The sequence below is a fragment of the Candidatus Fusobacterium pullicola genome (genome assembly GCA_018883725.1).
In the GTDB taxonomy this organism is placed as follows: domain Bacteria; phylum Fusobacteriota; class Fusobacteriia; order Fusobacteriales; family Fusobacteriaceae; genus Fusobacterium_A; species Fusobacterium_A pullicola.
Genome location: JAHLFN010000018.1, coordinates 1 through 41,075, shown reverse-complemented (window position 1 = coordinate 41,075; position 41,075 = coordinate 1). Strand labels below are relative to the sequence as shown.

The 41,075-nt window shown below is 29.5% G+C and carries 35 protein-coding genes and 2 pseudogenes; 18 read left to right on the top strand and 19 right to left on the bottom strand.

Annotated elements, in window-relative coordinates; all coding sequences use genetic code 11:
* Positions 1-173: 173 nt before the first annotated feature.
* Positions 174-1,184, bottom strand: coding sequence for a hypothetical protein (locus IAA47_02350; protein ID MBU3841822.1), 1,011 nt, complete (start codon positions 1,182-1,184; stop codon positions 174-176).
* A 243-nt stretch (positions 1,185-1,427) separates the two neighbouring features.
* Between IAA47_02350 and IAA47_02345 the strand changes: the two are divergent.
* Positions 1,428-3,663 (top strand): annotated as a pseudogene (locus IAA47_02345) (FAD-dependent oxidoreductase).
* Positions 3,664-3,685: 22 nt separating this feature from the next.
* Here the strand turns inward: IAA47_02345 and mobB are convergent.
* The 16 genes from mobB to IAA47_02265 all read right to left on the bottom strand — a co-directional run bounded on the left by mobB (position 3,686) and on the right by IAA47_02265 (position 19,125).
* On the bottom strand, positions 3,686-4,204 hold the full coding sequence (mobB, locus tag IAA47_02340; protein ID MBU3841821.1) for a molybdopterin-guanine dinucleotide biosynthesis protein B: 519 nt from the start codon (positions 4,202-4,204) through the stop codon (positions 3,686-3,688).
* Entirely contained in the window at positions 4,192-5,382 is a 1,191-nt protein-coding gene (locus IAA47_02335; GenBank protein MBU3841820.1) for a molybdopterin molybdotransferase MoeA, read from the bottom strand. The genes mobB and IAA47_02335 overlap by 13 nt, the downstream gene beginning before the upstream one ends.
* A 1-nt stretch (position 5,383) precedes the next feature.
* A complete protein-coding gene (locus IAA47_02330; GenBank protein ID MBU3841819.1) occupies positions 5,384-5,953 on the bottom strand; it encodes a molybdenum cofactor guanylyltransferase in 570 nt (189 codons plus the stop codon).
* A gap of 2 nt (positions 5,954-5,955) precedes the next feature.
* Positions 5,956-6,879: a TDT family transporter gene (locus IAA47_02325; protein MBU3841818.1), complete on the bottom strand. Its 924-nt coding sequence runs from the start codon at positions 6,877-6,879 to the stop codon at positions 5,956-5,958.
* Positions 6,880-6,895: 16 nt separating this feature from the next.
* Positions 6,896-8,119: an FAD-dependent oxidoreductase gene (locus tag IAA47_02320; GenBank protein ID MBU3841817.1), complete on the bottom strand. Its 1,224-nt coding sequence runs from the start codon at positions 8,117-8,119 to the stop codon at positions 6,896-6,898.
* Positions 8,119-8,535: a 4Fe-4S binding protein gene (locus IAA47_02315; protein MBU3841816.1), complete on the bottom strand. Its 417-nt coding sequence runs from the start codon at positions 8,533-8,535 to the stop codon at positions 8,119-8,121. Before IAA47_02315 ends, IAA47_02320 begins: the two co-directional genes overlap by 1 nt.
* A 6-nt stretch (positions 8,536-8,541) precedes the next feature.
* The gene (locus IAA47_02310; GenBank protein MBU3841815.1) at positions 8,542-10,620 is read right to left on the bottom strand and encodes a molybdopterin oxidoreductase family protein; all 2,079 of its coding nucleotides are present in this window, start codon (positions 10,618-10,620) and stop codon (positions 8,542-8,544) included.
* A gap of 243 nt (positions 10,621-10,863) precedes the next feature.
* Complete coding sequence (asrC, locus tag IAA47_02305; protein MBU3841814.1) at positions 10,864-11,832, bottom strand: sulfite reductase subunit C; 969 nt, start codon at positions 11,830-11,832, stop codon at positions 10,864-10,866.
* A 7-nt stretch (positions 11,833-11,839) separates the two neighbouring features.
* Positions 11,840-12,634 (bottom strand): anaerobic sulfite reductase subunit AsrB, encoded by a 795-nt coding sequence (gene asrB, locus IAA47_02300; protein ID MBU3841813.1) that lies wholly within the window; start codon positions 12,632-12,634, stop codon positions 11,840-11,842.
* A complete protein-coding gene (asrA, locus tag IAA47_02295) occupies positions 12,627-13,646 on the bottom strand; it encodes an anaerobic sulfite reductase subunit AsrA (GenBank protein MBU3841812.1) in 1,020 nt (339 codons plus the stop codon). Before asrA ends, asrB begins: the two co-directional genes overlap by 8 nt.
* Positions 13,647-13,721: 75 nt before the next feature.
* Positions 13,722-14,399, bottom strand: coding sequence for a Crp/Fnr family transcriptional regulator (locus IAA47_02290; GenBank protein ID MBU3841811.1), 678 nt, complete (start codon positions 14,397-14,399; stop codon positions 13,722-13,724).
* Between the two features lie 160 nt (positions 14,400-14,559).
* On the bottom strand, positions 14,560-16,182 hold the full coding sequence (locus IAA47_02285; protein ID MBU3841810.1) for an NFACT family protein: 1,623 nt from the start codon (positions 16,180-16,182) through the stop codon (positions 14,560-14,562).
* Between the two features lie 11 nt (positions 16,183-16,193).
* A complete protein-coding gene (locus IAA47_02280) occupies positions 16,194-16,868 on the bottom strand; it encodes a MarR family transcriptional regulator (GenBank protein ID MBU3841809.1) in 675 nt (224 codons plus the stop codon).
* 12 nt (positions 16,869-16,880) lie between these two features.
* Positions 16,881-17,519: a ribulose-phosphate 3-epimerase gene (locus IAA47_02275; GenBank protein ID MBU3841808.1), complete on the bottom strand. Its 639-nt coding sequence runs from the start codon at positions 17,517-17,519 to the stop codon at positions 16,881-16,883.
* A complete protein-coding gene (rsgA, locus tag IAA47_02270) occupies positions 17,512-18,393 on the bottom strand; it encodes a ribosome small subunit-dependent GTPase A (GenBank protein ID MBU3841807.1) in 882 nt (293 codons plus the stop codon). The genes IAA47_02275 and rsgA overlap by 8 nt, the downstream gene beginning before the upstream one ends.
* Positions 18,394-18,414: 21 nt before the next feature.
* Positions 18,415-19,125: a PASTA domain-containing protein gene (locus IAA47_02265; GenBank protein MBU3841806.1), complete on the bottom strand. Its 711-nt coding sequence runs from the start codon at positions 19,123-19,125 to the stop codon at positions 18,415-18,417.
* 164 nt (positions 19,126-19,289) lie between these two features.
* On the opposite strand from IAA47_02265, the gene hpt reads away from it, so the two are divergent.
* The 13 genes from hpt to pepV all read left to right on the top strand — a co-directional run bounded on the left by hpt (position 19,290) and on the right by pepV (position 31,956).
* Entirely contained in the window at positions 19,290-19,811 is a 522-nt protein-coding gene (hpt, locus tag IAA47_02260) for a hypoxanthine phosphoribosyltransferase (protein MBU3841805.1), read from the top strand.
* A 13-nt stretch (positions 19,812-19,824) separates the two neighbouring features.
* Positions 19,825-20,619, top strand: coding sequence for a ribosomal RNA small subunit methyltransferase A (gene rsmA / locus IAA47_02255; protein MBU3841804.1), 795 nt, complete (start codon positions 19,825-19,827; stop codon positions 20,617-20,619).
* Between the two features lie 85 nt (positions 20,620-20,704).
* Positions 20,705-20,965 carry a DUF4911 domain-containing protein gene (locus tag IAA47_02250; protein ID MBU3841803.1) on the top strand — a complete coding sequence of 87 codons (261 nt, stop codon included), beginning with the start codon at positions 20,705-20,707 and terminating at the stop codon, positions 20,963-20,965.
* 16 nt (positions 20,966-20,981) lie between these two features.
* Positions 20,982-21,221: a KH domain-containing protein gene (locus IAA47_02245; protein MBU3841802.1), complete on the top strand. Its 240-nt coding sequence runs from the start codon at positions 20,982-20,984 to the stop codon at positions 21,219-21,221.
* 8 nt (positions 21,222-21,229) lie between these two features.
* The gene (gene rimM / locus IAA47_02240; protein MBU3841801.1) at positions 21,230-21,781 is read left to right on the top strand and encodes a ribosome maturation factor RimM; all 552 of its coding nucleotides are present in this window, start codon (positions 21,230-21,232) and stop codon (positions 21,779-21,781) included.
* A 1-nt stretch (position 21,782) separates the two neighbouring features.
* Entirely contained in the window at positions 21,783-22,511 is a 729-nt protein-coding gene (gene trmD, locus IAA47_02235; GenBank protein MBU3841800.1) for a tRNA (guanosine(37)-N1)-methyltransferase TrmD, read from the top strand.
* Positions 22,508-23,026, top strand: coding sequence for a gamma carbonic anhydrase family protein (locus IAA47_02230; protein ID MBU3841799.1), 519 nt, complete (start codon positions 22,508-22,510; stop codon positions 23,024-23,026). The genes trmD and IAA47_02230 overlap by 4 nt, the downstream gene beginning before the upstream one ends.
* 17 nt (positions 23,027-23,043) lie before the next feature.
* Positions 23,044-23,607, top strand: coding sequence for an RNA methyltransferase (locus IAA47_02225; GenBank protein MBU3841798.1), 564 nt, complete (start codon positions 23,044-23,046; stop codon positions 23,605-23,607).
* A gap of 19 nt (positions 23,608-23,626) precedes the next feature.
* Positions 23,627-27,979 (top strand): PolC-type DNA polymerase III, encoded by a 4,353-nt coding sequence (locus IAA47_02220; GenBank protein MBU3841797.1) that lies wholly within the window; start codon positions 23,627-23,629, stop codon positions 27,977-27,979.
* Positions 27,980-28,077: 98 nt separating this feature from the next.
* Positions 28,078-28,356: an HU family DNA-binding protein gene (locus tag IAA47_02215; protein ID MBU3841796.1), complete on the top strand. Its 279-nt coding sequence runs from the start codon at positions 28,078-28,080 to the stop codon at positions 28,354-28,356.
* A 201-nt stretch (positions 28,357-28,557) separates the two neighbouring features.
* The gene (locus IAA47_02210; protein ID MBU3841795.1) at positions 28,558-29,838 is read left to right on the top strand and encodes a serine/threonine protein kinase; all 1,281 of its coding nucleotides are present in this window, start codon (positions 28,558-28,560) and stop codon (positions 29,836-29,838) included.
* Positions 29,825-30,550 carry a VacJ family lipoprotein gene (locus tag IAA47_02205; protein ID MBU3841794.1) on the top strand — a complete coding sequence of 242 codons (726 nt, stop codon included), beginning with the start codon at positions 29,825-29,827 and terminating at the stop codon, positions 30,548-30,550. Before IAA47_02210 ends, IAA47_02205 begins: the two co-directional genes overlap by 14 nt.
* Before the next feature lie 23 nt (positions 30,551-30,573).
* Positions 30,574-31,956 (top strand): dipeptidase PepV, encoded by a 1,383-nt coding sequence (pepV, locus tag IAA47_02200; GenBank protein ID MBU3841793.1) that lies wholly within the window; start codon positions 30,574-30,576, stop codon positions 31,954-31,956.
* 215 nt (positions 31,957-32,171) lie between these two features.
* Here pepV and IAA47_02195 read toward each other — a convergent pair whose 3' ends face one another.
* Entirely contained in the window at positions 32,172-32,456 is a 285-nt protein-coding gene (locus IAA47_02195; GenBank protein MBU3841792.1) for a cysteine-rich small domain-containing protein, read from the bottom strand.
* A 151-nt stretch (positions 32,457-32,607) separates the two neighbouring features.
* On the opposite strand from IAA47_02195, the gene hflX reads away from it, so the two are divergent.
* Both hflX and IAA47_02185 read left to right on the top strand, forming a co-directional pair.
* Positions 32,608-34,398 (top strand): GTPase HflX, encoded by a 1,791-nt coding sequence (gene hflX / locus IAA47_02190; protein MBU3841791.1) that lies wholly within the window; start codon positions 32,608-32,610, stop codon positions 34,396-34,398.
* A gap of 1 nt (position 34,399) precedes the next feature.
* Positions 34,400-35,730: pseudogene (locus IAA47_02185) on the top strand (MATE family efflux transporter).
* Between the two features lie 49 nt (positions 35,731-35,779).
* Here IAA47_02185 and IAA47_02180 read toward each other — a convergent pair.
* Positions 35,780-36,181 (bottom strand): GrdX family protein, encoded by a 402-nt coding sequence (locus tag IAA47_02180; protein ID MBU3841790.1) that lies wholly within the window; start codon positions 36,179-36,181, stop codon positions 35,780-35,782.
* 343 nt (positions 36,182-36,524) lie between these two features.
* Here IAA47_02180 and IAA47_02175 point away from each other — a divergent pair, with 343 nt between their 5' ends.
* Positions 36,525-37,580 (top strand): carbamoyl phosphate synthase small subunit, encoded by a 1,056-nt coding sequence (locus IAA47_02175; protein MBU3841789.1) that lies wholly within the window; start codon positions 36,525-36,527, stop codon positions 37,578-37,580.
* Positions 37,581-37,673: 93 nt separating this feature from the next.
* Entirely contained in the window at positions 37,674-40,880 is a 3,207-nt protein-coding gene (gene carB, locus IAA47_02170; protein ID MBU3841788.1) for a carbamoyl-phosphate synthase large subunit, read from the top strand.
* Positions 40,881-41,075: the final 195 nt, after the last annotated feature.

Genomic DNA, 41,075 nt, shown 5'->3' with positions numbered 1-41,075 from the left:
AACAAGCAGTCTAAAACTAAAAAGAACCGTAGGAACTACGGGGTTAGCTTGGTAAATATAGTTGGCTAACAAAAGCAACTACTTCCCAAGAAGAAGCTCCCACTTCAAAAATTACAAAGTAATTTTAAGTGGGAGAGGTTCACTAATAATCAATTGTATTAGAATTAATTAATTTATTTATATTCACCTAACATAAATCTATAAAATGATGGATTTACATATATCTCTTTAGTTTTTAATTTTAAATTCTTATTCTTAGCTAATTCTTTTATTAAAGCATCTGATTTTTCAGGTAAAGTTAATATGTAAGCATCATACTCTCCCTGACTAGCTATGTTTACAGTTAATTTTTGAAATCCGTCTATTTTTTCAGTTTGCATGAATGGTTGCCACCAAGAATCATATATAAGTCCTTTTTCATCAACTTCATCTTTTTTAGCATATTTTTTAATTATTTCAACAAATTTAATTTTATCTTCTTTATTCTTAAATTCAAATTGTAGATCATATTCAAGAGGAGTAATGACAATTTGCCCGTTATTCATAACAATATTAGGTGTTGCAGGTTCTCCCCACTCTGGCATATGAAGATATGCTGAAGTTTTCGGTTCAATTTGAACTTTTGCATCTATTCCTTCACTTTTCATAAGGGCAATAAGTTGATCAGCATGTTTTATTCCGTTATGACCATAAGTTAGAGTAAGTTCTGGATTAAAGTTTGCATAAGTATCTCTTATTTTTACATTGTATCCTGTTGTAAGTCCTTTAGATAAAGCTATGTTTAAAGTATCAATTAAAAAGTTCTTTTCTATAGGTTTAAATGTTGAATATTTTTTATTTATTCTCTCAATAATTCCTTTATCAGAGATATCTCCTAAAGAATTTTCACTCATATCTTTAAAGTCAGCAACATATAAATTTAATTTATCTTCTATATTTATTGGTGTATTTAGATCAGCAACATTTAAAGCTCCTATATCAACTAAAACAGCTTTTTGTGAAAGTTCTTCTAAACTTTCTCTTTTTAGATTTTTATACCCTTTTAAACTTTTTTCTATTTTTTCCTTTGAATATGTATTAGATAATTCATACATATTCATTTCTTTTAGAATCTCATTATAGATATCCTTAGCAAATAATGAAAGACTTAATAGTAGACTTCCTAATAGTACTTTTTTTTTCATTCTTTTCTCCTTAAAATAGTTTATAATATATAGTATATCATATTTTTTTAAAGAAATATAAATAAATTTAGATACAGTATAGCAATTATATTGTTTATTTTTATTCATAAATCCTCCTCCTTATTGGATATATTTTACATTTTTTAGTTTAAAAAGTAAAGTACAGACAAAAATGTCTGTACTTTACAAAAATGAAGAAAAAGGTTTATAATTATATTACAACAGAAGGGGAGGAGTGATACAATGAAAAGAGTAGTAATAGTTGGAGGAGTAGCTGGAGGAGCTTCAGCAGCTGCAAGATTAAGAAGATTGAGTGAAGATTTAGAAATAATAATATTTGAAAAAGGAAGCTATGTTTCTTTTGCAAATTGTGGATTACCTTATCATATAGGTGAAGTTATTCAAAATAGAGAGAGTTTACTTTTACAGACTCCAGAAAGTCTAAAAGCAAGATTTAATATTGATGTAAGAGTAAATAGTGAAGTTATAGAAGTTAATTCATCTGAAAAAAAAATTAAAGTAAAGATGGATGATGGTAGAGAGATGGATGAAAAGTTTGATTTTTTAATACTTGCTCCTGGAGCAAAACCATTGGTACCTAATATAAAGGGAATAGAAAATAGTAAAATTTTAACATTAAGAAATATGAATGATATGGACAAAATAAAAGAAAAATTAGGATCGAAGAATATAAAAAGAGCAGTGGTAGTAGGAGGGGGATATGTAGGAGTAGAAACAGCAGAAAATATCTCTCATTTAGGAATAACAACGACACTTATAGAGGCAGCACCAAATATATTAGCTCCATTTGATGGAGAGATGGTAAATATTTTAGAGTATGAGATAGTTAACAATGGAATAAATTTAATGACTGGAGAGAAGGTTATTGAATTTAGAGAAAAAAATAGAGGAATAGAGATTATACTAGAGAGCAATAAAGTAGTAGAGACTGATATAGTTATATTGGCTATAGGAGTAATTCCAGATACAAAATTCTTATCCAATTCAGGAGTATTATTGGGAGAAAAGGGACACATTTTAGTAAATGATGAGTTAGAGACTAATATTCCTGGAATATATGCGGTGGGAGATGCTATATTAGTAAAAAATTATATAACTAATGAGAGCAGTGCTATTCCGTTAGCTGGACCTGCTAATAGACAAGGAAGAATAGTAGCAGGAAATATAGAAAATAGAAATGAGAAATATAAAGGTAGTTTAGGTACTGCAATAATAAAAGTATTTGGACTAACAGGAGCATCTACTGGATTAAATGAACGGGCAGTAAAAAGATTAAATATTTCATATGAAAGAATTTATTTGCATCCTAATGATCATGCATCATATTATCCTGGAGCTACACCAATAAGTATAAAGTTAATTTATGAAAAAGGTAGTGGAAAAATTCTTGGAGCTCAAGTTATTGGTATAAAGGGAGTAGATAAATTTATTGATGTCATAGCAACAACTATAAAATTTGGTGGAAAACTTGAGGATTTAGCAGAGTTAGAATTAGCTTATGCTCCGCCATTTTCCTCAGCTAAATCTCCTATTAACATGGCAGGATTTGTAGGATTAAATCTTGAAGAGGGATTAGTTGAGCAAATAGTAATGGAAGACTTAAAAAATTATGATAAAAATAAACAGATTATCTTAGATGTTAGAGAAGAGGTTGAAGTAGCAACTGGAAAAATAGACAATAGTATAAATATTCCTTTGAGTGAGCTAAGAAAAAGATTTATAGAATTACCTAAGGATAAGGAAATTTTAATATACTGTGCTGTTGGATTGAGGGGATATATTGCAAGTAGATTCTTATTACAAAATGGGTATAGAGTAAAAAATATTGCTGGAGGAATAAAATCCAAAATTAAAGATATTCACTTTATAGATAAAAGTAATAATCAAAATAAAATAGAGAGTGCTAGTATAATTGAAGGAGAATACTTAGATTTATCAGGACTTTCTTGTCCGGGGCCACTAGTAAAAATAAAAGAAAGAATAGATAATTTGAAAGAAGAAGAGATATTAAAGGTAAAAGTATCAGATCCAGGTTTTTATAATGATATTCAAAGTTGGTGTAAAACAACTAAAAATAGTTTATTATCACTTGAGAAAAAGAATGGATATATTTTTGCAACTTTAAAAAAATCAGGTGTGACTAAAAACAATGATAATAAAATAATAGAAACAAAAGACGGAGTTACAATAAAATAGTAATCAACTTCCAATTTCTAAAATGAATTTTTTTGGAATAGGAGCAAAATTGATAAGATGGGTAATGAAACAAAAAAATATAATGTCTTTAGAAGAGTTAATGAAAAAAGCCATTGAAAGTGGTGTTGAAATAACTGCCTGTACTATGTCTATGGACGTTATGGGAATAACTCAAGAAGAATTAATAGATGGAATAAACTATGGTGGAGTAGGACAATATTTAGGAGCAACAGAAGGAGCAAATACTAATCTTTTTATTTAAAATACAACAATAAAAAAGGGTACTATGTGTGTAGTAGCCCTTTTTTATTTTTTTCCCTTTTGCCAATTAATTTTAGTAAAAAATGAAATATTTCATCATTATCTTTTTTAAAGCATCTTTCTTGTGAATAATCAAAATCGCTATACACTCCTATTCTATTTTTAGGATTTGAAACAGGATATTCCGAAACTCCCTTTCTAAGAAGTTCTATTTTAGGAAGAGAACTATTCTTACATCCTTCAACAATTATAATATCCATATCTTTCATTAAATCCATCATAGCTTCGAGAGTATTTTCTTTTTTTTCAATTAAAAGCCATTTATTTCTAGAAAAAACAATACTTTTTTGAGCACTACTATTAAAATGTTGAAAATTGTCTTCTAAATAATTAATGGTTTCAAAATCATGTCCATCATGTTTAATAGTTCCAACTTTAAGATCATATTTACTAAAAAATTTTACAAGTTTATTTACTAATGTAGTTTTACCAGTATTTTTATATCCACAAATTTGTAAAATAAAAGGTTTTATAGTTCCCATATTACTATCTCCTCACCACTTTTTATACCCTCACTTCCAGCAGGAATATCAATAAGGACATTACATCCTCTCATACTTCCAAGAGCGTAAGAACTATGTAATCCATTTGGAATTTCAACTTTACCATTACTATATCTTCCTCTTATAAATCTTCTCTTATCTCCACCTTTAGGAAAATCAGAAATAAGTACTCCACTATTCTTTTTTAAAGGTAGTAATGGATCTTTTTGTAAGGCTCCTAATATATATCTCCCTAAGAGTTCAAAAGTTACACAGGCAGCAAAAGGATTTCCAGAAAGAGATAGAATAGGACAATTATCAATTGTAGAAAATAGAGCTGGAGTTCCAGGTTTTAGATTAACCCTCCAGAATAATTTTTTTCCTCTCGCTAATTCAATAGCTTCATGAAAAATATCTTTTTCTCCAACAGATACTCCACCAGTAGTAAATATGATATCTACTTGTGAAGCCAATTCTTTTAATTTTATAGAAGTCTTTAAAGCACTATCTTCTAGATACTCAAATATACTTACTTCATATCCCAATTCTTTTAATCTTTGAGTAAGGAGCATTCCATTACTATCAAAAATTTTACCAGCTTTCAAAGTTTCCCAGGGGCTAGAAACCTCATCGCCACTAATAAGAAGAGCTATTTTAATTTTTTTATATACTTTAATTTTTGTAACTCCAATACTAGAGAGAAGAGCAAGATTTATATAATCAAGTTTTTCTCCTTTTTTTAAAAGTAACTCTCCTTTTCGAAAATCTTCACCTAAAAAACAGATATTACTTCCTTTTTTTCCAAATTTTTTAATAATAACTTTTCCATTATAAAATATACAATTTTCTTGTGGGATTACAATATCACAGTGAACGGGAATTTTTGCTCCAGTCATTATTCTATATACTTCATTATCTTTTAAATTAAAAGAGCAATCATCTCCAGCGTAAATAGTAGAGTTAATTGTAAATTCAAAATTTTCTTTTAAATTTTTAAAATTTAAAGTTATTCCATCCATAGCACTTTTTGAAAAAGGAGGCTGATTAATAGGAGAATAAATATCTTCTGCTAGTATATATCCTAAACCTTTAGATATATCAATCTCTTCTATTTCAACATCTTTTATATTGTTTTCAAAAATTTTATATGCCTCTTCTATCTCAATATTTTTTCTCATCTTATCCTCGCTTTATATATTTTTCATAATCCTCTGGGGTATTTATATTAATAAAATATTTTTCAGATATTTTTAATTCATTCATTGATAATTTTAAGCAATTATTATTTTTAAATATATCTTGTAATTTATAGTTTTTCTCTTCTTTCATTTTTCTTAATTTTGGAAGTAATTTTTTAGTATACAAAGCTCCAAGTGGATAGCTTAAATTATTATTATCAAAGAGAATAACTCCGTTATAGTTTTTTAGATTTTCAAGAAGTTTTATAAAAATTTCTTTATTCATAAATGGCATATCACAACCAATAATAAAAAGGATATCTTCTGAACAGATTTCTAAAGTATGGATAATGGCTTCAAAAGGTGTATAATTTATATTTTCGTCATATATATAGTTAACATTTTTATCACTGCAATACTCTTTTTTGGTTGAGATATAGATTTTTTCATTTTTAAAATTTTCTATAAGAGTATCTAAAAAGGTGGAACTATTAAATAATAGCTCTCCTTTTTGACAATACCCCATTCTGCTTCCTTTACCACCAGCTAAGATTAAAATACCTCTATTCATATTTAATCTTTTCTTATCCAAATAAGTATATTTAATAAAACATAGAAAATAATTCCAGAAGTTAAATAAAGTTGTATTCCTGATAATTGAGTTAAGAACATAGCTAAATCTGAATAGCCAATAGTTTTTAGATATCCACTCATTTTAGTTGTTGCCACAATACCTATTGCCATAGGGAATGTAAGACTAGCGAAAGCTGGAGAAAAACCAAATGAGAAAAACTTAGGAAGCTTATAAATTATAAATACAAGTGCAAGTAGTACACAGATATATAAGTATCCTAGTAGATAAATATTAGGATCTTTTACACTATTTAGATAACTTACAGTACATAGAGAGCTTGGTGCAAGTACAATAGCTTGTGTATGATAGAAAACATCTTTAAGTTCATGCTTTATTAAACGATGAATCATAAAAGGAATAATTAGGGTAAATATTCCAATTCCGTAGTAAGTTACAAGCTTTCCTATAGTAGGTTCCTTCATTACTCCACCAACAACTACCGATACCATTATACCATTATAAGTAACAAAATAGCTAGGAACAAAAGTATCTATATTGAAATTTGTTATTATATTTCTATAAGTAAATATAAAAATATGTAGAGCATGTAAGCCTAAACCTAATGACCAAAATATTTTTCCTATTACTGGATTAAAATCAAATATATAACTTCCAAGTATCATCATAAGCATAGTAAATCCAGCATAAAGACTACTAGGAACAGTTGTTTTATATTCTGTTTTACAAGTTTCAAATATTATAAAAAATCTAATTAAGTATATTAACCAAATTGCTAGTGCAGAAATCATAGTGATATGACGCACCAGAGGAAATCCTTGGACTAGATATACATTTGATAAAGTACAAGCTCCTACCATTGTAGGTAATAAAGGTACAGGCATTTTTTTTAATCTGTCTGTCATTAATTATTTCACCTCATTAATAAGTAAATTCAAAATTATCTGTCACGTGAAAAAAGTCTGAATAGTCTATATCAAATAGTCTTTTTTTAACTTTTGATACATCTATTTTTAAACGGATAAGCTGAGTTAAGATTCCAGCATATGAAAGATCCCCTTGTAGAAGAGCTCCATAAATAATTCCATTTTTATGTACAATTTTTTTGTAATTACCAAAATTATCTAATTCAATTTCTTCAGTATAGCTATCATCATAACCAGAAGTTATTCCAAGAGACATAGTTGGAATATCTAAAAAATTCATAGTTGCTTTGCTAGCAAAAAAATCATCCATATCTTTATTTAAGCCACTCATGTTATATGCTGCTATTATTCCTTCTTTTACAGCTACAGGCCAAATAGGTGATTTCCCACTGACATCTCCAGCTCCATAGATATTTGATATATTTGTTTTTCCTTTTTCATTAAATAGAAGTCCTTTATTGTCACAAGCTACTTCACTTCCTTCTAGAAATCTTATATTAGCTCTAATCCCAGCAGCACTAATAAGTAAATCACAAGGAATTATCTCTCCACTTTTTAATGTTACACTTTTAATAGTTCCATCTATATTTTCAATAGAGGCTATTCCATTGCTATAGTATTGCTTTAATCCTTCTTTCTCGAAAGCTTTTTCATAGACAGAAGCAGTATAGTTATCAAGTTGAAGAGGTAACATTCTATCTCCCATTTCAATAAGATAAAGATTTTTATCTTTATGAAGTAATCCTGCAGCAGCATCTATACCGACAAGTCCTCCACCCATGATTACTATATTCTTAATATTAGGAAGCATCTCTTCAATTTTTTCAACATCTTCAAAGTTTCTAAAACCAACTAAATTTTTAGCTCCATCAATACCATCAATTTTAGGAATAAATGAATGAGAACCAGAAGCTATAAGTAATTTATCATATTTAACTTCGTTATCATTATCTAATTTTACACATTGAAGTTTTGTATTTATTCCTATTACTTCTCTTCCTTTTATCCATTCAATTTTATTTTTTTCAATAAAATTGTCCTCAACAAAGGATAATTTTTTCAAATCTCTAATTCCTTTTAAATGATGATATAGAATACAACGAGAGTAAATATCCGTATCTTTAGATATGATAATTATTTCAGAGTTAGGATTTAATTCACGAAGTTTTTTTGCTGCATTAATTCCAGCAGCACTAGCTCCAATTATAACAAATCTCATTATTTTTTCACCTCTTCAAATGTTATAGCTCCCATAGGACAACGTTTTACACATTCAGGATCTGCCTCTTTTCCATTGAAAGAGCACATATCACATTTCATAATCTCTTTTTGAGTTAATGTATCACTTTTTAGAACTCCATAAGGACAAGCCATAATACACATATAGCAACTAGCACATTGTTCTTTATTATATTCAACATAACCAGTTTCACTATTTTTACTCATAGCTCCAGTCATACATGTAAATACACACTCTGGTAAGTCACAATGTCTACAAAATATTGGAGCAGGTTTCTTATGAGAGTCAATAGTGATTCTATTCCTAGAATCACTTGAATCATGAGCTACACAGCAAGCAGTTACACAAGTTAAACAACCTACACATTTTTTTCTATCTATTTTAATACGTTTCATAATCTATTATTCTCCCTTTAAAAAGATATTTACTACAGCACTTTTGTAAGATGGTTCTTTTGAATAAGCATCGTATACAGAAGCAGTTAATTTATTACATTCAATATAGTGAATAGGAGCAAAGAGTTCATTAAATTTAACATCTTCAGTTAGCATAGCAATAAATTCAGCACTGTGTCCATTTTTAGATTTAACAAGAACTTTATCATTTTCATTTATACCTTTTAGTTCTGCTAATTTTGGATTAATATATAGATAGGCTTCTTTAGATACAGCATCGATAACAAATGGAATTTCTCTAGTTCTACTTTGAGTATGCCATTGTCCAACTGTTCCTCTTCCAGTATTAAATATATAAGGAAACTCTTCACTTGTAGGAAGAGGATTTTCGGCTACTTTTTCAAATAGGAATTTTGCTTTTTTATTAGGAGTAAAGTATTTTCCATCTTCATATAATCTTCTTTCATCACTATTTAGTTTATCTCCAACTTTAAATGGCCATTGAATACCATGACTTTCAGCAAGAGCTTCATATTCAACCCCTGTGATATCACAAGGCATACCTTCAGAACATTGTTTCATAAAGTTAAAAGCATCTTTAGGAGTTTTCCAATTTTGGGTAATATCTTCTAATCCTAAAGCTTTAGCTACTCCATAGAAAATTTCATAGTCCATCAATTCATTTTCAGCCTTTTCAAGACAAGGTCTTACAGCTGATAATCTTCTTTCTAAATTTATAACTGTTCCTTCTTTCTTAACTCCAGGTACAGCAGGTAAATAGATATCACACATTTCAGAAGTTTCTGTATCATCATATATATCTTGTACAATTAAAAGTTCAAGTTTTTCCATAGCTTCTCTAAAAGTTTCGTTATTAGTCCAAGAATGACGTGGATTTGTACATACTACCCAAAGAGCTTTTATTTCACCAGAATTGATACTTTCTACAATTCTATTATATGGAAGTGTAGGTTTGTCAATAAGTAATGACTCTTCTACTCCTAGAGCTTTAGCAACTTTTGTACGACGATTAGGATTATCGAAATCCCCACCACCGAATAGTCCAGTTGTATTGCTAAATACCCTTGATCCCATAGCATTACTTTGTCCAGTAATAGAGTTAGCTCCTGTTCCTTCTCTACCTATATTACCAGTCATAAGAGCTAAGTTGATAATAGCTTGTACACTTCTTACAGCTTCATGTCCCTGATTGATTCCCATAGTCCACCAAAAAGAAACTCTTTCACCAGAATGAATTAATTCTACTAATTCTTCAATTTTTTCTTGAGGAATACCACATATTTTTGAAGCTTTTTCCACAGTATAATCTTTCACGAATTCTTTAAATGCTTCAAAATTTTCAGTATTTTCTTCGATATAATTTTTATCAGTATAGTTTTTTTCAATAATTAAGTTAGCTAATGTATAGAATAGAGTTAAATCTGTTTTTGAGTTTATTCCATACCAATAGTCAGAATTTTTAGCTGTTTCTGAATAACGTGGATCAATAGTTATAACTTTTTTATTAGGATTATTTCTAACTCTTCCCCAAAGTATAGGATGAGCTATAACAGGATTAGCTCCTATAAATATTATTGTATCAGAAAGCTCTAAATCTTTAAGTGTATACCCAGGTGCATCAAACCCAAAACTTTGTTTATAAGCTACAGCTGCTGTAGCCATACATAGACGAGTGTTACCATCTACATTAGCTTTTAAATGGTTTCTCATCATATGTCCAAATATAGCAAACTCTTCTAAAGTCATTTGTCCAGTACTAAGAGCAGCTACACTTTCATTCCCATATTTTTCCCTTATTTCATTTAATCTTCTAGCTACTTCATTAAAACCTTTATCCCAACTTAAATATTCAAAATTACCATCAGTTTTTTTAATACGAGGTAGTGGATTAGGTTTAAATTTTGTTTGCTGTTTGTCTAAAGATATTCCTTTTACACAACTAAAACCGTCATTAACAGGATATCCTTTTGTAGGAACAATTTTTATAATCTTGTTATTTTCAACATAAAAATCAAGATTACAATCAATTGCACAGTAGTTACATGTTGATTGAATTTTTTTCATTTGTTTCTCCCTCTCTTTAATTTTTAATTTACTTTCTTGACAATAATTCCATGTAATTTCTATCACGGAGAAATATCATGTTTTCTAATTTTATTATATAAAATTTTATAATATTTCTCTGTGATACTAATCACTGGAAGTGTGAAAAAAGAAGAGATTATTACTATAATTAATTTTGAGATTAAATAGTAATAGTTCTCTTCTTTCTTTAATATTATAGAATATATTTAATTAAATTTAAAATTAATATTTTACACCTTTCCAATATATAGGGGTTAAAACTTCGGTTTCTGATGAGATATTAACATCTTTAAGAGCCCATTTTTTGAATTCTTCAAATCCTGTTCTATCTACAATATATCCGATATGTTCCTTTCCACCAGGAGCATCTTTAGCAATATATTCAGTAACATAGTCATAAGTATTTAAGATAATTTTAGTTATAGTTTCTTCATCAGTCCATTTTAAGAAATCTTCTCCTAAACGTGGGTTTTTCTTTCCAGTACGTCCCATGATAGTGAGTCTGTAGTATTTTTTCTTACTTCTAGTCCAAGCCATATTAGGACAATTAATTATACATTCTCCACATCCAATACATCTTTGATGATCTCTTTGAGGTCTATAGTTTACTCCAGTTAGAGCTCCAGTGGATTTTTTCTTACATGCTCTCACACAAGCACCACAGCTGATACATCTATCAGGTTCAAACTGAGGAAGTGTCATACCCATTATTCCGAAGTCATGCATTCTAACTTTAGCACAATCATTAGGGCATCCAGTTAAAGCTATTTTAAAGTGTAAGTCATGTGGAAATACAGCTTTTTCTATTCTTTTGGCAAAAGATGAAGTGTCATAACAAGCAAATGGACACACACGATTACCAATACAAGCTGTAATATTTCTAGTTCCAGCAGCTGAATATCCTTTGTTTTTTTCAGGTTGATTAATTCCAAGTCCCTCGATAATAGGTTGTAATTTAGCATTTACTTCTGGTATTTTTTCAAAAGGAATTCCAGGAATTTCAAAACCTTGACGACTTGTTAAATGAACAGTTCCGTTTCCATAAGTTTGAGCTATCTCTTGAATCATAGAAAGAAATTGAGCATCTAAGTGTCCTCCGGGAACACGTACTCTAGAAGCTGTTATTCCACGTTCTTTAGTAACTCTAAAAGCGTTTTTCTTAATTTTTTTTGTATTTATATCCATCATAATTTTACTCCTAATCTAATAAAGTACGTCCTTTAACATAATTAAAAACAGGACCATCTACACATATATAAACATCTCCTATTTTACAATGTCCACACTTACCAATACCGCAACACATCTTTCTTTCTTGAGATATCCAAATATTTTCTTCTTTAAATCCAGCTTCTAAAAGAGCAAGAGCAGAGAATTTCATCATAGCTGGAGGTCCAACTACTACTGCTACAGCCTTAGATACATCTTTGAATTTAAGTTGAGGTATATACTTTGTTACAAGACCAACTTTATATTCAGCTGTCTCTTCTCCACTATCTACAGTAAGAATATATTCCATTTTCTCTTTCCATTTAGGAATATCCTCTTTAAACAAAATAAATTCTGGAGACTTAAAACCAGTAATAAGTTTCATACTTTGTACTTCATTAATATGTTCGGTAAAGTACTCAATTACTCCTCTTACTGGAGAAACACCAGTACCACCAGCAACTATGACTAACTCTTTATCTTTATAAAGATCTACATCAAATCCATTCCCATAAGGACCTCTTATGAAAAGTTTCTCTCCAACATATTTTTCAAAAATTTCATTAGTAACTTTTCCAACTCTTCTGATAGTAAAATCAATTGTTCCTTCTCCAATTCCACTAACAGATATAGGAGCCTCTCCATATTTAGGTATAGAGATTTCAAAGAATTGACCAGGTTTAACATCTTTTTTTTCATATTTCATTCTAAAAGTATATTCAATATCAGTATGTTTTATAACTTCTACAATTTCAGATAAAAAAGGTAAATATTGATTAATCATTTTTTTTAGTTACCTCCTCCATAGCAGCTTCCAATTTATTAATAGAGTTAGAGAATGATATATATTCTGGGCAAACATCATCGCATCTTCCACATCCTACACACATATGATAACCATTACGTTGTTTAAAATCTAATACTTTGTGTAAAACTTTAAATCTCATACGTTGACCATGTTTCTTACGATAGCTTTCTCCACCAGCAACATCAGTATATCCATCTACCATACAAGAAGCCCATATTCTTCTTCTTTCTCCAACTTTTCCATTATCTGTATAAAAGATATCTTGCATAGTAAAACAAGTACAAGTAGGACATACAAAATTACATCTTCCACAAGCTATACAACGAGAATCATATTCATCCCACATAGTACTTTTGGCTACTTCAGAAGTCAAATCTTTAGGTATATTAACTCTAACATCATTTTCAGTTACAAAGTTAGGAGTAACTTCTAATTCTGTTACAGAGTTAGATTTTAGAAGGGCATTCCAATTTTCCTCTTTACAATCAATATAAAAATCATTGTCTCCATAGTTAATAGCTAAAGAGTATTCATCACTTTTATTACTTTCCATATCTACACAGAAACAATTTTCAAAAGAGTGATTACAACCTATTAGTACAAATTTAACTCTATCTCTTAATCTTTTATAGTAGTAATCCTCTCCACCATTAATTAAATACATTTCATCTAAACGTCTTACAGCATTTAATTCACATGCTCTTAAAAAAACTATACTACCTTTCTTTTTATCATCTGCTTCCTTAACACTTTCTTCTGTAAAATAAAATAATCTTTGAGTAACAGGTAAAATACTCTCCTTAAAAGAATAGTTAGATTTTTTTTCAAACTCTATCTCCTCAATAGAGTTAATTTTTGCATATCTTATACAGTCTGTATCTGAAAAAATTCCACCACCCTCAAAAACTATTGGAGCATAGATATCATAATCATTTTTCAATGATTTAAAAAAATGATTTAGTCCCTCTTTACTAATTTGAAAACCCATATTTATCTTCCTTTCATAATTTTAATTTACTTATTTAATTATATCAAGAGCTAGAAAATAAAGTTGTGATAGGGCTCACGAGTTTCTAAAATATTTTAATAGATTATCTCTATTAACTACAACAAATCTATTTCTTTTTACAATAATTAAATCCTTTTCAGATAAAATTTTTAATTGTCTAGAAACAGTTTCTCTTTTAGAGCCAAGCATATCAGCTAAATAGGAGATAGAAAGATTGAAATTAATCTCTATTCCTTCATCTGTTTCCTTTCCAAAATCTTTAGATAACTTCCAAAGTTTAGAAGCAATTTGCTTATCTAATCTTATAGAATTAGAAGTATTTTTTAATTGATGGTATAATCTCCTAATTTTATAAGCCATTGATTCAATAATGTTTCTAGATAGTTGAAAATCATAACTCATTACCTCTAAAAATTTTTTAGCAGGAATTTCTAATATTTCACAGTCACTAAGTATTTCACAATTTAATGAACTCATATTTTTTTGTAAAATAACCTCATTCAATATTTCACCTTTTCCATATATAAAGATAACTTTTTTATCATGGGAAGAGTTTAATTTATATAGAGATGCAATTCCATCTAAAACAAAATAAATATTATCTACTCGATCTCTATCTAAAAAAAGATGTTCTCCCTTTTTATATTTCTTAATTTTACTATATTTTAATAAATTTTTTTTACTGGAGTTATTAATATTAAAAAAGACTTTTATATTATTAAAATTACCCATTATCCTCCTTTTAAAACTTCAAAGAATAGTTTTTATTTGTTAGAAATACTATATACTTATTATTATTAATTGTCAAATTTATTTTAATAAAAAGATATAAAAGAAAGAAGAGAAATTTGTGAATATTCACATAATTCTCTTCTCAAAATGAAAAATTTTATTAAATTTTTTCTGGTTTAATAACTAAGATATTTTTTTCGTTAATGTATGTCACAAATCCAGGTTTTGCTCCCTTAGGCTTATTGATATATCTCTTTTGAGTATAATCAATACTTATTTTATCACCAGTGAATCCTTTACTATAATAAGCAGCTATTTGAGCAGCTTTTAAAAGAATATCTTCAGTTAAATTTTCACATTTTATAATTACATGAGAACCAGGTATATTTTTAGCATGTAACCATATATCATTTTTATCAGCTATTTTAAAAGTTAGATTATCATTTTCGGTATTATTTCTACCAAAGAGAATTTGATAATTTTCTCCTTCAAAAATACCAAATCCGATTTCTTTATTTTGTTTTTTTACTTTTCCTTTTTTTGCTTGTAACTTCATGTATCCTTGAGATATAAGTTCTTCATGTATAGCTTTTAAATTGTTGATATCATTACTATTTTCAATAAATAATTTAATACTGTTTAAATAGTCTAAATCTTCAGTAACTTCAATAACTCTTCTAGAGTTAGCTTCAAGCCCTCTCTTCAATTTATTATATTTTTTATATATTTTTTCAAGATTTTCTTGAGGGGTATGTTGTGGTTCAAGTGGAATTTTTATCATAGTATCGTTATAGAAATCATAAGTTTCCACAAAGGTCATTCCCTTTTTTATACTATATATACAAGCAGCTAATATGTCCCCTTGTTCCTTATATTTTTCATAATCAGCCTTATCTATCTTCTCCTTTGCTAAGATATCAAGTATTTTTTCATCTTTTTTTATTCTTTTTAAAATATTATCCAGAAGTTGGGTTTTTAAAGAATCGAAACTACTAGATAGATTTTCAGAAGAGATATAAAAGTTTATAGCTTCTCTGAATGATCCAAATTCAATAACCTCATCATATTTAGACTTAGGCAAAATATTGAGAACAGTACCTAAAACAATTCTTTTATTATTTAGAAATATTTTTGGAGATATATTATCACTTAGAATATTTTTGAATTTTTCAAAGGAATCAATATTTTGAAGGAGTAATTTACCAATCCCTTCAACACTCTTCAAAAGAGTTCCCTCTTGAATAGAAGATAAAAATTGATCTTCTTTTATTATTAAAGGAGAAATTTTTTCTTCTATTATAGGTTGCTCATAAGTAATACCAGGAAATAGAGCCCTCAATCTATTTTCTTCCAATGAAAATCTTTTCAATAAATCAATAATTTTATTTTCTCCATCTGTAAAAATAAAGTTAGAGTATTTACCCATTATTTCAAAATAGATATTATAGATTTTCATTTCCCCTAGTTCATTTATTCTGGAAAATTTGAACTGTAAAATTCTATCAAATCCAAGTTGAATTATATCTATTAACATAGCATTCAAAAGATGTTTTTTCATATTAGCTACCATACCAGTGCTACTTTCAAGTACACCCTCTTTTGAATTAGTTATATAACAGATAGGGAAAGATGGATTACAAGAGAATACAAGCTCTATCTTTCCAAAATATATAGATAGAGAAGTTTCAGTATTTTTAGTAATCTTATTTACTTTTTTACCATAAAGATTAGATTTTAATTCCTCTTTAATTTTATTTAAAGAGATACCATCAATATAGAACATTTTTGCTCCTTTTAGTCAGCCTTTATTCCTATTAAATTTTTAGCATCAAGAATATCTAATTCCACTACTTCTCCAGTTGGAGATTTGATAACAAAAGTTTCCTTTGCTGTAGAAGGTAATATTTCAACAACACTAAAGTTTTCTATTCCATGTCCAGCAAAGTAATTTTGAACGATAGGAGTACCTTTAATTTCAACTATAGAAACTCTCTCTCCTACATTAAAATCAACAATAGTAAGTGGTCTGAAATAATCAGTTTTCTCTTGTAAAGCTCCAAGAATTAGCTCAAAAATTTCGATAAAATGACTTAAATCTTTATCAGCTATATTTTCAGTTATACTAGACATAATCATTTTATGATAGTTATTATGATAAGTTAAAGCTTTGCTACCTTTGTCAGTTAAAGAAACGTAAACTTTTCTTCTGTCTGAATTTGAACGAATTCTAGTGATAAATCCCTTTTCAGTAAGCTTAGAAACAGCTACTGTAGCAGTTCCCATAGTTATTCCTATCCTGTCAGAAAGTTCATTCATAGTAAGAGATTCCTCTCCAATAGCTTCTATTAAATGTAATTCTGTATGAGTTAAACACTTAATACCTCTTTTAAGAGCCATATCTTCTGTTTTATAAAAAAGCTTATAAAACTCTTCTAAAATTTCATTTACTTTATTAATATTTTCAGTCATCGCAGTCATATTTTAACCTCTCTTTAAACTATCAATTCTTTCTTTATAATCTCCAGAAAATACATAAGAACCAGCTACAAAAACATTTGCCCCAGCTTCTATACATCTTCCTATAGTTTTATCTGTTATTCCACCATCAACTTGAATATCGACAGTTTTACTTAATGCTCTAACATCTTTTATTTTTTGAACAGAGCTTTCTATAAATTTTTGTCCACCAAAACCAGGATTAACACTCATAACTAACACCATATCAAGGTCATCAATTATATATTTTAGAACATCTACTGGAGTAGCTGGATTTAGAGAAACTCCTGCTTTTTTCCCAGTAGCTTTAATTTGTTGTATTACTCTATGTAAATGTATAGTAGATTCAGCATGAACTACAATGATATCAGCTCCAGCCTTTGCAAAATCTTCAATATATCTTTCTGGTTTATCTATCATTAAGTGAACATCAAAAACCAAGTTAGTTTTATTTCTGATAGCTTTTATTACTGGTGCTCCAAAAGTTAAGTTAGGGACAAAGTGTCCATCCATAACATCTATATGTACATAGTCGGCTCCAGCTTTATCAATAGCTATAACCTCTTCTCCTAATTTGCTAAAATCTGCTGATAATATTGAAGGAGCAATTTTTATATTACTCATATTTATTCCACCTCTCCTGTTTTAATTTTTCATATACTTTTTTATAGAAATTATATCTTTCCTCTAAGATTTCCCCATTTTTAACAGCTTCTTTAATAGCACAAGATGGTTCATTTAGATGAAGACAATTATTAAATTTACAATCTCCTCTATTAGAAAACTCTGGAAAAAGAGCAATAAGTTCTTGAGCATCTTTTATATCAGGTAGTTCTACAGATGAAAATCCGGGAGTATCTATTATATATCCTCCACCAATTAACTCAAGAAGATTGGTATCCTTAGTAGTATGTTTTCCTCTTCTAAGTCTCTTACTTGTTTCACCAGTTTCTAATTTTTTTTCATTTTGTAAAAGATTAATTATACTAGATTTACCAACACCACTTGGACCACCGAAAGCTGTAATTTTATCTTTTAAAAATAATTTTAACTCTTCAATTCCGATGTTTTCTTTTTGTGAAATTAAGAAGTACTTGATATTGATTTTTTCTAAAAATTCTAAACCTTTCTTTAACTCTGTCATTTCACGATCATTAAGCAAATCAATTTTATTGATAATAACCAATGGAGTTATCTTATAATAAAAGCTTCTAAGTAGTAGAAGATTTAATCTTTCATAGTCAATATCTGGATCCTTAGCAGCAAATTGAATAACTAAGTAATCAATATTGGCAACTAAAGGTCTCTCTACCAAATTTTTTCTTTTTTCTACATTTATAATAGAGTTATCTTCAGATATTTCAACAATATCTCCAACAACACAATTATCCTTACTTTCTTTTCTTTTTAAGATACCTCTAAGCTTACATTCATAAACATTATTTTCAGATTTTACATAATAAAATCCTTGTATTTTATTAATAACACGACCTTTAATCTCTATCCCTCCTAGAGTATTTTAATTATTAATTGTTAAATCAATAGCAGAACCTGCTGGTATTTTTGTACCACTTTTAACGCTACTCTTTATTATAACATTTTTTCCCACTTCTGGTATAGAGGAAAATTCAACATTTCCTACAATCAGAGAATTTTTAGTAAGAATATTTAATGCACTATCAAAAGAAAGTCCAATTAAATCTGGCATAGTAATTTCTGCTATCTGTTCAGCTCCATTGACAAGAAAAGAGATTTTTTCTCCTCTAGTCATTAATGTATCTGTATTAGGATCAGTTGCTAAAACTTCATTATATTTACCTTGAGCTTTTACTGTAAATACTTTATCAAGAATTAATCCTTTTTGTTCTGCAATAACTTTAGCATCAAGATAATTCATTCCAGTAAGATTAGGAACTTGAACAAGAGCTTTTCCTTTACTTACCCAAACTTTTACAGTTCTATCTTTTTTCACAATAGAATTTGCTTCCGGTTCTTGTAAAAATATCTGTCCAATAGGAAAATCTGAAAACTCTTCTCCCATTTTTTCAATATGTAACTCATTATTTTCTAAAACTTTTTTAACCTCTTCAATAGTATGAGATTTTAAATTAGGAATTTTATAATATTTTTCATTAAAATATATAATTTCAAATATTTTTAGTAAAAAAGTTGTAATAAAAACTATTCCTAAAATTGTTAATAAAGAGATAGAAACTATTTTTTTATTCATTATTCCTCCAGTATTTATAGTTCTTTATAGTAATGATGATATCATAAGATACATAAAATATCAATAACTACTTGATAATTTCTAGATTAAATGATAAAATATATCGTAATTGATTTTATTAAAATATGACTTGCCAAAGTTATGTTTTAAAAGGAGGAAATAGAGTGGAATATACTATTAAAACTCTTTTAACAAGAGAAGAAGTTGAAAGAAGAATCAAGGAATTAGCTAAGGAGATTGAAAAAGATTATCAAGGTAAAGATCTTTTAGTTGTTGGGCTATTAAAGGGTTCAGTAGTCTTTATGACTGACCTTATAAAAGAGATAGATTTACCTCTTGAAATTGATTTTATGAGTGCTTCTAGTTACTCAGGAACTGAAAGTACAGGAATAATCAATATTTCAAAAGATTTAGATATTGATGTAAAAGATAGAGAAGTTTTAATTGTAGAGGATATTATAGACACAGGACTAACATTAAGCCATGTAAGAAAAATGTTAGAAGAAAGAGGAACAAAATCACTTAAAATATGTACTTTACTAGATAAACCAAGTAGAAGAACTGTTGAGATAAAAGGTGACTACACAGGATTTGAAATTCCAGATGAGTTTGTAGTAGGGTATGGATTAGATTATGATCAACAACATAGAAATTTACCATATATTGGAATTGTTGTAAAAAAATAATTTGGAGGAGAGTATGTCCTTTAAACATAAGAAAAAATTTGGACAAAACTTTTTAACTGATCAAAGAGAGGTTCTTAGAAAAATAATGGAAGTATCTAATGTACAACCAGAAGATACAGTTTTAGAGATAGGACCTGGAGAGGGAGCACTAACTGCCCTATTACTTGATACAGCTAAAAAAGTTGTAACTGTAGAGATAGATAGAGATTTAGAGAAAATTTTGAGAAAAAAATTCGATGGAAATCCTAAGTATACTCTAGTTATGAATGATGTATTAGAGACAGATTTAAGAGCATATATAGGAGCAGGAACGAAAGTAGTTGCCAATATACCATACTATATTACATCACCTATAATAAATAAGTTAATAGAGAATAGAGATGTAATTGATGAAATATATATAATGGTTCAAAAAGAGGTAGCTGAGAGAGTTTGTGCTAAAAAGGGTAAAGAGAGAAGTGTGTTAACTCTTGCTGTTGAATATTATGGAGAGGCGGAGTACCTATTTACTATCCCTAAAGAGTTCTTTACTCCTATTCCTAAAGTTGATTCAGCTTTTATGTCAATAAAATTATATAAAGATAATAGATATATAAATCAAGTTGATGAGGAAACATTCTTTAAATATGTAAAAGCTGGATTCTCAAATAAGAGAAAAAATTTATTAAATAACTTTTCTACTTTAGGCTACTCTAAAGATGAGTTAAGGGTTATCTTGGCAAAAGCAGATATACCTGAAACAGAGAGAGCAGAAAACCTTTCAATAGAAGAGTTTATTAAATTAATATCAATTTTTGAAAATAAATAATTAAGTAAAAAATCAAGAATAACTTTGGATAGAAATCTCTCTGTTATTCTTGAATTTTTATAATCAAATAAATTTTGGAGGAACTATGTTATCAAGCTATGAGTTTTTAATACAGAGTAGAAAAGAGGACATAGATTTTATCAATAAAATAATAGAGGCTTATGAAGGTATCGGTGTAGTAAGAACAGTAGATGCTAATGCGGGAATTTTAAATGTGATATCTACTGATGATTTTAAAGATTTTGTAAGAACTATTATTGAAGATTTAGATAAAAACTATGGAGTTGTGGCAAAAATAACTGAAGAGGGAGCTTGGAAGGGTTCTCTATATATAAATAAAAAATAGTTGTTAGGAGGTAATTATGGAAAAGTTAGAAAAATTAATGCAATATATAATTGGAGAATTAGTAGATAATAATTCAGAAACAAGAATAACATATGATATAGTAGATGATACAGTTATTTTCAAAGTGAGTGTAGCTCAAGGAGAGATGGGAAAGATAATAGGAAAAAATGGACTTACAGCTAATGCAATAAGAGGAGTTATGCAAGCAGCTGGAGTAAAGGATAAACTTAATGTAAATGTTGAGTTTTTAGACTAGGAGGAAGAATGGAACTTTTAACAATAGGAAAAATATCTGGAACTCATCATTTAAAAGGTGCCGTAAAAGTAGTGTCAAATATTGAAAATATAGAGATGTTATTAAATAATAGAATAGTGGTGGAGTTAGGAGAGAATAATCAAAGAATACTGACAGTAAAATCTGCTTCTCATCTAGTAGGAAATAAGTGTGTTTTGGAATTTGAAGAAATTACAAATAAGACAGAGGCTGGAAATTTAAAGAATGGATTTATAAAAGTAAGAAGAGAACTACTTGGAATTGGTGAAGATGAATATCTTCTAAATGATCTATTGGATATGAAAGCTATAGATATAGATACAGATGAGGAGTTAGGGACAATAGTTGATATTTTTGAAACAGCAGCTCATGATATTTTAGTAATAGAATCATCAAAATGTGAAGTAATGGTACCGGATATAGATGAGTTTGTAAAGAAGATAGATTTTGATAAAAGAGTGATCTATGTACATCTAATAGAGGGTATGAAAGAGGAAAAGGGAAAAAAATATCAACAAGATGATGGAATGGACGAGGAGTAGTATGAAAATCAATATTCTGACTCTTTTTCCTGAGATGTTTTCAGGATTTAAAAGTGAAAGTATAATAGGAAAGGCTCTTGAAAAAAATCTGCTAGAGATAAATATCATAAATATTAGAGATTTTTGCTATGATAAGCATAAGCAGGCTGATGATATGCCTTTTGGCGGAGGAGCAGGAATGGTTATGAAACCAGAACCATTATTCAGAGCTCTTGAGACTGTAAAAGGAAAGGTAATATACACAACTCCTCAAGGGGTAAGATTCAATCAAAAATTAGCTATTGAATTGGCTCAAGAAGAGGAGATAACAATTATAGCTGGACACTATGAGGGAATAGATGAAAGGGTAGTGGAGAGTAAGGTTGATTTAGAAGTTTCTATTGGAGATTTTGTTTTAACTGGAGGAGAATTACCAGCTATGATGATGGCTGATTGTATAGCTAGACTTGTTCCAGGGGTAATAAAAAAGGAATCTTATGAAAATGACTCTTTCTTTAATGGATTATTAGATTATCCACACTATACAAGGCCAGCTGAGTATGAGGGAATGAAGGTGCCAGATGTATTACTTTCTGGACATCATAAAAATATAGAAACTTGGAGATTAAAAGAGAGTTTAAAGAGAACCTATATAAGAAGAAGAGATCTACTTGTTAATAGAGAGTTAACTAAAGAGGAGAAAAAGCTTCTAGCTGAGATAAAAAGAGAGCTTGGAAAGGAAAAAGAATGATATATAGATTAGGAGATAAAATTCCACAGATAGGAGAAAATAACTATATAGCTGAAAATGCTACTGTAATAGGTGAGGTTGTTACAGCGGAAAATGTATCAATTTGGTTTGGAGCTGTTGTAAGAGCTGATATGAGTAAAATTGTAGTAGGTAAAGACTCTAATATACAAGATAATTGTACAGTACATGGAGACACTCCATATCCAGTAATTATAGGAGAGAAGGTAACTATTGGACATAACTGTATCATACATGGGTGTACTATTGGAGATAGTTCTGTAATAGGAATGGGAACAACTCTTTTAAATGGAAGTGTAATTCCTAAAAATTGTTTAGTAGCTGCTGGTTCTGTGGTAACTCCTAAACTTCAAGCTAAAGAGGGAGATTTGATTGCTGGATCTCCGGCTAGAGTTGTAAGAGCTCTTACCGAGGAAAATAGAGAGTATCTTAAATATGCTTATAAGGTTTATTTAGAAGATATAGAAAAATATAAAAAATTAGAAAAGATAAAGTAAAATAGGGAGAAAAGAGAATGAGAGATAAAATTTACTTAGGTTTAGTTCACTATCCAGTATATAATAAAAATAATAGTGTAGTATGTACATCAGTTACTAACTTTGATATTCATGATATCTCTAGAAGTTGTAGAACATATAATGTAGCTGGATATAGACTTATAGTTCCAGTAGATGCACAAAAAATGCTTACTGAGAGAATAATAGGTTACTGGCAAGAGGGAACAGGAGGACAGTTTAATAAAGATAGAGAAGATGCTTTTTCTATAACTAGAGTGATGGATAGTATAGAGGCTACTATTGCTGAAATAGAGGAAAGAGAAGGGCAAAAGCCAGTTATTATAACTACTTCTGCTAGAATATTCCCAAATACTGTTGGATATAAAGAGTTGTCAGATAAAATTTTTGAGGATGATAGACCTTATTTATTACTATTTGGAACAGGTTGGGGACTTACAGATGAGATAATGGATATGTCTGACTATATATTAGAGCCTATTAGAGGAAATACTCAATACAATCATCTTTCTGTAAGAGCAGCTGTAGCTATCATATTAGATAGATTATTAGGAGAAAAATAATTTTCTCTTTGGAGGAACAATGAATAGAAAAGAGATAAGAATAAAACCACAAGATGGTATCTTTAGAAAAATGGGTATAAAAAATGTAGATGTTACAGAGATTATATTTTCTGAGAGAAATAAGAAGATGAGATTCAAATGTAATGTTCCTTCAGTTAATGAATTAAATGAATTAGATCTCATTTATGAAAATATTAAGAAAAATTTTGGTAAGGAATTAGAGGTTGACTTTACAGTAAGTTTTTCTGAGAATGATATAAGAAAAGAGCAATTAGTAGAGATAGTAGAAAGGGCAATCATAAGATTGAAGGCTAGAAATGCTATCTCTAAATCTTTTTTATACCTATATAGAGTAACTATTGAAACTGAAAGTATCAATATTACTCTTGCTGAGCAGAGTGCTATTGACATTTTAAAAAGTTCTCAAATAGATGAAAAATTAGAAAATATTTTAGAAAATTTTGGAATTTATAACTTTAAAGTAAAGTTTATTTTAGGAGATTTTTCTCAAGAAGTTTCAAAAATAGAAGAGGATAAGCAAAAAGAGATAATAACACTTTCAGCTAAAATTGACATGGAGAGTAAAAAAATAGCTGAACAAAACTCAAGTAAATCAAAGTCACAAGAGGTAGTTATAAAAAGTGCTTTATCTGGTAGAAGCGGTTTATTTTCAGCTAATAAAACTAAAGAGATCAAGGGAAGCTCTATTCCATTAGAGGAGTTTTTTGAACTATATGATGAGGATACTTGTGTAGTAGAAGGAGAAGTTTTCGGAATAGAGTCAAGAGATATAAAAAATGATAGAGTAATTACAACCATAAGAATAACAGATAATCATACATCTTTAACAACTAAGATTTTTCTAGAAAAAGATAAACCGTTGGAGATAAGAGAGGGAGATTATGTTAAGGTAAGTGGTAAAAAACAAATAGATAGATTTTCAGATAATGAAGAGATTATGATGATAAACTCTATCAATAAATTAGATAGAATAAAAGAAGAGAAAAAGGACACTTCAGAATTAAAAATGGTAGAGCTTCACACACATAGTAAGATGAGTGAAATGGTTGGAGTATCTGATATTGGAGATATAATAAAGCAAGCTATATCTTATGGTCATTCAGCTGTAGCAATTACTGATTATGCTGTTGTACACTCTTTTCCATTTGCCTATAAGGCAGCTAAGGGAAAAGATATAAAACCTATACTTGGTTGTGAAATGTATATGGTTAATGATGAAGCTGTTATGGTTAGAGATTCAAAGGACGTCTCTTTAATGGAAGAGTATTTTGTAGTTTTTGACTTGGAGACAATGGGACTTAACTCTCATGAGCATGAGATAATAGAGATTGGAGCAGTAAAATTACAAGGAAATAGAATAATAGATAGATTTTCTCAACTGATAAATCCACAAAAACCTATACCACAAAAAATACAGGAATTAACAAATATAACTCAAGATATGGTAGATAATATGCCAACTATAGAGGAAGTTTTACCAAGATTTATGGAGTTTGTAGGAGATGCTACAATGGTAGCTCATAACGCTGCATTCGACATGGGATTTTTAAGAAGAGATGTAAAAAATATTTTAGGTTATGAGTATAAGCCAGCTATTATAGATACATTACAGATGGCAAGAGATCTGTATCCAGATTTAAAAGGGTATGGACTGAAAAACTTGAATAAGGTATTGGGACTATCACTAGAAAGTCACCATAGAGCCGTTGATGACTCTCAAGCTACAGCAAATATGTTCATAATTTTTATGGAGAAATATATAGAAAAGGGTATTACAAATTTAAATGAGATAACTGGAGCTTTTCCAATTAACTTAAAAAAGCAGGATACTCACAATGTAATGGTCCTTGTACAGAATTTAGAGGGATTAAAGAATATGTATAGATTGGTTTCAGAAGCTCATGTGGATTACTATGGAAATAAAAAACCAAGAGTTTTAAAATCACATTTGGAAAAATACAGAGAAGGGTTAATAATAGGAAGCTCTATGACAGTACATTTTTCAAATGATGGAGAACTTGTAGATTATTACATGAGATATGATTTTGAAAATATAGAGAAAAATATAGGATTCTATGATTATATAGAGTTACTTCCAAAAGGGGCATACTCAGAACTGTATGAAGAGGATAAAACGGGAAGTATATCGTCCTTTGAGGCTATTGAGAAGATGAACAATTATTTTTGTAATTTAGCCAAAGAGAGAGATATACTGGTTACAGCTAGTTCAAATGTTCACTACATAGATGAAGAGGATTATAAGATAAGAAGTATTCTGTTATATGGAAGTGGAAATGTATTTAGAAAAAACCAGTATCTAATAGATAATAAATTTTACTTTAGAACTACTGATGAAATGCTAAAAGAGTTTAGTTATCTAGGTGAAGATGTAGCTAAGGAGATAGTTGTTACAAATACTAATCTAATAGCTGATAAGATAGAGAGAATAAAACCAGTTCCAGATGGATTTTATCCACCAAAGATAGATAATGCTGAAAATATAGTTAGAGAGATGACATATGAAAAAGCATATAGAATATATGGAAATCCATTACCTGATATCGTTAATGCTAGAATAGAAAGAGAATTAAATGCGATAATAGGAAATGGCTTCTCTGTACTTTATCTTTCAGCCCAGAAATTAGTTAAAAAGTCATTAGATAGTGGATATTTAGTTGGTTCGAGAGGATCGGTAGGTTCATCTCTAGTCGCATTTATGATGGGAATAACAGAGGTTAATGCTTTATATCCTCACTATATCTGTACTAATCCAGAATGTAAAAACTCTGAATTTATAGAAAGAGAAGGAGTAGGAATTGACTTACCTGAAAAAGTTTGCCCTAAGTGTGGACAATTATATAAAAGAGATGGATACTCTATACCTTTCGAAGTATTTATGGGATTTAATGGAGATAAGGTTCCAGATATTGACCTTAACTTCTCTGGAGAGTATCAATCTGAAATACATAGATATTGTGAACAGATGTTCGGTAAAGAGAATGTATTTAAGGCGGGAACTATATCAACACTTGCAGAGAAAAATGCTGAGGGTTATGTAAGAAAATTCTTTGAAGAGCATAATATGAAAAATAATAAAGCTGAGATAATTAGATTGGCTAGAAAATGTGAGGGAGCAAAGAAAACTACAGGACAACACCCTGGAGGAATGGTTGTTGTACCTCATGACCATACAATTTATGAGTTTTGTCCAGTACAAAAGCCAGCTAATGATGAGAAAAATGATTCAATAACAACTCATTATGATTATCATGTTATGGACGAACAATTAGTAAAACTAGATATACTTGGACATGACGATCCGACTACAATAAAAATATTACAGGAGTATACTGGAGTAGATATCTACTCTATTCCATTAGCTGATCCAGATACTTTAAAGATATTCTCTAGTACTGAGTCTTTAGGTGTTACTCCAGAGCAAATAAATTCGGTGGTAGGAACTTTTGGAGTACCAGAGTTTGGAACACCATTTGTACGTCAAATGTTAATAGATACAATGCCTAAAACCTTTGCTGAATTAGTTAGGATATCAGGACTTTCACATGGAACAGACGTTTGGCTTAATAATGCTCAAGAGTTTATTAGACAGAAAGAAGCTACACTATCACAGGTTATAACAGTTCGTGATGACATAATGAACTATTTGATTGACCAGGGAATAGAGAAAGGGACAGCCTTTAAAATAATGGAGTTTGTAAGAAAGGGACAACCTACAAAGAATCCAGAAGGGTGGAAAGCTTATTCAGATTTAATGAAAGAGCATAATGTTGCAGAGTGGTATATAGAATCGTGTAGAAGAATAAAATATATGTTCCCTAAGGGACATGCTGTTGCTTATGTTATGATGGCTATGAGAATAGCTTACTTCAAAGTACATTATCCTCTTGCTTTCTATGCTGCATATCTCTCTAGAAAAGCTGAAGATTTTGATTATGAGATAATGGGAAATCCAGAATCAGCTAAATCTCATTTAGAAATATTAGCAAAAGAGCCAAAATTAGATGTAAAGAAAAAAACTGAAATGGCTATTTGTGAGATTGTGGTAGAGATGTATGCTAGAGGATTGGAATTTTTACCAATAGATATTTATAAATCTGGAGGAGTAAAATTTACTATTGAAGATGGTAAGATTAGAGTACCATTAATAGCTCTTTCAGGTCTAGGAGGAGCCGTAATAGAAAACATTATCAAAGAGAGAGAAGAGGGAAAATTCTTATCTTTTGAAGATTTAAAAAGAAGAACAAAGGCATCTCAGACGACTATTGATAAGTTAAAAATGATAAAAGCGATAGATTCTTTAAGTGAGACTAATCAGATTTCACTTTTCTAAAAAAATAAGAAAATAGTTGTAAAATCAGTAATGTTGTGGTATAAAAGATAATATGAGCACTTATTATGATTGCTATAAAAACTAAGGAGGGAAAAAAGATGACTAAAAAAGAGTTTGTAGATTTATATTTTGAAAAGGGAGAATTTACTTCTAAAGTTGAGGCTGAGAAAAAAGCTATGGCTTTCCTAGCAACAATAGAAGAAGCTTTAGTAAAAGGTGAGGAGGTTTCATTTTTAGGATTTGGAAAGTTTGAAGTAACAGAAAGAGCTGCTAGAACTTGTAGAAATCCTCAAACAGGAAAAGAGATGAAAGTTGAAGCTAAAAAAGCTGTAAAATTTAAACCAGGAAAATCTTTATCAGAAAAAGTAAATAAATAATCTTTATTAAGATAAATAATTTTAAGTTGAGAATAAAATAATTTGCCCTTAAATGAGGAGAAATTTTTTATATCCATTACTAGATATAGCTAGTAATTTAGGAATAAAATTTTCTCCTCTTTTATTTTACTTGAAAAAACTTTAAATATAAAGTAAAATAGGGGAATAATGATAAGGATTAAAATAAAAAGTGGAGGTTACATGAAGAAGCACTTAATTGTGATATACACATTGTTGATATCTATGACTTTGTTGGCAGAATATAACTATCCTTTTGAGGATCCTAATATGGCAACAATAATAGGAAGTTCAACTTTAATGACTGAGGGAGTTCCAGAAAAAATAGATATAAAGGAGTATAAAATAAAGTTACCTTGGTCAAAACCAGTAATGGAGAATTTTTGGTATAATGAAGGATTTAAATACTCTGTAGTTTCCCAAAATAGGAAAGCTCCATTAATATTCTTATTAGCAGGAACAGGTTCTTCTCATAACTCGGTTAGAATGGAGTATTTTCAGAGAATATTTTATAAAGCAGGTTATCATGTCGTATCAATATCTTCTCCAATGAATAGTAACTTTGTAATAAATGCTTCTACAAATCAGATGCCTGGAATTATTATAGAGGATTCAGAGGATATTTATCATGTTATGGAAGCAATAAATGAAAAAATAACCTCGGAGTTAGAGATAAGCGATTACTATTTAGTTGGATATAGTTTAGGTGGAACAGAAGCTGGGATTTTATCTTGGATTGATGAAAGAGAGAAGAAGTTTAATTTTAAAAGAGTTTTTATGATAAATCCAGCTGTTAACCTATATAAATCAGCTCTTAAATTAGATAGATACATGAACTATGCTGAAAATGAAAGAGCTGAAAAAGTAGCACAGTTGATAAACAATATATTAAATACTGTTATAAGCAGTATAATTCCTGAGTATACTACTTTTGATATGGAGACTATATTTAAAGTATTTTCACAAAAAAAACTGAGTGATAAAGAGATGCAACAATTAATAGGAGGAGCTTTTAGATTAACTTCTATTGATTTAAATTATATAACTGATGTAGTAAATGATAGAAAGGTATATGTTAAAGAACCAGTGAATAAGTTTTCTCCAATGTTTAAGTACTTTGAAGAGATTAATTTTGCTACCTTTGAAGAGTATATAAATAAGTTAGCTTTTCCTTATTATAAAGAAAAACTCGGAGAACAATTGACATTAGATGAGCTTTTAAAAAAAGCAAATTTAAGTTATATTGAAGATTATCTAAAAAATAGTTCAAAAGTAATGGCAGTAACTAATGCAGATGAACTTATCTTAGATAGTGAAGATTTAGAGTTTTTAAAGACAATTTTTGGAAAAAGATTAATTATTTATCCATATGGGGGGCACTGTGGAAATATGTTTTTTACACCAAATATAAAAGTGATGCTAGAATTTTTAGAGAAAGGAGAGATAGAATATGAAAATAAATAGATTATTAATAGCTATTATGTTAGTTTGTTCTATCACAACTTTCTCAAATAGTGATGAAAATGTAAAAATTAATAATGAGGCATATAAATATTTCAATGTATATGATCCATTAGAGCCTATCAACAGGAGAGTTTATTACTTTAACTACCAATTTGATAAGTATATTTTTCTTCCAACAGTGAGATTTTATAGGGCTATTACTCCTGAACTACTTAGAAAGGGAGTAAAGAACTTTTTTAAGAATAGTGAGAATATAACTACAACAGGAAACTCATTACTTCAATTAAAAATAAAAAAGGCTATGAGAGCTATTGGAAGATTTAGTATGAATACTGCTGTTGGAGTTGGTGGTGTAGTGGATATAGCTTCAGATATGGGAATGCCAAAACCATATGAAGACTTTGGAATGACATTGGCACACTATGGAGTAGGAAAGGGAGCTTATTTAGTGTTACCAATCTTAGGACCAAGTTTTTTAAGAGATGCTGTTGGTATGGGAGTTGATACTCTAGGAAAAGGAACTTTATATCATACAGTTGATTTAGATGAGTTAAATCATACTGGAGTTTCTATTCTATATGCAATCAATAAGAGATATAATACAGATTTTAGATATTATGAAACAGGCTCACCATTTGAATATGAGTATGTAAGATTTTTATATTATAAATATAGAGAGTTACAAATTGAATTAGGAAGTGAAATATTTTAATATAGATATACTAGGAGGTTTTTATGAATTTACAAGAGAAAGTTTTAGACTACAAAGATGAAGTAGTCAAACATATTCAAGGTTCAGTACAGATAAAAAGTGTATTAGAAACAGCTAAGGAGGGAATGCCTTTTGGTGAGGGACCTACAAAAGCGTTAAATTATTTTGTAGACCTAGGTAAAGAATTAGGATTTAATGTAATAAATTATGATAACTATGCAGCTACAATTGAATTTGGAGAGGGAGAAGAAGTATTAGGAATACTAGGTCATGTTGATGTTGTACCTGAGGGTGAAGGATGGGAGCATCCACCATATAGCGGTGCTATAGTAGATGGAAAAATTTATGGAAGAGGAACTCTTGATGATAAGGGACCATCTGTAATATCACTATTTGCTATGAAAGCTATAATGGATTCTGGAATAAAGTTGAATAAAAAAGTTAGAATGATATTAGGAGCTAATGAAGAGAGCGGAAGTAAGTGCATGGATTATTATTTTAATACCTTAAAGATGCCTCAACCTACATTAGCCTTTACTCCAGATTCAACTTTCCCAGTAACTTTTGCTGAAAAAGGAATTATTCATCTCAAATTAAAAAATAAATATTCAACATTGAAAAACTTATCATTAATGGGAGGGAATGCTTTTAACTCAGTACCAGAAAGATGTGAATTAAAAGTTTCAAAGGAATTTGTATCAGGAATAGATGAGGCAGTAGAAAAATATAATGTTGGTAAGGAGTATAAAGTAGCTTGTGAAGTAGTAGGAGATAACTATGTAATAAACTCTTATGGAAAATCAGCTCACGCTTCTAAACCGACTTCTGGATACAATTCAGTTTCAGCACTATTTGAATTTTTAAAACTTGTTGAAATAAGAAATGAGGAATTAAAATCATTAGTAGCGTTTTTCAATGATTATATAAAAATGGAGCTAGATGGTGAATCTCTAGGAGTTAATTTTGAAGATAATGAGAGTGGTAAACTTACACTTAATATAGGAAAAACTACTTTAAAAGATGGAGTACTAGAAGTTTGTGTGGATATTAGATGTCCAGTTCATGTAGCAAATCAAAAGGTTATAGATATAATTAAAGAGAGAGTTAATAAAAAAATGGAAGTAGAAGTATGTGGAAATACAGCTCCTCTTTATGTATCAAAGGATAGCTTCTTAGTATCAACTCTTATGAAGGTATATAAGGATATAACAGGTGATTTAGAAAGTCAACCTATAGCTATAGGTGGAGGAACTTATGCAAGAACAGTAAAAAATGGGGTTGCTTTTGGAGCTCTTCTTTCATCTCAAGTAGATAATATGCATCAAAAAAATGAGTATTTAGAAATTGATAAAATAGATACTTTATTAAAAATCTATGTAGAAGCTATTTATCAACTAGCTAAATAAAAAGTATTATAAAAAGATTAAGAGCAAGTATAGTTTAGTTTAATAAAAAATATAATTTGATATTTTCAAATAACCATGTTTTTTATTATTCCTTTTACTGACTTGCTCTATTTGTTATTAAATTATCTAATTTACAAATTATTTTCGTAACTATTCAGTTTTGAAAGAAAACTAAGAATTAATAGCTAAATAGTTACTATTCTTTCAATCAAAGCTTACTTATTTTCATTTTTATTTAAATGTTCCTGTTGAACAATTTCAATAATCTCTCTTATTTTTTGTTGGACATGAGCATATCCAACATCTTTAATATGAGGTAGAATACAGTTAGAACAATCTTTTATTCCATGAGGCGTATATTTAAAGTTTCCTCCACATTTCTCTCCAAGCATATATAGTGGGCAGTAGCAAAACATACAGTTAAAGTCCTCTATTTTTTCCATCTTATGACAAGGGAAAAATTGACACTCTTTGTTGTGGATAAATTTATAACTATTCATAAAAATCCTCCTTTTACTAATAATATAAAGTATACTTTTTTTCTTTCTATTTATCAAGTTTATATTATATATTGAATTGAAAAAATATATATATTTTTCAAATTTATGCTATAATATGTTGAATGAAATATTAAAAATGGAGTTGATATTAATGATAAGAGGAAATACAGAGGGAATAAAGGAGTATATTTTAAAAGAATTAGATTCTCTATATGAGATAACGGTAGAGAAAAATAAATTAATTGAACCAGAGATGTTGATGTTGATAGCTCAAATAAGTAACAAAATAAATAGAGAGATAAACATAGCTATTGATAGAAGAGGAAATGTAACAGAGATTTCAATAGGAGATAGTAGTAGCGTACAACTTCCAATAATGGATATACAAGAGAGAAGATTATCAGGAGTAAGAGTTATACACACGCACCCAAGTGGAAGTTCTAATCTATCTAATATAGACATATCAGCATTGATAAAATTAAAATTAGACTGTATAGCTGCAATAGGTATAGATGAAGATAGAGTTACTGGTGTATCAATAGGATTTTGTGGAGTAGAAAATAATGAGCTTGTCCACGAAGTAGTAGGACCATTGAGTGTAGAAGAAGCTGTAAACTATCCTATGATAAATAAATTTGATGAGATAGAATCTCTTTTAAGAAAGAGAGACATAGTTGAAAATGATACTGAGTATGCTGTTCTTGTAGGGATAGATACTCAAGAGAGCTTAGATGAACTAGCTGAATTAGCTAGAGCATGTAATGTTCAAGTTGTAGGGACGTTTATGCAGAAAAAAAATAAAATAGATTCTTGCTTCTTTATAGGTACTGGAAAAGCTCAAGAATTAGCTGTGTATAAACAATTAAAAAGAGCTAATTTGATAATATTTGATGAAGAGCTAACAGGTATGCAGGTTAAAAATCTAGAGATGATAACAAGTTGTAAAGTTATAGATAGAACTACTCTTATACTTGAAATTTTTGCTAGAAGAGCAAGAACAAGAGAGGCAAAAATTCAGGTAGAGTTAGCTCAATTAAAATATAGAAGTACGAGACTTTTAGGATTGGGAAGTACAATGTCTAGAACAGGTGGTGGAGTAGGAACAAAGGGACCTGGAGAGAAAAAATTAGAGATAGATAAGAGAAGAATAAGAGAGACTATATATGACTTAAAACAAGAGTTAGAGAAGATAAGAAAAACAAGAGTTACTCAAAGGGAGAAGAGAGAGGAATCTGGTATTCCTAAAATCTCTCTTGTTGGATATACAAACGTTGGAAAATCTACTTTGAGAAATCTGTTAGTAGATATGTTTCCAGCAGATAACACAACTAAGAAAGAGGCTGTTTTTGCTGAAAATATGCTTTTTGCTACTTTAGATATAACAACTAGAGCTATTATTCTTCCCGATAAGAGAGTAGCTTCCTTAACAGATACAGTTGGATTTGTTAGAAAGTTATCTCATGATTTAGTAGAAGCTTTTAAATCAACTTTAGAAGAGGTAAGTTTTTCAGATCTAATTATACATGTAGTAGATGCTTCAAGTGAAACAGCTATTGAACAGATAATAGCTGTTGAAAAGGTGTTAACAGAGTTAGATGCAATGGGGAAACCTATGTTTTTAGCTCTTAATAAGTGTGATAAGGCTACAGAAGAACAATTAAATAGTATAAAGGAAAAGTTCCCAACATACAAAACAATAGAGATAAGTGCAAAATCTCAAATGAATATAGATGGTTTCTTAGAGATGATGGTAGAGTCTCTACCTCAAACAACTAGAGTTTGTACATATTTAATTCCATATAGTGACTCATCAATGGGGGCTTATTTACATAGAAATGCTATTATCCAAAGTGAAGAATATGAAGGAGAAGGTTTGAAAATATCTGCTGTTGTAAATAACGAAGTTTACAATAGATGTAAAAAATATTTGATAGGGGAATAGAATGGTAAAGACGTATATAGAAATATTAAAACTGGCTCTTCCAGCTGTAGGAGAGATGATACTCTATATGATGATATGGGTATTTGATACAGTTATGGTAGGAAGACATAGTGGGCAACTAGGTGTATCTGCAGTAGGATTGAGTTCAGAGATTATTTATACATTTTTTAATATTTTTGTCTCTATGGGAATATCTATTTCAGTGACTTCAATTGTTTCACGTTCGTTAGGAGCAAAAAATGAAAAAAAGCTGACGAAGTATCTAATATTGCTGTTAAATTAGGAATATTTTTAGGAATTCTACTAACTCTTATATTTTCTATATTTTCTGAAGAGATACTTCATATAGCTGGGGCTAAAAATGATGTAGCTTTATTGGGAAAAACTTATATGAGAATATGTTCCATAGGATTAACATTTAACATGTTAATTAATATTTTTAATGGAATATATAGAGGGTGTAAAAATACGAAAACATCACTTTATGGTGCAGCAATTATGAATATTGTCAATGTTTCACTTGATTATATTTTAATATTTGGAAAATTTGGAGCACCAGAATTAGGAGTAAAAGGTGCAGCTATTGCAACTGTTGGTGGAATATTATGTGCCTTTATTTTTTCATTAACACAATTAAAAAAACTTCCTTTTAAGATTCACTTAAAAAGAAAAATTATTAAAGAGGAAGTTAAAGAGCTAGTGACTTTAGCAATACCTTCAGCTTGTCAAGAGGGAGCTTTTAGCATAAATAGACTAATAAATGTATCCATTATTATGGGATTGGGGAGTTCAGCCTTTGCAGCTAATCAAATAACCATAACAATAGAGAGTATTAGTTTTATGCCAGGTTGGGGTTTTGCTGTAGCACTTACTACTTTGGCTGGACATTCCATAGGTGAAAAAAATTATGAAAAAACTAAAAAATATGTATACTACACAATAACCTTGTCTGTAATAACAATGGGAGTAACAGCTTTAATATTTTTCTTTTTTCCTAAAGAGCTGATCTCACTCTTTATTAAAGAGAGTGAAAAAGAGGTTATTGAGCTGGGGGCTATGTGTTTAGTATTAGCAGCTATAGAACAGATTCCAATGGCTATAGCAATGGCTTTAGAAGGGGCAATGAAGGGAATGGGAGATACTAAAACTCCTTTTAAAGTGGTTATTTTTACAAATTGGATAATTAGATTACCTTTAGTTTACTATTTTTTATATCTAAAAAAATATCCGGTAACTGCTTTTTGGACAATTACAGCTATTCAATGGACAATAGAAGCGATAATAATTTTTATTGTCTATGAAAGAAAATGGAAAAAAGATTACAGAAATTAAAATAAAATGAGGGATAGTTTAAGTTATAAAACTCCCTCATTTTTAAATTTTAAAAATTGTCTAATCTTTTTATAAATTCGGTTAGAATATTTAGATCAATAAACCTATATTTTTCTAATTCACTCTCTTCAATATCAGTAATAATTTTTCTAAAAGGTAATTTTTTAGCTATTCCGATAGCAGAATCTATCATTTTTTTTTGAGAATCGTCTTTAATTAAAATTTCTCCTAAGAAATCAGCTTTAGAGATAGCTACAGATTTATAAGGATTATCTAAGTTATCTAATGTACTAAGAATTGGATCTGAAAGTAAAATATGACCGGCATAAATTTTTTCTTTGATAATTTCCAATAAATCTATTAAATCTTTTTTTTGATAAAAAAGAACCTCATTAGTTTCTTTATAAAAATTATATACTTTACTATTGTTTGTAATTATAATATATTCCATAGAAACAACCTCCCGTTATTGTATTAGCATAAAAAATAAAATTCGTCAATAGATAAATAAAAAAATATTTATTCTAAAAAAGTATTGACAGAATTTAAAAAAATGGATATAATTACTTTTAGTAAAAAAAAAGATGAAGTTAGAGGAGGTAAAAATGAGAAAGATATTATCTATGAAAAATTTGAAATTTAATATTTTTCTTGTTGATATTTTATCTAATTTTTCTTTTGATAATATATTTATTTTAAAATTTATTAATTTTTATTCTAAGAATGGTATGACTATCTAGTTATATCATTTTTTTTGGGAAAATTTTTAGTACTTAGAATTATAGGAGGTTAAAGTGAAAGGAAAACTTATTCTTGAAAATGGTATGAGTTTTGAAGGGAAAATTTTTGGTGAGTTAGGAGAGAGTGTTGGAGAACTAGTATTCAATACAGGAATGACTGGTTATCAAGAGCTTTTAACAGACCCATCATACTGTGGACAAATCGTAGTAATGACATACCCAATGATAGGAAACTATGGAATTAACTTAGAGGATATGGAGTCTAGTAAAATTCATTTAAAAGGGTTTGTAATTAAAGAAGATGCTAAACTTCCTAATAACTTTAGATGTGAAATGACATTAGATGGATTTTTAAGACAAAATAATGTAGTAGCTTTTAAAGGTGTAGATACAAGACAACTTACTAAAATAATCAGAGAAGAGGGAGCAATGAGAGCTATAATCACTGCTGACGATTTAACTGAGAAAGAGATTTGGGAGCGTTTTAACGCATTTAGCAATAAAGAAGCTGTAAGCCAAGTAAGTACAAAAGAGATTTATGAAATTCCAGGAGAGGGAAAAAGAATAGGAGTAATGGACTTTGGAATTAAGAGAAATATCTTAAGAAGTTTCTCAAAAAGAGGTTGTCACTTAGTAGTTTTCCCATGGAATACAAAGGCTGAAGAGATAATGAAATATGATTTAGATGGATTATTCCTTTCTAATGGACCTGGAGACCCTGCTGATTTAACAGATGTAATCAATGAAATCAAAAAAATGATAGGAAAACTTCCAATTGTTGCTATCTGTTTAGGACATCAATTATTATCTTGGGCATTAGGTGGAACTACAACAAAATTAAAATATGGACATAGAGGATGTAACCACCCAGTTAAAGATTTATTGAAGAATAAAATTTTTATAACTTCTCAAAACCACGGATATGTTGTTGATAGAGTACCTGAGGCTATGGAAGTAACTCATATCAACTTAAATGATAACTCTATCGAAGGAATGAGAAGTAAAGAGTTAAGAATTATGTGTGTACAATATCACCCAGAGGCTTGGCCAGGACCATCAGACTCTGACTATTTATTCGATGATTTCTTAGATGTAATCGAAGGAAAATAAGTATTGAGAGTTATTTCAAACTTAAGAAAAATCTTAATATTTAATTAGTGAATTGTAAATGTATAAAGAGGAAAATTTTCGGGAGGATAATAAATGTTAGATAAATCTATAAAGAAAACACTTGTTATAGGTTCAGGACCAATAATAATAGGGCAAGCAGCAGAGTTTGACTATTCTGGAACACAAGCTTGTGAAACATTAAAAAAAGAGGGAATAGAAGTTGTATTAATTAACTCTAACCCAGCAACAATAATGACAGATAAAGCAGTAGCTGACAGAATATATATAGAACCAATTACAGTTGAATTTGTAGAAAAAGTAATTGCAAAAGAGAGACCAGATTCAATACTTGCTGGAATGGGAGGGCAAACAGCTCTTAACATGGCAGTTGAATTAGCAGAAAAAGGTATCTTAGAAAAATATGGTGTAAGAGTAATAGGAACTCCTATCGAATCAATAAAAAGAGGAGAAGATAGAGAGTTATTCAGAGAGGCTATGGAAAAAATTGGAGAGCCTATCATCAAAAGTAAAATTGTTGAAAGCTTAGAAGAGGGGTATAAAGTAGCTAATGAGATAGGATACCCAGTAGTAGTAAGACCAGCTTATACACTAGGAGGAACTGGTGGAGGATTTGCTAACAACGATGTAGAATTAGAAGATATACTTTCAAAAGGGTTAGCACTATCAAGAGTAGGACAAGTTCTTATTGAAAAATCAATACTTGGATGGAAAGAGATAGAGTATGAAGTAATAAGAGATGCTAATGGAAACGCTATCACAGTATGTAATATGGAAAATATAGACCCAGTTGGAATTCATACTGGAGACTCAATAGTTGTTGCTCCATCACAAACACTTTCAGATAGAGAGTATCAAATGTTAAGAACTTCAGCTCTTAAAATAGTAAATGAGATAGGAGTAGTTGGAGGATGTAACGTACAGTTTGCACTACACCCAAAATCATTTGAATATGCTATTATAGAGATTAACCCAAGAGTATCTAGATCATCTGCACTAGCTTCTAAAGCTACTGGATATCCAATAGCTAGAGTTGCTACTAGATTATCATTAGGGTATTTATTAGATGAAGTAAAAAATGAAGTAACAGAAAAGACATTTGCTTGTTTTGAACCAGCACTTGACTATATAGTTGTAAAAATACCTAAGTGGCCATTTGATAAGTTTAAAAAGGCAAATAAAAGACTTGGAACTAAGATGATGGCAACTGGAGAGGTTATGGCTATAGGAAATAACTTCGAATCTGCATTCCAAAAAGGATTAAGATCACTAGAAATAGGAAGATTTAGCTTTGAGCACCCTGTTGTTAAGAAAATGACAATAGAAGAGTTAAAAGCTGCAGTTGTAAAACCAGATGATGAAAGAATATTCGTAGTAGCTGAGATGTTAAGAAGAGGATACATCAAAGAAAAGTTACAAAAAATAACTGGTATAGATAAGTTCTTCATGGAAAAAATCGAATGGATAGTAAAACAAGAAGAGCAATTAAAGAAAATGAAATTTAAAGATTTAGATGAAAATTATCTAAGAAATCTTAAGAAAAAAGGATTTTCTGATAAAGGAATAGCTCAACTTATGGGAATTTCAGAAAGAGATATAGAGAGAAAAAGAAAGGCATATAACATAGTTCCAACTTATAAAATGGTTGATACTTGTGCTGGAGAGTTTGCTGCAGACTCATCATATTTCTACTCTACTTATGATCAATTTGATGAAGTAGTAGTAAGTGATAAGAGAAAAGTTGTAGTTATAGGTTCAGGACCAATCAGAATTGGACAAGGAATAGAGTTTGACTACTGTACAGTTCATGCAGTAAAAACTTTAAAGAAATTAGGAATAGAAAGTATCATAATCAATAATAACCCAGAGACTGTTTCAACAGATTTCTCTACAGCTGATAAACTATATTTTGAACCATTAGTAACTGAAGATATAATGGCTATATTAGAAAAAGAGAAGCCAGAAGGAGTAATTCTTCAATTCGGAGGACAAACAGCTATAAAACTTGCTAATGATTTAAGTGATAGAGGAATAAAAATCATAGGAACAAGTGCTGATAAGATAGATGAGGCAGAAGATAGAGAAAGATTTGAAGAGATGATGGAAGAGCTTAACATCAACAGACCAAAAGGAAGAGGAGTTTGGGATGTTGCTCACGGAATAGAGATAGCTAATCAAATTGGATACCCAGTACTTGTAAGACCTTCATATGTACTTGGAGGACAAGGAATGGAAATCTGTCATGATGAGTATAACTTAGTAAAATATCTAGAAGCTTCATTTGAAAGAGACTCTGCTAATCCAGTATTAATAGATAAATATCTAAATGGTATTGAATTAGAAGTAGATGCTATCTGTGATGGAGAAGATGTATTAATTCCTGGAGTAATGGAACACTTAGAAAGAGCTGGAGTTCACTCAGGAGACTCTATAACTATCTATCCTCAACAAAACCTATATGAAGGAACAGAGGAAGAACTATTAGAAATAACTAAGAAAATGGCTAAGGCTCTAGAAGTAAAAGGAATGATGAATATTCAATTTATCGCTTTCCAAAATAAATTATATGTAATTGAAGTAAACCCTAGATCTTCAAGAACAGTTCCTTATATTTCTAAAGTATCAGGAGTACCAGCTATTGAAATAGCTACAAGAGTTGCTCTTGGAGAAAAATTAAAAGATTTAGGATATGGAACAGGAATTTACAAGAAACCAGATGTAGTAGCTGTAAAAGTACCTGTATTCTCTACTGAAAAATTATCAAGTGTTGAAGTATCATTAGGACCAGAAATGAGATCAACAGGAGAGGTATTAGGAGTAGGAAATAATATGGATGAGGCAATCTTCAAAGGATTGTTAGGAGCTAAGAGAGTTCACTTAATCCAAGATAGAAAAATACTTGTAACTATCAGAGATAAAGATAAAGAAGAGTTCTTACCAATAGCTAAGAGTTTAGTAAAACATGGATCTACTTTATTTGCTACAAAAGGAACACAAAAGTTCTTAGCTGAAAATGGAGTTGAATCTACTCTAGTAAATAGAATTGGAGAGCAATCACCTAATATAACTGATGTATTAAAAAATAGAGAAGTAGACCTATTAATCAACACTCCAACAAAAGCTAATGACGCTCAAAGAGATGGATTTAAAATGAGAAGAATGGCTATCGAGTATGGTGTAGATGTACTTACTTCATTAGATACTATAAATGCAATCTTAAGAATGCAAGATAGTCATATTGATGAGAGCAAGTTAGAAGTATTTGATGTAAGTAAAATCTAATTTTTATTAATAATATAGAATAAAAATTTTTGAGGGGTTAAATCCCCTCAAATTTTATTTTCTAGTTACTACTCAGCTATTTATGATTTAAAAAGAAAACTAAGAATTGTTTCATATTCCAAGAAGTTGATTAACTATGAGCTTATCTCACTAAAAATGCAAGGGTTAAGTCTTCGACTTATTGAATTTTTTAGC

Bases quoted from the DNA above. Each gene is read 5' to 3' on its own strand.
- IAA47_02350 (MBU3841822.1), bottom strand. From the start codon at position 1,184: ATGAAAAAAAAAGTACTATTAGGAAGTCTACTATTAAGTCTTTCATTA.
- mobB (MBU3841821.1), bottom strand. From the start codon at position 4,204: ATGGGAACTATAAAACCTTTTATTTTACAAATTTGTGGATATAAAAAT.
- IAA47_02335 (MBU3841820.1), bottom strand. From the start codon at position 5,382: ATGAGAAAAAATATTGAGATAGAAGAGGCATATAAAATTTTTGAAAAC.
- IAA47_02330 (MBU3841819.1), bottom strand. From the start codon at position 5,953: ATGAATAGAGGTATTTTAATCTTAGCTGGTGGTAAAGGAAGCAGAATG.
- IAA47_02325 (MBU3841818.1), bottom strand. From the start codon at position 6,879: ATGACAGACAGATTAAAAAAAATGCCTGTACCTTTATTACCTACAATG.
- IAA47_02320 (MBU3841817.1), bottom strand. From the start codon at position 8,119: ATGAGATTTGTTATAATTGGAGCTAGTGCTGCTGGAATTAATGCAGCA.
- IAA47_02315 (MBU3841816.1), bottom strand. From the start codon at position 8,535: ATGAAACGTATTAAAATAGATAGAAAAAAATGTGTAGGTTGTTTAACT.
- IAA47_02310 (MBU3841815.1), bottom strand. From the start codon at position 10,620: ATGAAAAAAATTCAATCAACATGTAACTACTGTGCAATTGATTGTAAT.
- asrB (MBU3841813.1), bottom strand. From the start codon at position 12,634: ATGATTAATCAATATTTACCTTTTTTATCTGAAATTGTAGAAGTTATA.
- asrA (MBU3841812.1), bottom strand. From the start codon at position 13,646: ATGGGTTTTCAAATTAGTAAAGAGGGACTAAATCATTTTTTTAAATCA.
- IAA47_02290 (MBU3841811.1), bottom strand. From the start codon at position 14,399: ATGGGTAATTTTAATAATATAAAAGTCTTTTTTAATATTAATAACTCC.
- IAA47_02285 (MBU3841810.1), bottom strand. From the start codon at position 16,182: ATGTTCTATATTGATGGTATCTCTTTAAATAAAATTAAAGAGGAATTA.
- IAA47_02280 (MBU3841809.1), bottom strand. From the start codon at position 16,868: ATGACTGAAAATATTAATAAAGTAAATGAAATTTTAGAAGAGTTTTAT.
- IAA47_02275 (MBU3841808.1), bottom strand. From the start codon at position 17,519: ATGAGTAATATAAAAATTGCTCCTTCAATATTATCAGCAGATTTTAGC.
- IAA47_02265 (MBU3841806.1), bottom strand. From the start codon at position 19,125: ATGAATAAAAAAATAGTTTCTATCTCTTTATTAACAATTTTAGGAATA.
- rsmA (MBU3841804.1), top strand. From the start codon at position 19,825: ATGTCCTTTAAACATAAGAAAAAATTTGGACAAAACTTTTTAACTGAT.
- IAA47_02250 (MBU3841803.1), top strand. From the start codon at position 20,705: ATGTTATCAAGCTATGAGTTTTTAATACAGAGTAGAAAAGAGGACATA.
- IAA47_02245 (MBU3841802.1), top strand. From the start codon at position 20,982: ATGGAAAAGTTAGAAAAATTAATGCAATATATAATTGGAGAATTAGTA.
- rimM (MBU3841801.1), top strand. From the start codon at position 21,230: ATGGAACTTTTAACAATAGGAAAAATATCTGGAACTCATCATTTAAAA.
- trmD (MBU3841800.1), top strand. From the start codon at position 21,783: ATGAAAATCAATATTCTGACTCTTTTTCCTGAGATGTTTTCAGGATTT.
- IAA47_02230 (MBU3841799.1), top strand. From the start codon at position 22,508: ATGATATATAGATTAGGAGATAAAATTCCACAGATAGGAGAAAATAAC.
- IAA47_02225 (MBU3841798.1), top strand. From the start codon at position 23,044: ATGAGAGATAAAATTTACTTAGGTTTAGTTCACTATCCAGTATATAAT.
- IAA47_02220 (MBU3841797.1), top strand. From the start codon at position 23,627: ATGAATAGAAAAGAGATAAGAATAAAACCACAAGATGGTATCTTTAGA.
- IAA47_02215 (MBU3841796.1), top strand. From the start codon at position 28,078: ATGACTAAAAAAGAGTTTGTAGATTTATATTTTGAAAAGGGAGAATTT.
- IAA47_02210 (MBU3841795.1), top strand. From the start codon at position 28,558: ATGAAGAAGCACTTAATTGTGATATACACATTGTTGATATCTATGACT.
- IAA47_02205 (MBU3841794.1), top strand. From the start codon at position 29,825: ATGAAAATAAATAGATTATTAATAGCTATTATGTTAGTTTGTTCTATC.
- pepV (MBU3841793.1), top strand. From the start codon at position 30,574: ATGAATTTACAAGAGAAAGTTTTAGACTACAAAGATGAAGTAGTCAAA.
- IAA47_02195 (MBU3841792.1), bottom strand. From the start codon at position 32,456: ATGAATAGTTATAAATTTATCCACAACAAAGAGTGTCAATTTTTCCCT.
- hflX (MBU3841791.1), top strand. From the start codon at position 32,608: ATGATAAGAGGAAATACAGAGGGAATAAAGGAGTATATTTTAAAAGAA.
- IAA47_02180 (MBU3841790.1), bottom strand. From the start codon at position 36,181: ATGGAATATATTATAATTACAAACAATAGTAAAGTATATAATTTTTAT.
- carB (MBU3841788.1), top strand. From the start codon at position 37,674: ATGTTAGATAAATCTATAAAGAAAACACTTGTTATAGGTTCAGGACCA.